Source organism: Micromonospora sp. NBC_01412, assembly GCF_045040215.1.
GTDB lineage: Bacteria > Actinomycetota > Actinomycetes > Mycobacteriales > Micromonosporaceae > Micromonospora > Micromonospora rubida.
This window is the reverse complement of the sequence record NZ_CP109528.1, coordinates 5,894,529-5,952,199: the sequence shown is the minus strand read 5'-3', so window position 1 is coordinate 5,952,199 and position 57,671 is coordinate 5,894,529. Positions and strand designations below refer to the sequence as shown.

Sequence of the window (57,671 nt, the reverse complement as noted above, 5' to 3'; positions counted from 1 at the left end):
TCACGGCAGCTCCCTCGGTGCGGTTCACCTCACGAATCCACAGCCCCGCCTCAAGGACCTCCACCAGCCACCGCTCGTTCAGCATGAACTGGGCGGGACCGGCGGGCAGCAACTGGTCCGTGGGCGCCGTCCAGGACAGGATCCGGCCGCCGCCGTGTGGACGCCACGCGATCTCCCGGGCGAACGGGATCCAGGTCGGTGCCCCGTCCACCCCGACCGCCGCCACCTGTGCGCCCCGGCCGGACAGGTGCAGCGCCAGTCCGGTGCGTACCCGCAGGGTGCGGTTCGCGGCGGCGGACGCCGTGGCCCCGAGGGCGCCGTCGGCGACGGGGGTGTCGCCGTACGGCGTGACGACGAGCCGCTCACGCAGCGCGGCGGGGATCGCCTCGATCGTGCGGCGCAGGTCGGCGGCGGGCAGCGGCGGATCACCGGGCCGGGACACCAGCAGCGTCACGGTGTCCGGCTGGACGGGCACGGCGAATGCCAGGTCGGTCGGTTCCACCGGGCCGGCCGGGCTGTGCGATCGGCGTACCCACAGGCCGGCCGGGATCTGCTCGACGGTGACCTCCGGGATGCTCGGATCGGCGACGTCAGCCAGCTCCCGCTCCCACTCCGGCAACGGAAACCGCCGTCCGGCGCCGAGTGGCGGGCGGCCCGGCCGGTACCGCAGCCACTGGCCGTCCGTCCCGTCGGCCCCGCCGGCAAGCGCGTACAGCGTGCCGCCGGGGACGGCGACCAGCTCGCCGACCGGGGCGATCACGTCGGCTTCGACCAGTTCGCAGAGGTGCTGCGCGGGTATCCGGCCCGACTGGTCCGCCATGCCCGCGCAGGGCGAGATCAGGCGTACGGCCTCGTAGCGCGTCGGCACCCACCGGCACAGGCGGTACCCGAGGTCGGGGTGGTAGGCCAGGGCCGGGTCGGTCATGACGACACAGATCCGGCCGGTCTCGGTCGGCAGCGCACGGGTCACCGCCGCCGTCGCCGGATGGACGCCGTTGACCGAGACCAGCAGCGCGTCACCCACCTCGTCGACGCGCAGCCGAGGCACCTCACCCGCGCCCTGGCGCTGCCCCCTGATCATGATGGCCCTCCGGCTCCCCGCCCGGCGGTCAGCACTGGAGATCCTCGGGAAGCAGGGAGATGAGCTGCTGCGTGGTGGGGGCGGACATGGTCATGGTGCGGCCCGCCTGTTTCGTGATCATGCGCTCGAGCACCTGGCGGGCGTACCGGCCGTTGCCGAAGTCGCGGCCCCTGTCCACCGCCTGGAAGTGCCGGGCGACGGCGGCCAGGGTGGCGGGTGCGCAGGTGTAGCCAGCCGTCTCGGCATGCTGGTTGAAGATCACCACCAGCTCGTCCGGACGGTAGTTCTCGAAATCCAGCGGCGGAGCGAACCGGGACGCCAGGCCCGGGTTGGCGGCGAGGAAGCCACCCATCTCCGATTTGTAGCCGGCGGCGATGACCACCACCTCCTCCCGGTGGTCCTCCATCAGCTTCACGAGCGTGTCGATAGCCTCCGCGCCGAAGTCGTTGGCGCCGGAGCCCCCCCGGCTGAGGCTGTACGCCTCGTCGATGAACAGCACGCCGCCCCGGGCCCGGTCGAAGGCCTCCTTGGTTCTGCGGGCGGTCTGTCCGACGTACTCGGCCACCAGGTCGCCCCGGGACACCTCGACGAGCTGCCCGGACGACAGCACGCCGAGCGCGGCGAGCACCTGGCCGAACAGGCGGGCCACCGTGGTCTTGCCGGTCCCCGGCGGCCCCGAGAAGATCAGGTGACGGGAGAGCGTGGGCACCGGGAGCCCGGCCTGACGTCGGCGCTCGGCCGTGCCGATCAGATTGATCAGGTCGGTGACCTCGCGTTTGACCGAGGCCAGGCCCACCATGGCGTTGAGCTGTTCCAGCAGGCCCGGCAGCTCCTCCCGGGTGCTGCCGGCCGACGTGCCCACGCCCGGCCCGGCGGCCGGGCCGAGGTCCTCGGGCAGGAGCCTGCTGAGTTCCTGCGGAGACATGGTGCCCTCCGCCGCGAGCCGCTGGGCCTGCCGGTTGACCATCTCCTCGAAGACCTTGCGCGCCGTGCGGCCGTTGCCGAAGGTCTCGTCCCGGTGGATCCAGGTGAAGTAGCGCTCGACCGCGGCCCGGGTGCCGTACTCAAGGGTGTACTGGTGGACCCGGCAGAGGTTCTCCACGATGGAGACGAGCTCCTCCGGGGTGTAGCTGGCGAAGTCGACGGTCCTGGTGAAGCGGGAGGCGAGGCCGGGGTTGCTCTGGAGGAACTGGCGCATCTCGTGGGAGTAGCCGGCGGCGATCACCACCACATCGTCCCGGTGGTCCTCCATCAGCTTGACCAGCGTGTCGATCGCCTCCCGGCCGAAGTCCGCGCCGGAACCGCCGCTCTCCGTGACCAGCGTGTACGCCTCGTCGATGAAGAGCACCCCGCCGAGGGCCTCGGTGAACTTCTCCGTGGTCTTGATCGCGGTGGCACCGACGTACTGGGCCACCAGGTCCTGCCGCGCCACCTCCACGACGTGCCCCTTGGGCAGGGTGCCGAGCGAGGCGAGGATCTTGCCGTACAGGCGGGCGATGCTGGTCTTTCCGGTGCCGGGCGGGCCGGCGAAGACCAGGTGACGGCTCATCGGCGGGCTGGGCAGGCCGACGGCCGCACGTTTGTGGGCCAACTGCTGCAGGCTGACCAGCGCCGCCACCTCGCGCTTGACCGAGTCCAGGCCGACGAAGGTCTGCAACTCGGCCAGCAGGTCCGCAGTCGACACGACGTCGACCGGCGACATGCCGGCCCGGGCCTTCGACCGGCCGGCGCCGCCGGGCCTGCCGCCCGCGGTCGCCTGCTCGCCGTACGAGTCGGCCTCGCCGTTGTCCTCGCTGGTCACGCCCTCGACGGTGAGCCGGGCCGCCGGCTTTCCCTGGCGTACGCCGGCACCGCCGTTGCCCGACACGGCGCAGTCCCGCACCACGATCGGCTGGTCGCTGTCGACGCAGATGCCGTCGCCCTCGTTGTCGACGATCTCGCAGCCGCTGATCTCGCCCCGGGCACCGGCGGCGAGGCCGATCCCGGCGCCACCGCAGCCGCGCACGGTCGAGTCGGTGACCGTCGCCTCGCCACCGTCCTCGATGGCAACGCCACCACTGCGAGCCTCGTAGACCTCGCAGCCGCGTAACACGCAACGCCCCTGGGCACCGACGAGCACCCCCACGTCGTCGCTGCCCCCGAAGCGGGAGTCGGTGATCTCGGGGCTGCCGCCGTCAAGGCTGCGGACCGAGGCGAACCGGGTGTCGGTGATCTCGGCGCCCTGGACGCGGCCCCGTCCGTTCTCCGCCACCACGATGCCGTGCCCCTGGCAGCCGGCGATGATGAGTTTACGCAGCAGCGGGTTGGCGCCGGTGGCGATGCGCACCCCGTGCTGGCGGGAACGCTGGATGTCGACATTGTCGAACGTGCCCGCCGCGGAGTCGCTGATCAGCAAGGCGGCATCAGCGCAGTCCCGCAACCGGAGCCCGGTGAAGGTCGGATCGCTGTGTCCGCCGACCCACACCCCGGCCACCGGGGCGTCGCTGACCTCACACTGCTCGAAGGTGCCCCGCGACCGGCCGACGACGCGGATGGCGTGCCCCCGGGTACGACTCAGCCGGGTACGGGCGATGAACGGATCGGCGCCATCGGCCACGAGCAGGCCGGCGCCCGCCGTCTCGGAGACCTCGCAGTCCTCCACGATCGCCCGGCCGCCGCCGGTGAGGTACATGCCCACGTCCGAGGTGTCATGGATCTTCGTGTGGGAGACCCGGGTGGTGGCGCCCTTCTCGATGACGACCGCCGGGCCGCCGATCCGGAACAGCTCGCACCGCTCGACGACGCCCTTGGCCGCCTCGGTGCTGCAGATCCCGTTGCCCTGCGCCTCGCTGATCACGCTGTCCCGGATGGCCAGGTCGGCGCCGCTGCGCAGCACCACGCCGGTGGTGCCGGCCCGTTCGATCCGGCACCGCTCGACGGAACCGCCGGCGTTGTCGGTCGCCACGATCCCGGCGCCGACGGAGTTGGTGATCCCGCAGTCGGTCATCACGATCGACGCGCCGCCCCTGACGAACACGGCCGCCGGGGACTCGGCCCGCAGGTCACACCCGTCGAGCCGGAGCCGACCGACCCCGACATCCACCGCGGCCCGCTTGTCGTCGCGGTGCCGCAACACCAGGCCCGCCAGCGTCGCCGTCTCCGTGTGCATGTACACCGCGTACCCGTCCTGCGGCGCGATGAGCACGCTTCCCCGGCCGTCGCGGGCGGTGATGGTCACCGGCACGGACAGGTGCAGTGACTCGGCGTACTCGCCGGGCAGGACGTCGATGATGGCACCGCTCTCCGCCCTGGCCAGCGCCTCGGATATCCGGCGCAGACAGCCGGGTTCCGTGGCCGAGACGGTGTAGACGCGACGCGAGGTCACTTACCGTCTCCTGGCTCCTGGTTACGGGTCGGGGTGTCGCCCTCGGCGGCGGACCTGCGGACGCCGGTGTCGAGGTCGATCCCGTCGACCAGGTCGGTCGGCGGGCGCTGGAGCAGATCCAGGAACGACTGCGGCACGGTGAACGCGTCGGTCAACGCGGCGCCCCAGTCCGCCTCTCCGTCGACCAGGTCGCCCACGTTCGCCCCGGCCACCCCGACGTCGCCGGCCCGATCGGCCAGGCGGGCGCGCGCGTCGCGCCGCGCCTCCTTGATGGTGGAGATGATCACGTTGGACAGCTCCGAGGCGGCCATCGACCGGTAGCCCTGGCCGAGGAACTTCAGTTCGGTGATCTCGCCCTGCGCGTCGACCACAACGGACACCTGCCGCTTCGGCGCGGTCGCCGAGCCGGTGACCGACGCCATGCCCTGCTGCAACCGGGTCATGCTGTCGCGCTGCTGCGCCAGCTCGGCGAGCATCTCGTTGATGGCGGCCTCAAAACCGGATGCCATGACGTCAGTCCTCCCAGTCGTTGTCGTAGGACGGGCGCCCCAGCACCGAGTTCGCTCCGTGATCATCGTGCCAGGCGTCGTCGTCCCGGGCCAACGCCGCCCAACGCCGCGCCCTGCTGTCCCTGCTGTCGAAGCCGGCATGAGCCCCGGACTGAAACGGTGATATACCGGACCCGCCCTGGTGACCCGCGCCCGGGACCTCGTCGGTGCCCGCTGGTCGCCCTCGGCCGGCCAGCGCGGCCCCCAGACTGGTCAGCACCGTCGGCTGATCGTTGGGATTCGGCGCGTACGTCACCACATGGCCGCCCAGCCCGGCGGAAGTGAGGTTCGTGGGCGCGGTAGGGGTGAGCTGTGGCGAGATCGGCAGTTGCGGGATCGGGATCGCTTCCGCCCCTCGTTTCGGTGGCACCGACAGGCCACCGAGCGCGGCTATGTCAGGCTTACCGTCGCCGTTGACATCGACACCCGATATGCCGTCCGGGGTGGAGACCATCGGGGCGAACTTGAGAATCTCACCCTTCATCCCGATGTCGGGCTTGCCGTCGCCGTTGACATCGACGCCGGTAACGCCGTCCACGGTGATGAGAGTGGCGTCGGGCAGCGGCCTGCGGTCCATGCCCAGGTCCGGGACACCATCGCCATCCACGTCGACACCGCGGACCCCGTCCTTGACCACGATCGGGGCGTCCGGGAGCACCTGCCCGCTGATCCCCACGTCCGGTCGTCCGTCACCGTCAACGTCGATGCCGATCGTGCCGTCCGGTCCCTGCACGACGGGCGCGGAGGGGAGGATCTCGCCGTCGATCCCGATGTCCGGCCGGCCGTCGCCGTCGACATCCACGCCGCTGAGGCCATCGAGCTCGACCAGTTTCGCGTCGGGCAGCGGTTTGCCGTCGAGGCCCAGGTCAGGAACCCCGTCGCCGTCCACGTCGATTCCGGCTACGCCGTTCTGGTCCTTGGCGCGGGGCGCGTCCGGCAGGGCGCGGTTCTGATCACTGAGGCGGCTGCCCGAACCGGCCGGACTCCCGGGACCGCCACCACCCGAACCGGGGTCACCGCCACCGGTTCCCTCTTTCTCGCCGCCCGAGCCGGAACCGCCACCACCCGAGCCGGAACCACTACCCGAGCCCTCCTCCTCGCCACCCGAGCCAGGACCACCACCGCCCGAGCCCTCTTCCTCGCCACCCGAGCCGGGAGCACCACCACCGGATTCCGTCTCCTCATCCTCGCCGCCGCCACCCGAGCCGGAACCACCACCGGATTCCGTCTCCTGGTCCTCGTCCCCGCTACCCCCACCGGTCTCCTCGTCCTCATCCCCGCCGCCCCCACCGGTCTCCTCGTCCTCATCCCCGCCACCGCCACCCGAGCCGGAACCACCATCGGGTTTCCTGAGCACGGCCTCCGGGATGGGTTTCAACGCCCCCGTGACGCGGCGGTACTCATTCGCCAGATTCAGCAGAACCTGGCGCACGGAAGCATCGAACGGCACCTGTATCGATTGGCGGACGGCGTCGTAGTCCGCCGTTCCTTCGAAGCTCGCGATGGTCGACTGGACCCAGACGTCGTGCTCCACGTGCTCTGCGACGGCGCTCTGGGCCGCAGCCAGTGCCGCACCGCCGTTGGCGAGCTCCTTCTCGTATTCGGCGATGGCGGTCCCCAGTTCCTTGATGACCGGATAGACACTGTCCAGAAACTTGGTGAACGCCGTCGAGGCCGGACCGGCCCAGGATGTGCCCACCACCTTGCCTACCGCGGCCGGCATGTCATCAAGCAGCGTCCCGAGCGCGCGATAGGTGTTCCCGATCTCGGTCGAGGCGGTGTAAAACGTCGGTGCCGAGCCGGGCTGAATCGCCTCCTTCACCTCCTTCAGCGTCCAACCTTCGTAGTTTGACACCCGCAAGCCCTTCTCTCTCCCGAACATGCCGGACGGTGCCCACGCACAGCCCTAGTACTTGATCCCCGGCAGGTCTTTCCGCACACGCTCGACAAGGGCGTCCAATTCGGCCGCGACACTGCCCGTTTCGCCGTCGGCCTTCTCGTACTGCTTGCTGATGGCCTCCAGCGTGTCTCCGATGTAATGAAGCGCCTTCTTGATATTCATAAGCCCTTCACCCAGAGCGTCTTTGCGATTATTAAATGCCAGCCTGAGATCGTCCGCGTCCGCAAAGACCCCCGGATTTATCGTGCTGCTGGGCACCTTCGCCAGACCCGGATCGACATGCAGGGTCGCGAGTTCGCGGAACTTCTCGCCGAGCTTCCTGATCGCCTCACGGTCGACCTTTATCTCCTCCGACACAATCCGCTCCTTTCATCTCCAACTATCGCCAGTGTTCCGATCAACGCCGGGCCGTGCCCGGCTGCCAACCGCCCTGTGCTGGGCGCTGTCCACGCGGAGTCCCGCGAGGCCGGCGCACCGGAGCCGCCCACTCGTCGACGGGCTCGTCGTCGTCCTCGTCATCAACCGGCCGGCCGAGCGCGGTAACCGCGGTCAGGTCGTCCGCCCACACTGACTCGTCCTCCTGCAACCAGGTCTGACGCTCACGCTCGCCATTGCCGCCGGCCCCGGCGCCGGCACCGCCCACCGCAGGCGGGATCGGCGGCGGGAAGCCCATCCCCTGCCCGATCACCTGTTGGCCGGCGGCGGGCCCCGTACCGTCCGACCCACCTCCGTCCGTCACCCGCCGGACGTTGTCTCCGGGGATGCGGCCACCCGGATCGAGCAGGCCCTCAGGCGACGGAGACAACGGCCGCCCGTCGAAGCCGACATCTGGCACACCGTCGCCGTTGACGTCGAACCCGGTGCGCCCGTCGGGGCCGGTCACCACCGCGCCACCGACCGGTGCCCCCGATCCGGGCAGGGCCCTGCCGTCGAGGGACAGGTCCGGCCGACCGTCGCCGTTTGTGTCGATCCCCCGGGTGCCGTCCGGGCCGGTGACCAACGTGCTACCCGCAGGCAGATCGCCACCGGGCAGCGGCTGCATGTCCAGACCGAGGTCGGGCACGTCGTTGCCGGTGATGTCATAACCGGTGGTGCCGTCGGGTCCAGTGACGAGGCGACCCCCGGTCGGCGCGTCACCCCCGGGCAGCGCCCGGCCGTCCATGCCGACGTCGGCGACACCGTCTCCGTTCAGATCGATTCCCATCGAGCCATCCGGCCGGCGTACCGTACGGCTACCAGCGGGCAGATCAAGTAACCCGCCGCCCAGGCCGGGCAGACCACCACCGCCACCCAGGCCAGGCAGACCACCCCCCGGCAGGTCCGTCAGACCACCACCGCCACCCAGGCCAGGCAGACCACCCCCCGGCAGGTCCGTCAGACCACCACCGCCACCCAGATCAGGCAGACTGCCACCGCCACCCAGATCAGGTAGGCCGCCAGCCCCCGAACCGCCGCCACCCAGCAGCTTGGACAGGTCAGACAGGTCCAGATTGGGCGGGTCGTCGCCACCCAACAGATCGTCGGTCTTTTCGTCGCGGCTGTTGTCGGGCGCGACGACGCCGGCGAACTCCGGGCTGGGTAGGCGAGTGTACTTGATCAGAGCTTCAGCGTATTTACCGCTCAGCTCGTCCCAGATTTTCTGAAACTCACCCTTGGCTCTGTCGTAGACCGTCTGCGCATCAGTCTTGTAGTCGGTGAACGCCTTGTCGAAAATTTCTCCCAGATTGTCGGGAAATTCGAGATGAATAACCCAGCGGTTCCACCACTTGATTTTTTCCTTGAGCTCCAGCGACTGCGCCAGCTTGATCAAATCGTTATACCACTTGGTCTCCACCGCTTTCCAACCCGTCCGCAGCCCTTCCAGGGCATTGCGATACCTGGCCTGCGCGTCACCGTGCGAAATAGCGATTTCCGTGGTGACCGTCGCGTAGGTCGATATCGCCCCGGCGACTTCGGTCATGAAACTGCGGTAGGCGGACAACGTCTCGCCGAACAGGTTCGCCGCCGGTCCCTTCCAGTAAACCTCCCTGCCGAGATCGACGGTCAGCATGTCCACCCGCAGATCGTCCAACTGGTTCCGCAGCGCGGCGAGCGATTTCGCGGCCAGCTCGGCATTGCCGGGTTTGGAGGGTGCTGCCGCTTCCCCGGCAGACTCAAAGAGCAGCGGGTCGCCGTACGTCTTGTGCAGGAGGGCCAACTCGTCGTCGAACTGCTGGACCCAGGTGTTGACGCTGTCGACGTGCTTCCCCACGCCGATCACTCACCCAATCGAGGCGGTGGGGTGCGGCCGATCGCTCCGGTCAGACCGATGTCATCGGTCCACTTCTCGTCGCCCACGAATGGCAGTCCCGGCTGGCGATCGCCCTCTTCCTCCGGACGGCCGAGCACCGGGCCGATCCGCAGCGACCGGTCGCCGGGCCGGCGGTCACCGGGCCCGGCGAAGAGTGTCGACGGCAGCGGAGCGGGCCCGGCGGTGAGACCCTGCGGAGCAACCGAACCGCCGAGGTTGCCAGCACCGGACCCGGAAGCCCGGCGGTTGACCCCGACGCTCCCCGCCATCGTGGTGACCGGGGCCGACGGACCGCCGCCGGCCGACGGTCCGTTGCCAGCCAACGGACCACTGCCGGCCAACGGCTCGGGCATCGTCCCGACGTGGATGCCGGATACCGTCGGGGCGGTCACCACCGGCCCGGTGTACGAGGCCAGCAGCGTCGACGGGTCCGCAAAGCTGAGGTGTGCGCCGAGGGTCGGCACGCCCATCGAGGCCGGTGCGAGGAAAGCGGCCCGCGCGAGCGGTGACAGATCCGGTAGCGACAGGACCGACTCGACCGGCGACTGCGGAAGGTATACCCCGCTGCGCGGCCTCGGCTCCGCGCCGTGACCGGGCACGGTCTTGGCGTCCTGTGGCGAGGTGGGTATCGGATGCAGCTTCAGGACGGTTTCCTGGTAGGCCCGCGCCAGGACCACCAGGATCTTCCGCGCCTCCGCGTCGATGCTGGCATCGTCGGAGACCACGCCGATCGCTGTCATCTGCGCCCGGTAGGCGGCAACCTCCTCGGAGAACTGGGCCAGGTCCGCCTGCGCCGTCGACAGCGCCGCGCCGCTGCCCGCCAATGCCGGCCCGTACGGTTCCAACGGCTGCGCCACCCGGTCGAGGAACTCGACGAGGCCATTGACCACCGCGACGAGTGCGGCGGCAGCCGGCCCGGTCCAGGCCCGGTCACCTGTTGTCACGGCGCGGACCTCCATCGGGATCTCTGTGCTGAGCGCCCTCAGATCCGCCAGTACCCCGGCGCAGACCCGGCCCGCTTCGGTCATGGTGGCCGGCTGTCCAGGCTGGATCGCCGCTTGGACCTGGGTGAGGGTGTAGTCGCCGTAATCCGGCATGAGGGGCGTCCTTTCACAGGATGAGCGGACAGGCGCAGGCCGTACGATCGACCGCCCGCGCGGCTGTCAGATGACGCGGCGGCGGTCTAGGGCGTCAGCGTCGGATCGGCGATCTCCGACAGCGGACTGAAGTCGGGATAGATCTGGTTGATCGACTTGATCAGTCCACGGAGGCGAAGGAGGTCGTCCTTGTTCAGATTCTCGGCCTTGGCGTAGACAGCGGCGACCCGTTTCAACTCCACACCTATCTCGTGGAACGACTTGTCCATGTTCTCCAGGATCAAGACCATCTCGGTATGCACCCTGGTGTCGTATCGCGCCTTGATGTCGGTCGCCGTCGGGGAGAGGTGCCCCGGGGTGATGATGGCGTTCTTGGCCAGATACTTCATCTCGTCGAGCCTTACCGCCCAGGCCATGAATATCTCGGCGAGCTTCTGGATGCTGGCCTCATCGGCGATGACAGATTCGCTGCCACTCACGAATGACCGTCCTCCGATCGGGTACGGGGTGGGCCGGCGACGCGAGGGGCGCCGGCCGCCCCCACCTCGTGTTAGTTAGCCCTGCTGCCAACCGGCCGAGTTGATCCGCTCGGTCTGGTTGTAGTTGGACAGGATGTTCTGCAGGGACGGAACGGCCCCCCGGAGCATGATGTCCTTCATGTTGTTGACGGACTGGTCCCAGCTCGCCTTGTATTCGTTGTAGGTCTGCCGGGTGTTGCCGTCCCACGCCTGCAGTTGGGTGTCGGCGTAACGCTCCAGTTCATCCAGGGCGGTGTCGATCCGGTTGTGCGCGATCCGGATAGCCTCGATGCCCTGGGTAATCGCGGTGTCACTGTACCGATAGGTGGGCTGACTCATCAGATTCTCCTCGACGGTTTTCGGGATTCGGCTGTCCTGTGCCTACTTGAAGAATGAGCCCTGCTGGACGGCGAAGTCCTCGGCGGACTCGACGTGGCCGGCCCCGCCGATCAGGCGGTCGGCCATGGAGTCGAGATCCCGGAGGATCTTGTCGAACTCGGCGCCCCACTGGACCATGGTGTTCTCGAAAATCGCCGCCGCGCTGCCGTCCCACTGGGACCGCAGCGAGTTCAGTTCATTTCTCAGGCTCTTCATGTAGCCGTCGATCTCACCGTAGGTCGACACGAACTGCTGGCCAGCGGCCTGCATGCCACCACTGGTATTGGAGATGGGAGAAGTCATGTTTCTCATACCCTTCTGATGTGCGGACTCGGGACTCTGGCTGAGCTGGCGATCGGGGACGTCACGCGGCCGAACCGCTGATCAGCGGCATCACTCCCCCCGGCCTTCCCCGGCCCGGGCCGGCGTGCCGGACTGCGTGACGGGCACCACGGCGCGGGCGGCTGCCGGCTCGAGTGGCGTCCCCACCGGCAACAGCTCCAGGATCGGTCCGGGCACCGGCATCGCGGCGACCCCGCCGTAGCCGAGCGTTCCGGCGACCTCCGCGGTCGGGATCGGATACCGCACCCCGTTGTCGACCAGCAGATAGAGCGTGCCTCCGGCGACTCCGGGGCCCGGCAGGTCACGCAGGAGCAGCCCAGTGCCAGGGGTGATCGTGATCTGGTCGGCGCCACCACCGAGCGGCTCGCCGGACCCGGCCGCCGCGCCGGTCACCCCGACCTGCACCCTGGGCCCGTCCGCAGCCATGGTGATCCGCAGGCAGGGCATCTCGTCCGAGCCGATGCGCAGCAGGCCGGGGGGCTGCGCCGGCAGCGCGTCGTTCACCGAGGAGGTCGCGGACAGCCGGGACTGCGCAAGCGTCGCGGGACTCAGGTCCAGCATGGTTACCCGGGCATTCGGGTACGCCGCCCGGGACCTCGGGTCGGCCAGCGTCAGCGCGGCTCCGACGGCTGTCATCGGCGACAACCCGTCGGCGCGCGTGACGAAGAACTGTTCGGCCTCGCCCGCCGCGATGCCGGGCACCCGGAAGACCTGGCCGACAACGGTAGCCCGGCCGTCGATCTTGGGGCCGGGGTCGCCCCGACCGGAGATGGGCTCCGCCACCAGGTCCGGTCCGACCGGGACCGCGTTGATCCAGGACCAGCCGACCTGCCGTACGGTCGCTGCCGAGTAGCCCAGCGAGCTGAGCATCGCCGGGTTCCGCACGCGCAGCCGCTGGTTGTTCCACACCAGGAAGCTCTCGTTCGCCGGGGTCCTTACGACCAGGGCCTCGTCGGCCGGGGTGGACCGGATGGCCGCAGCCGGCCCGGCGTCCAGCGTGACGTGCGGTTGCCCCGTGCCGGTGGCGTCCTGGCGGGTCGTCGAGCAGACCCGCCACTGGTCGGCGTTCAGCCGATTACGGTCGGGCAGGTAGTCGGGGGCGGCGAGGATGCCGACCGGCAGCCCGCGTGGCGCGTCGCGCAAGGAGTTGCGGGACACCCGGACCACCTTCGGGGTCCCACCGAGGATCAGGCGGGCGGAGGTGTAGTTGAGCACCGGGCGCAGCACGCCGTCCACCGCGACGTACCGGGTGCCGGTTTCTTTCTCCACCACCAGCACCCCCGGCTTGCGCCAGGCGCTGCTGCCGCCGGGCACGAAGAAGCCGTACACCCCGAAGCCGACCAGGACCAGCCCGCCGAGCAGCAGCCCACAGATCGTGCCGACCAGGAAGCGCCGCAGCGGTGACATCGGCGCGTCGGGTTCGGCGCGCAGCAGCGCGGACACCAGCCGACCCATCACGAAGGCGTGGGCCTGGGCCTGGTCCCGACGGTTCTGCACGGTGCTTCTCCTCTCCTGTTTCGACGGTTCGCGGTGGCGGTCGGCTAGCCGGCGATGGCTCGCGCCCACTGGTAGGCGTCGAAGACGGCCAGCAGCGCCAACACCATGCCGATGGCGAAGATGTACTCGACGAAGTCGGCCACCCGCCCCCAGTAGGGCAGCAGGCGCCGGCCGGGCAGGACCCGCGACATGGCGAGCAGGGCCACCGCGAGCACGAGCAGGCCGATCACGGAGAGCGCACTGGCCATCGCGTCGCTGCGCCCGGCCAGGCGGATGGTGAGCAGGGCGCCGCCGGCGAGCACGGGCAGCAGGGTGGCCGCCCGCTGCCACCCCGAGTTCAGGCCGCGCGACCGGATGGCGAGGACGCCGAGGACCGCGATGACGAACCAGCTCGCGGCCCAGCCGGGCACCGGGGCGATGACCGCCATGCCCGCCGTGCAGATCACGCCCGCGGCGGCCAGGAGCCAGGTGAGGTACGTGTCGGCGACGACCGCACCGGAGATCAGTTTCGTTCCCGGGAATGGTTCGATGTCCTCGGCCAGGTCGGTCGCGCTGGTGGGCAGTTGGGGCAACCGCAACAGGGCCAGCCGGAACGCCACCGACGGCGCGGCAGCCGTGACGATCAGCGCTGCCGCGACGCCGGCCGCCGCGGCCTGTGGTGCGGTCGTCCCGAGCACCACCAGCAGCGCGTAGCCGACGCCGGCGAGCGTCACCAGCCAACAGGCGAGGAAGAAGGCACGGTGGTGCCCGACGGCGAAGGTCACGAGCAACGCGGCGAGGCTGGCCGCGACCGCCGCGCAGAGCAGCCTCGGCGCGTGGGCCGCCGAGGCCGGCAGCACGGCGTGACCAGCCAGGCCCGCGAAGGGCACGGCGGCCACCCCGAGCAGAAGGGCGGCCCAGCCGTCGGCCAGCGCCCGGGAGCACATCATCGCCCCGAAGGCCAGCGCGACGGCGCAGCCGGTGGCCAGGTTCCCCCGGCCCGGCACGGCGTCGTCGAACAGGACGGCGAAGCAGGTGGCCAGCGTGACGGCACAGATGACGAGGAAGAGGACCCGGGTCAGTTCGTCGCGCCACCGGTCCGGTCGGCTACGCACCCCGCTGGCCAGGCCGTCGATGAGGTCGTCGAAGTGCACCGGCGGCAACTGCGCGTCACGGGGGCGCAGGTAGAGCGTCTCGCCGTCGCGGATCTGCAACGACGACACGGTGAGTTCCTCGTCGAGCGGCTCGCCGCCCAACCGTTGCAGCACCCAGTCACCCTCGCCGGTGAACGCCCGGCGCTGGCCTTGCTGGTCCAGCGCGCCGGACATGGTCGCCCGCTGCACCAGCACCGGGATGAGGTCGGCCAGCGCGACCGTGGACGGCAGCGCCACCTCGACCGTCCGCTGCGGGGTTACCAGGACGACGCGGCTGATGTCGCTCATCGGGTGGCCCTCCGGGCATCGTCGCCGCCACGATCGGCAATCATCGGAATCTGGAACTGGATCGCGTCGGCGCGTCGGCGCACCAACTGGGCCCGTCCGGCGGGCAGGGTCAACGGCTTGACCTGCCCCAGGAAGCCGCCCTCGTCGCGCGGGCAGGAGAGCAGCACGGCGATGCTGCCGAGGTCCCACATCCGGCGCAGCAGCGGATCGGACATGCCCCGGGCGGCCCCGGCGGTGCTGCGGGCGACGATGACGTGCAGGCCGATCTCCGCGCCGTGGGCCAGCAGGTCGACCAGCGACTCCGCCGGGTAGTCCATCGTGCCGCTGACCATCTCGTAGTCGTCGACGAGGACGAAGAGCCGTGGCCCCTCCCACCAGTCCCGTGCCGACAACCGGTCCGGGCCGATGTCCGGGCCGGGCACCCGGCTCTTGAGCAGCGGCACGCCCCGGGTGAGCACCTCCCGCATCGCCTGGCCGTGCAGGGCGTAGCCGACCGTCTGCCCGGCGCTGAAGGCGTTGGCGAGGTTGCGGCGCGGGTCGACGACGAGCACCTGCGCCTCCTCCGGCGGAAAACGGTCGACGATGGCCTGGGCGAGGTGCCGCATCAGGTTCGTCTTGCCGGTCTCGTTGTCGCCGAAGATCATCAGGTGCGGGTTGGCGGCGAAATCGTGCCAGACCGGCTGGAGCCGCTGGTCGTCGAGGCCGAGCGCGACCCGCAGCTCGCCGTCGACGGGGGTGGGCGGCAGCAGGTCTCGCGCCAGCACCCGGGGCAGCATCCGGACGGCGCGCGCGCCGGGACCGCTCCACCCGGCGCGGACGGCGTCGACCAGCGCGGCCAGCGCGCGGCCCGCCGCGTCGTCGGCGTCGGCCGGCCCGGTGGCCGCGTCGTCGCCGGCCGGCCCGGGCTCGACGCCCAGCACGCCCGGGCCGAGCCGCGGCACCAGCGACAGGAAGTGGAACTTGTCCCCGGTCAGGCCGCGTCCCGGCGACTCGGGCACCGTCTTGGCCTTGCGGAAGTCGATCTCGGACTCCATGGAGTCGCCGAGCCGCAGCTCGAAGCGGCTCTGCAGCACGTCGCGCAGCCACGGTCGAATCTCCGACCAGCGGCCCGCGCTGATCACCAGGTGCACCCCGTAGCTCAGGCCCCGGGTCGCGATCTCCTGGATCGTCGTCTCCAGCCCTTCGAACTCCTGGTGCAGGGTGAACCAGCCGTCGATGACGAGGAAGACGTCGCCGAAGGGGTCGTCGGCGTGCTGACCCGCCGCCCGGGCCCGCCGGTAGGCGGCCATCGACTCGACGTCATGCCGACCGAAGAACTCCTCCCGGTGGTCGAGGATGTCGGACACCTCGGCCACGGTGCGGGTGACCCGTTCCCGGTCCCGCCGGTTGGCCACCCCGCCGACGTGCGGCAGCCCGGTCAGCGCCGCCATCGCCCCGCCACCGAAGTCCAGAATGTAGAACTGCACCTCGCGTGGGGTGTGGGTGAGGGCGAGCCCGCTGACCAGGGTCCGCAGCAGGCTGCTCTTGCCGCTGCGCGGCGCGCCGACGACCGCCGCGTGCCCCTTGCCTCCCTCGAGATCGGCGACCAGCGTCTCCCGGCGCTGGTCGAGAGGGCGGTCCACGAGGCCGACCGGCACCCGCAGGCCGCCGTAGGGGGCGCCGAACCCCCGCTGCGGGTCGCGGCCGATCGGCGGCAGCACCTCGTCCAGGGTGGCCGGCTCGCCCAGCGGCGGCAGCCACACCCGGTGCGCCGGTGGACCGGCGTCGCGCAACCGGTCGACGATCACCGCGAGCGTCGACTCGGCCGGCGGCGCGTCGTCGACGGACGGCTCCCGGGGCGGCGGTTCGATCGGGCGGCTCGGCACCACGTAGCCCGCCTCGAAGCCGACCACCCGGGACTCGCTGACCGGTTGGGCGACCCGCTTGCCGCGCGTCGGGCAGGGCCCGGACACGTACGCGCCACGGAACTTGACCAGGGTGGTGGTGTCCGTGCGCAGGTAGCCCGAGCCGGGTGCCAGCGGCTTGTCGTACGCGTCGCTGACGCCGATGACGCTGCGCGACTCCATGGACGAGAACATCCGCAGGCCCATCCGGTACGACAGGTGCGTCTCCAGCGTGTGGATGCGCCCCTCCTCGAAGCGCTGCGAGGCCAGCAGAAGGTGCACGCCCAGCGAGCGCCCCAGCCGCCCGATCATCATGAACAGGTCGGTGAACTCGGACTTGACGCTCAGCAGCTCGCCGAACTCGTCCACGATGATCACCAGTGTGGGCATCGGGACGAGGTCGGCGCCGGCCGCGCGGGCCCGCTCGTACTCGAGCACCGATGTGTGGCTGTGCCGGCGGAGCAGCTCCTGCCGGCGGACCAGCTCGCCCTGTAGCGCGTCCTGCATCCGGTCGACCAGCGGCAACTCGTCGACGAGGTTGGTGATCAGCGCCGAGACGTGCGGCAGCCCGTCGAGGCCGAGGAACGTGGCGCCGCCCTTGAAGTCGACCAGCACCATGTTGAGCTTCTCGGACGAGTGCGCCAGCGCCAGCGACAACACCAGGGTGCGGATCAGCTCGCTCTTGCCGGAGCCGGTGGCGCCGATCAGGATGCCGTGCGGCCCCATGCCGCCCTGCGCGGACTCCTTCAGGTCGAGCTCGACGGTCTGCCCCCGGTCGGTGACGCCGATCGGCACCCGCAGGTGCTCCCAGACCGACCGGGCCTGCCACAGCCGCTGCGGATCGAAGCTGCGCAGGTCGGCGATGCCGAGCAGGGAGGCCAGATCCGCGGCGACGGCCGTGCCGTCCGTGGTCGCGCCGGCGCCACCGAGCCGGTACGGCGCGAGCTGCCGGGCCATCGCCCGGACGCGGACCACGCTCAGCGCGTCCGCCCGGGCGACGTGGGTGGACTTCGTGTCGCCGGACCGGCTCAGGTCGACCTTCTCGATCCCCTCCTCGCCGACCCGGAGCCGCAGCACCGTCGCCGCGCCGTCCCACGGCAGGGCGCCGTCCACGTCGATCGCGACCAGGTTGCGGTATCCGGCACCGGCCAGCCGGTGGCTGCCCGAGATCGGGGCGTCGTCCAGGACCACCACCACGAAGGGTTCGCCGGCGCTCGCCATGGCGCCCGGCTCGTACCGGCCACGGTCGTCGAGCGCCGCGCCGCCGAGCAGCTTCTCCAGGTCCATCCAGGAGTCGCAGACCAGGCGCGTCGCGCCGGCGGCGTCGGTCTGCTCCCCGTGCTGGGTGTGCGGCAGCCACTTGGCCCAGTCCCAGTGCCGCAGCCGGTCGCTGCTGGCCAGCACCGCGATCTGCAGGTCCTCCGGCGAGTGGAAGGTGGCCAGTTGCGCCACCATCGCCCGGACCAGCGCGCGGTTCGCCTCGACATCACCGTCGAGGCTGACCCGGGCGAACCCCCGCAGGTACACGGCGACCGGCATGTCCTCGATCACCGTGTACGCGCGCAGGAAGCGGCGCAGCGCGCTGGCACACAGCGGTTCGAGATCCTCCACCGGCTGGGTCTGCGGGGCCTGCAACGTCAGCGCCAACCGCTGCTGGCCGAGACCGATGCGCACCTCGGCGAAGTCGGCGTGGTTGGCCCGGCGCTCCCAAAGCCGGTCGGTGGGCACCAGCGCCCACAGCCGGGCCGGGTCGGGGTGGGTGAACAGCACCGACAACCGCTGCCGCTCGACGCTGCGCCGGACCTGCTTGCGGGCCTGTCCGAGGTAGCGCAGGTAGTCGCGGCGTTCGCCCTTGAGTTTGGCCTTGCGCTCCGAACCCGCCCGCATCAGCAGGGCGAACGCCATGACGATGGCCGAGAGGCCCATCAGCCCCGACGTCATGTAGAGCATGATCCGGTTCTCGCCCGGCTGGAGGTAGAACAGCGCGAGCGCGCCCGAGCCCATGATCATGGGCAGGTAGGTCAGCAGATTCGCGAGCTGCCCGCCGGCCGCCTCCGGCAGGCCCGGCGGCTCCTGCAACGCGAACTCGCCCTTCTCGATCGTCGGGGCGGGCCGGCGGGGTGGCCGGGCCACCTGGATCGTGCTCATCCCGACTCTCCTCGGCGGTCTCGGTCGTCCTCGGGCTCACCGGCGCCACGCCAGCCACGGCGGACGCCGAGCGGGATCAGGTACGCCACCAACCCGGCGAGACCGGCCAGCACCGCGGCGGCCAGGGCGAACTCGATGGCGCGGTCCTCACCCCCGGCGCCGTCCGATGCCTGCCGGATCGGCCCGAGCGTCGCAGGCGGCAGGGGGGCGGCCCGGTCGTGTTCCTCGGCCAGGAGCGCGGTGACCGCCTGGTAGGGGTTCACCACCCCCCAGCCGAGCTGCGGGTCGGGCAGCGCGGTGCCGGGATGGTCGGCGGTCAGCTCCAGGCGCCGTTTGACCTGTGCCGCCGTGAGCCTGGGATGGTAGGAACGCACCAGTGCGGCGGCGGCGGCCACGAACGGCGTGGCATAGCTGGTGCCGCTGTCGACCAGGTGCCCGGCGCCGGCCCGGCTCAGGCTCACCACGTCCACCCCGGGAGCGACCAGGTCCAGGTACGCCCCGACCTCGGAGAACTCGCTGCGCCGTCCGTCCGGCCCCACCGAGCCGACCGCCAACACCTGCGGATAGGCAGCCGGGTACGCGACGGGGTTGCCCTGCTGGGCCTCGTTCGCCACCGCCGCGACCAGCAGCACGTCCCGCCCGGCGGCGTACTCGACCGCCGCCCGCAGTTCCTCGTTGGGGAAGAACGAGCTGGCCGAGACGTTGATGACCGATGCCCCCGCGTCGACTGCCACCCGGATGGACCGGGCCAGCGTCGACGCCGTGCCGTCACTGGGACCGTTCGCCTGTCGGACCGGCAGGATCGTCGCGCCCGGCGCGAGGCCCACCATGCCGGTGCCGGACCTCGGCTGGGCGGCGATGATCCCGGCGACGAAGGTGCCGTGGCCGTAGCAGTCGTCGTTCGCCGAACCGACCCGGTTCACCACGTCGGTGCCGGGCCGCACCCTGCCCGCGAGCTGCGGCACCGTCGCGTCCACCCCGGTGTCGACCACCGCCACCAGCACGCCCTCGCCCCTGGTCAGCGGCCACACCCGCGGCGGGTCGAGCCGGCGGTGCGTCCAGGGGACCTCGGGCAGGAGCTGCTGCGACGGGGACGTGCACCGGGTCGCCGGAGCCGCGCCCACCGGAGCGGACGGCAGGGCCGGGGCCGACAGGACAGCCAGCCCCACCCACGCGAACAGCCGCACCGCGCACCGCCGTCGCATCCCCGCCCCCTGCCGATCCGACGCCGCCATGGCGTCCTTTCGCCGTGACTACGCACGCCGCCGATCCAGAGTTCATCGCGAAATGATCCGCATCGCGGACGCCGTTCTCACGCCACCCCGGAGTCGATGAGTTCGAACGCCCGGACCAGCTCGACGCGGGAGCGGATCTGGAACTGGCGGTAGATCTTCGTGAGCGAGCCCTCCACGGTGGTCACCGCGATGGACAGGTCCCGGGCCACCTCACGGTTCGTGGCCCCCTGCACCACGAGGGCCACGATCCGCTTCTCCATCGGCGTGAGCGGGGTGTCCCGGCGGTTCTGGGTCGGCATGAGCCGGGCGACCTCCCGGGCGAGCCGGTCGACGCCGGTCGTCACCCCCGCGGCGAGGCACGCCTCGGTCGCCTCGTCGAGCAGTGCCCGGGCGGCGCCGCGCCGCCGCCGCCGTCGCTCGATGTCCGCCGCCAACAGCAGGACGCGGTACAGCTCGATGGGCGTACCCAGGGCGCGGCACCGGTCGGCCGCCGAGGAGAGCAGGTCGATGGCGTCATCGGCGCGTCCCTCGGCGAAGGCGAGCACCGCCTCGGCCCGTTGCCGGGCGGCCACGGCCAGCACGGAGGCCGGCTGCGTGTCCGTACCGTGCAGCTCGGCCAGCAGACCGCGCGCCTGAGCCAGGTCGCCCACGGCGGCGTGCGCCTCGACGAGGTCGGCGAGCAGCAACCGGGTCTGGTTGCCGACCGGAAGGCCCCGGACCAGCAGGTGGGCACGGTGCAGGACGGCGACGGCACCGGCGGGGTCGCCCGCGACGAGCCGCCAGGCGCCGAGCTGCTGGCAGAACCGCGCGAGCTTGTCGAGGTCTCCGACCCGTTCCGTCGACGCGATCACCTGCTCGGCCAGCTCGACCGCGCGGGGCAGGCTGCCGGTGGCCGCCTCCGCCTCGGCCAGGGCCCAGGACACCAGGTTCGCGGACGCCGGCTCCACGTCGACCGCCAGTTGCTGGAGCCGGGCCACGGTCGCCAGCGCCGAGGCGCCCCGACCACGCCGCCACTGCACCCGGGCCAGCAGGTGCAGCACCAGTTCGAGCCCGCCGACCGTCCCGCAGTCCTCGGCCAACCGCACGGCCGTCCGCAGCTCGTCGTACGCCTCGTCGTAGCGGTCGTTGTCGTAGTGCTGCCAGGCCAGCTCGTGGTGGATCAGCAGGGCGGCCTCGCCGAGGTCGGTCCGCCCCGCCAGCAGCCGCCTGGCATGGGCCGCCTCCTCGTAACAGGGCTGCCCCAGCCGGGACTTCACCCTCAGCACCACGTGCAGCGCGCGCAGTTCAGCCCGGACGTCGCCGGCGGTGGCCGCGGCATGCGCCGCCCACGAGGCGTCGGCCAGAGCCGCGTCGGTGCGCAGGGCAGCCGCGTGGTGAACCGCGGCGTAGACGCGCACCCACGGTTGCGGCTCCCCGCCGGCCTCGGCCTCCGCGCACGCCGCGGCCACCTGGTCACCCAGCTGCCCGATGGCGTCCCCGCTGGCCTCCAGCACAGCCAGCCAGGCGGACATCCGCAACGGGCGGGGCGCCTCGGCGGCGAGGACCGCCCCGGCCGCCTCCCGCGCCTCGCTGAGCAGCCCGGCCTGGTAGGCGTACCGGGCCTCGGCGAGCTTGCGCGTCGCCCAGCCGGCCCGGTTCGTCGGCGGGGTGCGCAGCGCCGCCATGCCGATCAGTTCCCGGGCCACGCCGGAGGCGCCCCGCCGGCCCGCGAGTTCGGCGGCGGTCGTCAGTGCCGCAGCGACGGTCTCGTCCTCCAGGCCGGTGGCCAGCGCCATGTGGCGGGCCCGATCGATCGGGTCGGTGCTGACCTGGACCAGCCGCGCGTGCATCGCCATCCGGACGATCACCGGGGCGTCGGCGTAGACGGCGGCGCGCAGCAGGGGATGCCCGAAGGCGACCCGGCCACTGCTGTCCAGGTCGCAGATGCCGGCTTCGGACGCGGCGGTCAGATCCGCCTCGGCGGCGTGGCAGCCGGCCTGGTCGAGCAGGGTCAGCGTCGGCCGGTAGGCGGTGGCGGCCATCCGGACGGTGTCGCGGGCGGTGACCGGCAGCAGGGCGAGGCGTTGACGCATCAGGGTGTCGAGGTGCACCGGCACCGGCAGCGGCTGGCCGGGGACCGGCCGTACGCCACTACGGGCGACAGCGGCGGCGATCTCCAGCGCGAACAGTGGGTTCCCGCCGGAGAGCGTGCAGATCCGTTGCGCGATCTGCCGGCCGACCAGCCCACCGGCCCGTGCCATGACGACGGGCACGAGGGCGTCCATCGGCAGCGGACCGACCTCCAGGCTGACCGCGTCCGGCAGGGCCAGTCTCGGTGTCTCGCCGGAGCGCTGCGCGGCCAGCACGCTCAGCCGTCCGGTGCCCAGCCGCCGCAGCGCGAAGGCGAGCACTTCCGCGCTGGCCTGGTCGACCCACTGGAGGTCGTCCATCACCAGCGTGACGGGGGCGGCGTCGGTCATCAGTCGCAGGAGGTCGAGCATCCCGAGGCAGACGCCCAGGGTGTCCAGTTCCTGCCCGGTGGGGGCGCGTCGGCGCAGGGCGAGCTCGACGACCCGGAGGGTCGCCGCCGGCAACCTCTCGAAGTGCTCGGCGGGCACGTCCGCGAAGAGGTCGATCAGCGTCACGAACGGCATGCGCGCGTCGGTCTCGACCGGACTCGCCGACAGGGACAGCCCCGGGCGTTCCCCGATCGTGGTGGCGATCGAGCGGAGTACCGTCGACTTGCCCATGCCCGCGTCGCCCACGAGGAGAACACGGCCGCCGTCGCCCAGCTCCGCCATGACGTGCGTGGTCAGCTCCTGACGACCGGCTACGGGGACGGTGGCCATGGTGTCCTCACCCTCGGGTTGATCAGATCGGCACGCGACCGATCGAGGGGCCGGTCGGCGACGACTGGCTGGTGGCGGCCCGCCGGCAGCAGGGGAAGCGCGGCGGGCCGCCACCAAGATCATTCTCGATTGAGAAGGTACGCCCGGTCCGCGGCGATGGACACGTCCACGTTGGTGCCCTCGGCCAGCGCCTCCCTGGAGTCCTTGCCCGACTCGGTCACCGTGATGGTGCCGCCGGTCGTCTCCACCTCGTAGTCGATGCTCGGCCCGTGGAACGTCGAACGCAGCACCACACCCATGCCGGTCCCGCCGTCGGTGACCGGACAGAGCGTCACCGTCTCCGGACGGACCATGAGGTACGCGTCCATCGAGCCGGCAGCCACCGTCGGATGGGCGGGAACGTTCAGCCGTCGGCCGAGCACCGTCACCGTCGCCCTACCGTCGGCGACGCTCTCCGGCACCGTCTCGACGAAGTTGGCCCGGCCGATGAAGTCCGCCACGAAGACACTGGCCGGACGGGCGTAGATCTCGCCGGGCGTCGACACCTGCTCGACCTTGCCCTTGTTCATCACCACGATCCGGTCGGACATGCTCATCGCCTCGTCCTGGTCGTGGGTGACGTAGATGCTGGTGATCCCGAACATCTTCTGGATGCGCCGGATCTCGGCCCGCATCGCGTCCCGCAGCTTCGCGTCCAGGTTGGACAACGGCTCGTCGAACAACAGCACCTTCGGCTGCACGACCAGGGCCCGCGCCAACGCGACCCGCTGCTGCTGACCACCGGAGAGCTCGTGCGGACTGCGGTTCTCCAGGCCGACCAGGTTCATGCTGGTCACCGCCATCCGCATGCTCTCGGCGATGTCAGCGCGGGTACGCCGTTGCAGCCGCAGGCCGTACGAGATGTTCTCCGCGACGGTCATGTGCGGGAACAGGGCGTAGCTCTGGAACACCATCGCCATCGGTCGGCGCTGGGGCGGCATGTTGTCGATGGCCTTGCCGTCGAGCAGGATTCGCCCGCTGGTGGCGTCCTCGAAACCCGCCACCATGCGCAGCGTGGTGGTCTTGCCACAGCCGGACGGGCCCAGCAGGGTGATGAACTCTCCCGGCAGCACGTCGAGCGCGACGCTTTCGACTGCGGTGACGGTGCCGGCGCGGCTCGTGAAGCGCTTGGTCAGAGCCTCGAGTTGCAGGCGTCCGGTGCTGGGGTCACGGCGTCCGGCAGGGTCGAGCGCAGCGGCCTCGGCGGGCGCGGCGACGGTCATCGTTTCGGCCTTTCAGACTTGGCGGTGCGTTGCAGTGCGACGCCCCCACCGACGATGAGGTGGATGAGCGCGAAGGCGGCCAGGACGAGGACGGTCAGCACCGTGCAGTAGGCGAATGCCACCCCGTACCGACCGGTGCTGGCGGCGCTGAGCACCTGCGACGTGATGATCTTCGTCTCGGGCGTGACCAGCAGCACGATCGTCGACATGGAGGTCATGCTGCGGGCGAAGCTGTAGCTGAGCCCGGTCAGCAGGGCTGGCCTGATCAACGGCAGGGTCACCCAGCGGAACGTCTGCATCGGACTGGCCCCGAGGTCGGTCGACGCCTGCTCGATCTGCGGATGCAGCTGGGTCAGGGCGCCGACCGCCGTGCGTTGGCCCGCCGGCACGCTACGGACCACGTACGCCACGACGATGGCCATCGCGCCACCGGCGATGGCGCTGCCGCCCACCAGGCTGGGGAACACCAGGTAGTCACCGATGTACCGCTCGGGCCGGTAGGCGAGCACGAACCCGATGCCCAGCACGGTGCCCGGCACGGCGACACCCAGGGTGCCGCCGAGGTCGAGCAGCCAGGCGGTACGGCGCAGGTGGCGTACCACCAGCCAGGCGATGACCAGACCGAGGATGGCGGCGACGGGAGTGGCGATGACCGCGAAGGTCAGCGTGTCGAGGACCGCCTCGACACCCACCCCGAACAGCACCTCTTCGAGGTACTCCCAGGTGAACGTGTTGTCCACGCCGAACACCTTGGTCACCGAGCCGACGATCACCGTGCCGTAGAGGCTGACGATGACCGCGGCGGCCAGCAGCGCCAGGCCGTACACCGGCCAGCGGCCCCAGCCGGTGATCAGATGGATGGAGCCGGACGGTCGACCGGTGATGGTGGTACGCACCTTCTTGCTGAGCCACCGCCGCTGGCCGAAGTACATGGCCAGGGACGGCACCAGCAGGATCACGCAGTAGACGGCGGCGCTGGTGGTGTCGTACTCACCGGTGACCGCCAGGTAGGCGCGGCTGGCCAGCACCGTGTAGTCGCCACCGAGCACCAGCGGATTGGCGAGGTCGGCGATCGCCTCCACGAAGAGCAGCAGGAACGGGGCGACGAGCCCGGGAGCCAGCAACGGCAGGATCACCCGGCGCATGATCTGCCAGCGGCTGGCGCCCATGTTCATCGCCGCCTCCTCCAGCGCCGGGTCCAGGGCCCGCATCATGCCGAGCAGGCCCAGGTACGCCACCGGGAACAGCGACAGGGACAGTACGAAGACCAGGCCGTCGAGGCCGTAGATGTCGTACTCCAGCCCGAACAGACCGTTGCTGATCACGCCGCGCCGGCCGTACAGCACCACCGTGGCGGTGGCCACCGCGAACGGCGGGCTGACGATCGGCATCAGGGCGATGACGTGCAGGATCTTCTTACCCGGTACGTCCAGCCGTGCCTGGACGAACGCGAACAGGAACCCCAGTGCGGTGCCGCAGAGCCCGACGAGCGCCCCGAGCACCAGCGTGTTGCGCAGGATGCCGAGGTCGACGGCGGAGGTGAAGAACTCCGCGTACCGGGGCAGCGCGTCCGGCGCGAAGGCCGTGGCCAGCACCGCCACGAGCGGGATCGCCGCGCCGATCACCACCAGCACCGCGCAGATCCCGACCAGTACCCTGAGCCCCGCGCTGAGCCGACGACGCCGCCGGGGCGCGATCGCCTCGGGCGGGGCGGTCACCCCGGGGTCGGACAGCAGCGTGGTCATGACTTCGGCGCCTGCGCGACCTCGGTGTCGAACCGCTTGTTGAGGGCCGACTTCGCCTTACCGGCCGCCACCGCGTCGTACTCCACCATCTTGATGCCGGCCAGCGGGACGACCTTCTCCGACACCTTCGCGTTCGGGTTCGTCGGGAACTGGTACGCCTTGACGGTCGGGCCGATCTCCTGCGCCTCGGTGGTGAGGGCCCAGTCGATGAACTTCCGGGCGCTGGTCTGGTTCTTGGCGTTCGTCACCAGGGCGACGCCGCCGGTCTCGTACCCGGTGCCCTCCGCCGGGAAGCTCACCTTCAGGCCGGGGAAGCCGGCCTCCATGGTGGCCACGCAGTCGTGCGCGAAGATGATCCCGACCGCGACCTCACCACGGGCCGTCATCTGGCCGGGGGCCGAGCCGGACTTGGTGTACTGCAGCACGTTCGGGTGCAGCTTGCGCATGTAGTCCAGCGCCTTGCCCTCGTCGCCGCCGGCCAACTGCACCTGCGTCCAGAGCGTGGTGTACGCGGTGCCCGAGGTCGACGGGTGCGCGATGCCGATGTCCTTGGCGAGCTTCGGGACGAGCAGATCCTCCCACGAGTCGGGAACCTCGATGCCCCGCTCCGCCAGCAGCTCGCTGTTGCTGCAGAAGCCCAGGGCGCCGACGTAGACGCCGGTCCAGGTGCCCTGGGGGTCCTTGTACTTGTCCGGGATGACGCTCGCGTTCGGGGAGACGTACGGCTCCAGGAGCCCCTCGCCGCCGGCTGCGGCGTACCCGTCGGCGGGCCCGCCGTACCAGACGTCGAACTCGGCGTTGCCCTTGCCCGCCTTGATGCGGGCCAGCGCCTCGCCGCTGGAGAGCCGGACGAAGTCGGCCTTCACCCCGGTCGACTCGCTGAACTTCTTCGTGGTGGCGGCGCACCAGTCCTCGGTGGCGCCGCACACCACGTGCACCACGCCGCTGTCCTTGCTGGCCCCGTTACTGCCACCCTCGCGGGCGCAGCCGGCCACGCTCAGCACCGTCGAGGCTGCCAGCACCGCCGCCAGTAGCGACCGGTTTCCCCGCCATCTGTTCGTCGTCACGACGTATCTCCCTACTGAAGCCGCAAAATTCGGTGTGAGCGATGTAACGGCCACGTTAAGGGCGCGTGAACGGGGTACTGGTGACGGTGATGTGAGTGCTGGTGACGCCGCCGTCACCAGGTCGGCGGGGAGGGCTTCCCGTCGGGCGAGTCGGCGGCCATCTCGGGCATCAGGTAGCCGACTCCGCGCAGGGTGCGGATGTACGCCGATCCGCCCGGCATGCCGGCGAGCCGCGACCGGAGCCGATACACCGCGGACTTCACGACGTCCCGCCCCCCGATCAGGTCCGTGGTGCCCCAGACCTCCCGCAGCAGGTCCTGCCACGACTGCGGCACGCCCCGGCGCACCGCGAGGTGGTGCAGCAGCTTGAACTCCGTGAACGGCAGGTCAAGGCGATGCTGTGCCAACGTCGCGGTCTGGGTGGCGGGTTCGATGACCAGTTCCCCGACCCGAATGGTGGCGCCCGTGCCGCGGCGGCGGCGCACCAGAGCCTGGGCACGCAGGGCCACCTCCCGGGGGTGGAACGGCTTGGTGACGTAGTCATCGGCGCCGTGTTCCAGACCGGCGATGACGTCGTCACGCTGGGCCATCGCGGTGAGGATCATGATGGGCGCCTCCGAACGCGCCCGGATCCGCTGACACAGGGTCAGCCCGTCCATCGTCGGCATCATCACGTCCAGCACCACGAGGTCGACCGCGTGCGTCCGGAGCAGGTGCAGGGCGGTGGCACCGTCGTGGGCGGTGAGGACGGTGAAGCCCTGGGTCTCCAGGGCGAACTCCACGATGATCGTCATCTGCGGCTCATCGTCGACGACCAACGCGGTGGGCCCAGCCCCGGGCTGCTCGCCGGGGCCCGTCATGATTTGTCCGGCAGAGTCAGGAGGAAGGTGGTTCCTCGGGTCGACGCCGTATGCACCATGATCTCGCCTCCGTGCAGCTCCACGATGGTCTTGGTGATCACCAGGCCGAGGCCGGTCCCGTCGGCCAACGGCCGGCCCGTGGCGAAGCGGCGGAACAGGCGGTGCCGCTCCTCCCGGGTCATCCCCGCGCCGTCGTCGGTCACGTACACCGCGACACCGGTGTCGATCAGCGTGACGCGTACGTCGAGGTTCCCGCCGGTCGTGGTGAACCGGCTCGCGTTCGACAGCAGGTTGGTCAGAGCCTGGGTCAGCAGCATCGGGTCCGCCGGGATGCGCGGCATCACCTGCGGCAGGTCGAGGCTGATCCGCTGCTGCCGCTGCGTACACAACGGCCGCATCGCGGTCACCACCTCGCGCACCACCACCGAGACGTCCACCTTCTCCAGCTGCGGGGTGAACAGCCCGGCTTCGATCTTGGCCTGGATCAGCAGGCTCTCACACAGCCCGATGACCTGCGTGCACTGCTGATCCAGGACCTGCAGGAAGCGGGCCTGCGCGGGGGTGAGCGGCCCCGGGGTGCCTTCCCGCAGCAGGTCGACCGCGCCTTTGATCATGCTCAACGGGGTCCGCAGCTCATGGCTGAGCGCGGTCACCTGCTCCGCCCGCCGTTCCACCAACTGTTCGAGCTGCGCCAGCTCGGTGGCCCTTGCGGCGGACGTCCGGCGGACGAGTAGCGCCATGATCGAGGCACCGACGAGACCACCGACCACCGAGGCCACCGCCATCCCCCAAGCGGCACCCATGCCCGGCCCTCCTCAGTCGCTGCCCAGCGGTACGCCGAACCCGGTCGCGGCCCGGCGGGGAGGCGCGGATGTCGCGACAACGCGGCAGCCGTGTGCATTGTGACCTTCGATCAGCTCCCCGGCAACGGCCGGGTGGCCCTTGATCATGAGCAGTCTTCGCTGGCCGGGGCCCGGAAGGCACCCGACATCGAGGAGCCGCCCATCCCCGCCGGCACTTCGGCATGGAGGAGGGCGGGCCGTCGAGATCGGCCGACAGATACCCGCGACCGCCGGGTCGGTGCGCCGGCCCGGACCGGGTTCGCGCCGGTACGGCGCCGGGCGGCGGCCGGGACACAGGCAGGCCCGCCTATATTCATCAACAGCTTTGTATCGATGTCGAGAAGATCGCGAGAAGGGCATGGCATGACTCGAGAGACAGCGGGGAGACGGCTGCGAGCGCTCGTGGTCGCCGCGGCCGTCCTGTGCGGACTCGCGCTCGTACCGGCCCAGCCTGCGTCCGCTCAGACCGGAGCGATGATCCAGCCGGTGGGCGGACGGGTCACCGGAGTGCTCTCGAACAGGTGCGGCGGCACCGACAGCGATCACTACGGTGTGGACATCGCGGGAAACAGTGGGATGGCGATCGGCGCCGCCTACACCGGCACTGTCACCTTCGCCGGCTGGGCCTCCGGCGGGGGCAACATGGTGACGATCTCCCACGCCAGCGGTTACCAGACCAGATATCTGCACATGGTGCAGCAGCCCGCGGTCGCCGTCGGGCAGCGGGTCGGGCAGGGGCAGGTGCTCGGGTACGTCGGCAGCACCGGCAACTCCACCGGCCCCCACCTGCACTTCGAGATCCGGCGCAACGGCGCGGTGCACAACATCACCCCGGCCTACTCCTGCGGCGGCACGGTCGCCAAGGGTGCTCCCATCAACCTCGCGTTCGAGGACCTGACGCCGACCGATGCGGTCCCCGATCGGTTCGCGTTCGTCAACTCGGCCGGCGTGGTGTACGCCAAGGACGGCGCGTACGCGCCGTGGCAGGCCATCAACGCCGGCGGAGCCACCAAGGTCGCGCTCAGCGGCAACTGGATCGGCTGGCTGCAGGACGGCAACTTCTACGCCAAGGACGGCATCTACGCCGAATGGCTCACCATCGCCGGAGGCGGACAGGTCAGCGACATCGCAATAAACGGCAACCGGTTCGCATTCGTCAACTCAGCCGGCGTCCTCTACGCCAAGGACGGCGCGTACGCGCCCTGGCAGGCCATCAACGCCGGCGGAGCCACCAAGGTCGCACTCAGCGGCAACTGGATCGGCTGGCAACAGGCCGGCAACTTCTACGCCAAAGACGGCATCTACGCCGAATGGCTCACCATCGCCGCAGGCGGACAGGTCAGCGACATCGCAATAAACGGCAACCGGTTCGCATTCGTCAACTCAGCCGGCGTCCTCTACGCCAAAGACGGCGCGTACGCGCCCTGGCAGGCCATCAACGCCGGCGGAGCCACCAAGGTCGCACTCAGCGGCAACTGGATCGGCTGGCAACAGGCCGGCAACTTCTACGCCAAAGACGGCATCTACGCCGAATGGCTCACCATCGCCGCAGGCGGACAGGTCAGCGACATCGCGGTCAGCGGTCAGGACTGGTTCGCGTTCGTCGGCGGCGGCAACTTCTTCGCCAAGCAGGGCGCCTACGCCCCGTGGTTGACCATGGGCAGCGGCGGGCAGGTCAGAAAGATCGCCATCATCACCTGACGGGCCCACCACGTCCGCCGGGCGGTGCGAGCACAACCCTCGCTCGCACCGCCCGGTGATCATGCACTTGTTATTCGGTGGCCTGGAGCGCCGCGACGGGACTGACCTTGGCTGCCTGCCGCGCCGGCAGCAGCCCGGCAACCACGGTGATCGCCGTCAGCATCAGGAGGATGAGCAGCAGCCGCCCGACCGGGAACATCAGCGGTAGACCGAGGTTCAACGCCTTGAGTGCCAGCCAGGCCGACGGGACGCCGAGCACGAGGCCGAGGACCGACCCGATCAGGCCGTACAGGCCGGACTCCATGCCGATCATCGCCCGCAGCCGCGACCGGCTCAGACCGAGTGCGCGCAGCAGCCCGGATTCCTGCGTGCGTTGCAGTACGGACAGCCCGGTGGTGGTGCCGACGCCGACGACGGCGATCAGAACGGTGAGACCGAGCAACCCCAGTGCCGCGGCGAACAGCGACGACACCTCCGCGTTCTCCTTGTCGCGGGCGTCGGCGAGCACACCCACCTCGCCACCGATGCCGCCACCGATCTGCCGGAAGGCCGCCAGCGCCTGGTTGCGGGCGGCGCCGCCGCCGGTGATGTCGGCGAGCACGCCGGACGGCGCCGTCGACGCGGCACCGAGGCTGTCCAGGTCGGCGGGGGCGAGGACGGCGTCCATCTGCAACGGCGCGTCGTCGGTCAGGATCGCCGCGACGGTGACCCTGGCCTCACGCCCCGGCTCGGCTCGCAGGGTGACGTCGTCGCCGGCCCGCACACCGAGGCTCTCGGCGAGTCCGTGCGCCAGGAGCGCCCGGCCGGGGCCGAGGTCGGCGATCGAACCGCTGGACGCCGTCAGCTTCGCGAGTTCGGGCAGCGCCGTCATGTCGATGTCGATCGCGGCGAACGACACGCTTCCCACGGCGAAGTCCGCCGTCCGGAACGGGGTGACATGGCCGAACCTGGCGTCGGCGCGCAGCCGGGTGAGCACGTCGTCCGTGATCGGCTGTTCCTCGGCGAACATCACCAGATCCGCCGGATTGCGGGCGGCCAGTGACTGGGCCGTCCAGGCCTGCAGGCTGGACAAGCCGACCACGGTGCCGGCGAGCAGTGCGACGCCGAGCGCGACGACCACCGACACGGCGGCTGCCCGCCGCGGCGTGCCTCCGATGCCGCTGACGGCGAGGCCGCCGGTCGGGCCGAGTCGACGCAGGGGCCAGCCCGCGACGGCCAGCACCGGGCGGATGAGCACCGGTCCGAGCGCGATCAGTGCGCCGAACGCCAGCCCGCCCACGCCGACGATGTACAGCAGGCCGGTTGAGGAGCTGTGGCTCTGCTGTCCCGGTTCGGGCAGGGCCACGACGGCCAAGCAGCCGACGCCCAACGAGCCGGCGGCCAGCAGCAGGCCGACGAGCAGCCGGCCCGCGGAGATGCCGCGTTCGGCGGCGACGGTGCCGGCGCTGCGCAGTGCCTGCAGCGGTGCCACATCGGCGGCGGAGAACGCGGGCGCCAGGACCGCGGCGACGGTCAGCAGCACCGCACCGATCACCACCGCCACGCCCGCACCCACCGGGACGCCCGGCGACGAGATGGTGCGCCCGGTGGCCGCGGCGAGGGCCGGGGCGGCGAGCCCCGTGGCGAGCGCGAGCAGCACACCGACGGCCCCCGCGAACAGTCCCACGGCGGCCCCCTCCACGGCCAGGGCCCGCACCAACTGACCGGACTGGGCGCCGATCGTGCGCAGCAGGGCGAGCTGCCGCAACCGCTGGGCGAACACGATCCGGAACGTCGAGGTGGCCACGAGGGCCGCGGCGACCACCGCGATCGCCACGAACATCGCCACCAGCGCGAAGATCTGGTCGTACTGTTCGACGGCCTCCTGGGCCTCCTTGATCCGGATGTTGTCGCCGGTCGTGATGGCGGCGTAGTTGTCCGGATCGCTGGAGAGCATCGCGGATATCTGCTCCTGCACCGCGTCCACGTCGGCGGCGGGCGCGACGAGCACATCGATGCGCTGATAGTCGGGCAGACCGCCCAACGCGGCGACGACAACATCCGGGGCGTACGCCCGCTCGTTGCCGTCCTGCGGCCCGTCGACGACGCCACTCACCGCCACCTTCACCGGCGTTTCGCCCTCCGCGCCGCCGCGCAGCCGCAACGTGCTGCCGGGCGCGGCGCCGAGCCGCTCCGCGACACGGCGGTCCAGCGCCACCTCCCGGTCGCCGTCCGGATAGCCGCCGGCGACGAGCGTGACGCGGGAGAGCGGCCCCGTGCCCGGGTCGGCGATCAGGTCGATGCTCGTGCCGGACGACGCGTCACCGACCCCCAGGACGGCGGTGTTCCGCCCGACCGCCTGGACGACGCCCGGGGTCCGCCGGATCGCTGCCATCTGCGCCGCGGGGATCGGGGTGTCGTCGTCGGTGTGAACGACGAGGCTGACCCCCCTCGGGGTGTCGCTGAACGTGTCCAGGGTGGTTCGGGTGACCGTCTGGTACGTGAGCACGGTGCCGAACACCACGAACGACGCGACCAGCACCGACAGCCCCGTCATGAGCAGCCGTCCGGGCCGGCGCAGGATCCCGCCGAGTTGGGTCCGGAGCACGCTGATGTCGGCCAGGCTCATCGCGCACCGGCCAGGTTCTGCAGCGCGTCGGTGACCGACGCCCGGGTGGGGTCATCGATGTCGTCGACGATGCGGCCGTCCGCGAGCATGACCGCGCGGTCGGCGTACGCGGCGGCGCCGGGGTCGTGGGTCACCATGACGACGGTCTGGCCGAGGCGGTGCACGGAGTCGCGCAGGAAGCCCAGCACCTCGGCGCCGGAGCGCGAGTCGAGGTTGCCGGTCGGCTCGTCGGCGAAGACGACCGCGGGGCGCGACACCAGAGCGCGGGCGAGCGCCACGCGCTGCTGCTGGCCGCCGGAGAGTTCGGACGGCCGGTGGCCCAGCCGGTCCCCGATCCCCAGCACGCCGACGAGATGGTCGAGGAGCTCCGGGGCGACGCGCCGCCCGGCCAGGTCCGACGGCAACGTGATGTTCTGCCGGGCGGTGAGCTGTGGCAGCAGGTTGAACGCCTGGAAGACGAACCCGATCTTGTCGCGTCGGACGGCCGTCAACGCCCGGTCGCTCAGGCCGGTGAGCTCGGTGTCACCGATCGTGATCCGGCCGGACGTGGCGGTGTCCAGCCCGGCCAGGCAGTGCATGAGCGTCGACTTGCCGGAACCGGACGGCCCCATGATGGCGGTGAATCGCCCCTGGCCGAAGCCGACGGTGACCCCGTCGAGCGCGCGTACTCCTGTGGTGCCGGTGCCGTAGACCTTCACCAGGTCGGTCGCCGCGACCGCGGTGGCACCGGGTGTGTCCTGCATGCCCATGGTGGTGCTCCTCGTGGAGGTCGACTCAGAACGCGATGGCGGGGATCTTGAGGTCGACGCCGCTGCCGTCGCAGTGGCCGGTCGCCTCGTTCTTCATCTGTTCGAAGTCCGCCGCGGTCGGCCGCTCTCCTTCACCGGTCGCCCTCACCACCGCCCAGGCGACGTAGCGGCCCACCTCCGTGCTGACGCCCTCGTCCTCGATCCGCGTGTAGCGGATCTGGCGGATCTCCTTCTCCCACTGCTGCGCCTCGGCCTTGCCGGTCGGTGGCGTCTGCGCCCTGTCGATGAGCTGCTGCGCGAGCTCGCAGTCGTCCGTCGACGCCGTGGTGGGGCCGAACCGCTCCTGCCACAGGTAATTGACGCCGAATGCGACAGCGGCCAGGATCACGACCGTCACCATGCCGAGCGTGAGGATTCGGGTCCGGTTGGTGGTCTTCTGCGGGCGGGTGCCGGCATCCATGGGAATCTCCAAGAAGTCGTCGTGCGAACGATGCAATTCTCGGCACCCCGGGACGCCGTCGCATCGACGCACGATCTGACTCCTGGCCACCCCGAGTACGACCCCAGTCGTACGGGACGCGACAGGCTGCCTGCTCAGAGGGCCGGGCGGACCAGGCCGGTCTCGTACGCGAACACGACAGCCTGCACCCGGTCACGCAGCCCCAACTTGGCCAGGATCCGACCGAAGTGGGTCTTCACCGTAGCCTCGGCGACGTACAGCCGTAGCGCGATCTCGGAGTTCGACAGCCCCTCGGCGACCAGTTCCAGCACCTCACGCTCGCGCTTGGTGAGCACGGCGAGCTGGTCGTCGACCCGGCCCGGCGGCGTCAACTGCCCGGCGAAGCGATCCAGCAGACGCCGGGTCACGCTCGGCGCCACGACCGCCTGTCCACCGGCCACCACGCGGATCGCGGTCAGCAGATCCGCCGGCGGCGCGTTCTTGAGCAGGAAACCACTCGCCCCCGCCTGTAGCGCCGCGAAGGCGTCCTCGTCGGTGTCGAAGGTCGTGAGCACGAGCACCTTCGGGCCGCCCGGGCTCGCGCAGAGCCGCCGGGTGGCCTCCACGCCGTCCATGATCGGCATGCGGATGTCCATGACCACGACGTCGACCTGCGTCGTCTTCAGCACCGCGAGCGCTTCGGCACCGTCGCCGGCCTCGCCGACGACCTCGATGTCGGCCCGGGCGTCCAGCACCATCGCGAAACCGGCCCGTACCAGTGCCTGATCGTCAACGAGCAGGACCCGGATGCTCACGCTGCCGCCCTGACCGGTATCACGGCCCGGATTCGCCATCCAGATCCCGACCGGGGCCCGGCGGTGAACTCACCGCCGTACACGGCGACGCGCTCACGCATGCCCACGAGCCCGTTGCCGCCCGAACCGCCCACAGTGGCCGAGCCCGGGTCGGTCGCTCGGCCGCCGCCGTCGTCGACCACCTCCACCACGGCGGTGTCGTCGTGGAACCGCAGCGTGACCGCCACCTTCGCGCCCGGGCCGGCGTGCCGCAGGGAGTTCGTCAGACCCTCCTGGGCGAGCCGGACGATGGTCAACTCGTCCACGAAGGAGAGTCCGAGCGGCTCCCCGTGGACGCACAGATCGACCTCGAGGCCGGCCGCACGGGCTCGACCGGCGAGCGTCTCGAGCTGGCCGAGGCCGACCTGGCGATCGACGGCGGGCCCGATCGGCTCCGTGCCGCGCAGCAGGGCGACGATGTGTTGCATGTCCTCCAGCGCGTCGCGGCCGGTGCCGGCTATGACGCGCATCGCCTCGCGGGCCCGGTCCTTGTCTCGGTCGATCGCGAAGCTCGCCCCGTCCGCCTGCACGATCATCACTGCGAGGCCGTGCGCGACCACGTCGTGCAGTTCGCGGGCGATGACGGCGCGTTCCTCGACGACGGCCAGGCGCGCGAGGTGCGCCCGTTCCCGTTCGCCGGTCGCCGCCCGGTCCGCAATCGCCTCCGCCTTTTCCCGATTGCTGCGCAGAACGTATGCCACCAGCCACAGCGCCACACAGGCGATGAGCAGAGCAGCGTAATCGCCGAACTCCGCGATGCCGAACGCCGGGCCGGAGCGGATGACGACCCGGTCGACGGCGACGATGAGGACGCCCACCACCATGATCGCGCCAGCCACGTACCCGTGCCACAGCTCCCGCCCGTGGATGACCACCGCAGCCATCGCGACCAGCACGGCCACGTCGTAACCCGTCGAGATGCCGGGACAGACGAACACCTGCAGCAGTGCCAGGGCGGAGACGCCGGCCATCACCCGATTCGGCGAGTACCTGCGGAAGACCAGCGCCACCGCCATGGCGAGACCTATCAGCATGTCCTGCGGCGAAACGGATCGGTACTGCACCGAGACGGTCGCGACGACCGTGGCGATGACCAGATCCCACAGAGCCCAGCGCCACGGCGCCGACGACACCCCGGTCACCATGTCCGCCAGAATAGTGCCTCAATGTCCTACCGCCGACCGGCGGGCATGGTGAGGACGTACCGTTCGCGCCCGCCACCTCTTCGCGAAGGCCTCGACCTGGCACTGCATTTCAAGCTCCGCCTGGTTCGGTGCGGCGGCTCGGACAGGTGCGGCGGCTCTCCGAGCACGCCGAGTACAGCGGGTGCGACTTCGCCCGGCGGACCTGGACGGGGACTGGAGCCTGCCGGTTTCCACCGGGTCCTGAGGGTCGCCTCAGCGCACCTGAAGCTCGAACAGGGAGTAGCCGTACTCGTTGAAGCGCTGGGTGCAGTACACCCGGACGTAGCGGCCGGGCACCTGGCCGGCGGTGACGCTGACGACCCCGCCCTGGCCGGTGGAGGTGGAATACACGGACTTCCACGTCCTGCCGTCCGTCGAGACCTCCACCCGGTAGCGCACGGCGTGCGCCCGTTCCCAGCTCAGCACGATCTCGCTGATCTGCCAGCGGGCGCCGAGGTCCACGATTAGCCACTGCGGGTCGCTGAAGCCACTGCTCCACCGGCTCGCCGGGTCGCCGTCGACGGCCTCGGCCGCGCCGAAGAGCACACCCTCCGAACTGGAGGCGGTGGCGCTGCGGCCGAGGGCCAGGTTGCGGCCGGTCGGGTTGGCCGAGGCCGAGACGGTGGAAACGGATGGGCCGGCGGAGGGCGAGGCGGTGGAGGTGGAGGTGGATGGGCCGGCGGAGGGTGACGCTGGCGGCGTCTCCCGGACGGACGCGTCCACCGACGGGCTCGGGCTGGCGGAGAGCGGGGCCGGTGGGGCGGGTGGAGAGCCGGCCGGCGCCGACGGGGAGGCAGCGGCGCTGGTCCTGATCGGCGTCAGAGAGGCTGGCTGCGGATCGGCGTCCCGGTTGCGCAGGAGGCCGGCGGCCGTCAGCCCGGCGAGCACGAGCAGCGCGGCGAGGACGGCCGGCAACAGGAGGTGCCGGCGACGCCTCGGCGGAAGGTGCCGGCGGTGCCTCGGTTCGGCGGTCGTCTGCGAGAGCGGGCGCGAGACGGGCTTCTCGCCCAGCAGCATGGCGCGCAGTGCCGGCGCGGTCGGCCGGTCCGCGGGATCCTTCGCCAGGGCCAGCAGCACCGGAGCGCGCAGCGACTCCGGCAACCCGTCCAGGCACGGCGGCTGGGTCAGGATGCGGCTTGCGGTCGCGGAGGCCGAGTCACCGAGGAACGGCGTGCGGCCCGTGCCGGCGTACGCGATGACGCAGCCCCACGCGAACACGTCGGCCGCCGAGGTCACCGACGTCCCCGGCTCGTCGGACAACTGCTCCGGCGCCAGGTAGGCGACCGTGGCGTCCGTACGGATGTGGTGGCTGGTCGCCTCGAACGGCCGGGCGATGCCGAAGTCGATCACCTTGGGGCCGCCCGGTGGCAGCAGGACATTGTCCGGCTTCAGGTCGCGGTGGATGACCCCCGCGCCGTGCATGCCGGTCAGCGCGGTGGCGACCCCCACCGCCAGCGAGTGCAGCGCGCCCCCTCGCAGCGGACCCCGCTCCGCGACGACCTCGTCCAGGCTCGGGCCGTCGATGTACTCCACCACCAGGTAGGGCGGATCGTGGTCAAGGTCGGCGCCGATGAACTTGGCCGTGCAGAACGGCGGCACCTGCCGGGCCCGTTCAGCCTCGCTGCGGAGCCGGCCGATGAACTCGGGATCGGCGGCGAGGTCGGCGGCGATCAGTTTGATCGCCACCTCGCTGCAGTCCGCGTCCTTGGCGAAGTAGACGACCCCCGGGCCGCCGGCGCCCAGCCGGCCGACCAACTGGTATCCCCCGAGTGTGGCGGAGTCGACCGGAAGCAGCGGACCCACGCGGTGAGCGGTGTCCACTGTATCTCTCCCCACTCGCAGCAAATTCGCTACGTTATAGCAGGTCGCGGCAATGATCCGCAATGCGCCTGGCCTTCACGTGCCGCTCCGGCGGGCCACCGGGAGTCCGGGGGCGGACTGCGGCGTGCCGAGGGCCGCCGCCAGAGCGTGGCCCGCCCCGCCCGTCCCCCCGGCCGCCACGACGCCGTACACGAACCGGTCCGGCCGCAGCACCACCGCCTCGACGCGGTGCCGGCGCAGCCAGGCACTGATCGTCCCGTCCACATCGACAAGGTCGACACGCTCCGCCCCGCCGTACCCGCAGGCCGGCGGCAGACCTTCCGGCGCGGTGCCCGCCTGGTGCACGACGGCGAAACGCACCGCCGGCTCCCGCCACTCCCCCCGCGACGGCTCGACAGCTCCGCCGAACCCGAGCACGGCGAAGCCGGCACCGAGCGTCTCGTCGAGAAGGTGCGGCGCGGGCATGGCCGCCGTCGCGACCCGAGGCTGGGGAAACATCGTCCCGACACCGCCGTCGCACCGACCGCCCGCCATCAGCCCGGTCGGGTACGCCGGCAACGGCTTGAACTCGAAGTGCCAAACGAACCGGCGTATCCGGGGGACGGTCTGAAGGACCCCCAGTGCGCTGTCGCGCAACCACGCCGCCGACCGGCTCCGCACCCGGAAGACCCGTCCCAGCCGTGCGCTCGTCCGGGCCATCGCCGCAGCGTGTGGACGCCGCTCGATCTCGTACGTCTCCAGCAGCGTCGCGTCGGCGTCACCGGCGAGGACCAGGGCGAGCTTCCAGCTGAGGTTCGCCGCGTCCCGCAGCCCGCTACAGAGCCCTTGACCCAGGTACGGGGGAATCTGGTGGGCGGCGTCGCCGAGCAGGAAGACCCGGCCGACGCGCCACTGCCGTGCGACGAAGTGGTGGTAGGTGTTGACCACCGCGCCGGTGACGGCGAAACGCGACGGGTCGACGTACGGCTCCACGAGTGTGCCGATGGTCTCCGGCCGACGCATCTCGTCGGCGGTCTCCCCGGGGCGCAGCATGAACTCCATCCGGTAGCTCCCCTTCGCCCCGGGTGACGCGAAGGCCGGACGCCGCCAGTCGCAGACGAACGTCGTCCGCTCGACGCGGATTCCGTCCGGCGCCACATCCCCTGAGATTTCGAGCCAGGGCTCCACGTAGCTGGAACCCACCAGGCCGATGCCGGTGGCGGCGCGGGTGGTGCTGCGGGCGCCGTCGCAGCCGAGCACGTAGCGGGCCCGCACCATCCGGCTCTCGAGGGTGATCATGTCGCGCAGGACCAGGGTCGCCCCCTCGGTGTCCTGCCGCAACGCCACCAGCTCGACACCGAGACGGAGGTCGACGTGGTCGAAGCGGCCCAGGCCGGCGCGGAGGGTCTGCTCCAGCGACCGCTGGTCGACGAAGCCCAGCGGAGGGTGGCCGAGGCCGAAGTCCACCTCCGCCAGCACGACGGTTGCGAAGGCTCGTCCCTCGCGGTTGACGTACTCGGCGACCGGGACCGGGTGCATGTCGCGACTCACCTGCTCGACGAGGCCGGCCTGCTGGTAGATGCGCAGCGCCTCGTCGTCGCAGAAGAGCGCGCGCGGGCGGCCGTGCGGCGACGGGTTTCGCTCGATGACCAGGGTGCGGACCCCGCGGGCACCGAGCAGGTTGGCGGTCAGCGCGCCGACGGGTCCGCAGCCGATCACCGCGACGTCGACGTCGTAGACCTTCTCCTCAGCCGGGGGCATGGGGCGTCTCCTTCCGGCAGGACCCCGCGACGTCCGCCGGCGCTCCTGCCCGTCAACGACACCAGGCGGGCGTAGAGGTCATGTGGAGACCGTGTGGAGGTCACCCGCCGCGGGTCAGCCGGCCCGGTGGCGATCCGTGTCGTCCGGCCCGGCCCGCGTCGGTCGGCGCGAGGGCGCCGGTGGAGCCGTCTCGGGGAAGCTGTCCAGCAGCAGCCCGGCGCCCTGCTCGACGGCAAGCCGGACGCCGGCACGCAGTTCCACCGGGTCATGGCGGGCGGCGCCGCGGATCCGGTGCAGTTGGGCGACGCAGACCCGCTCCCCCAACTGCTCCGCCACTGACAACGCCTGCTCGGCCAGTTCCGCCGCGGTGGTCCGCTCCCCCGCCACCAGGTACGCCTCGGCGACTGCGCACAGCGTGATGGTGCGGGTCGAGCGCAGCCCAGGACGGTAGATCGCCTCGCCGGCGGCCCTCATCGCCGGCAGCCGACCACGGTCCCCGCCATAGGCGGTGGCCCACTCGGCGAGGAACTCGCCGGTCGTCACGAAGTGCGGCAGCCCGGTCGCCGCGCCGGCCGACCGGCACTGCTCCGCCGCGGCACGTACCCCGGGGACGTCGCGTTCCTGCAACGCCCTCCAGCCGTCGAAGAGTGCCGCGTTGGCACGGCCGTGCGGATCGTCGACCTGGTCGGCGAGAATCTCGGCGGCCCGGATGTCCTCCCGAGCCGCCGCGCTGCGGCCCCGCAGGGAGCGGACCAACGCCCGGAAGTTGTGGGCGGCCAGCGCCGGCCGCCGGCCGACCTGCCGGCCGAGCAGCCGCAGGTCCACCTCGCTCAGCCGGTCCACCGCAGCCGTGAGATGCCGCTCCGCCTCCGGCAGCCGGCCGGCGAAGTAGCCGACCACGCCCAGGAGGTACTCGCCTGCCGCGCTGATCAGGCCGGTGCCGTCATCCTCGACGGCGCGGAGCCGCCGGGCGAGGTCGGCGCAGACCCCGAAGTCGGCCCGGTTGGCGGCCAGCTCACCCAACGCCCACAGCGCCGGCCGCAGATCCACCTCCGGCCCTACCATCGCCAACAGCTTCCGGGCCCGGGAACAGACCTCGTCGACCGGGTCGCTGCCGATCCCCGCGGTCATCTGGAGCAGGGCTGCCCGGTGCAGCTGGACCGTCAGTTCGGTCCGCGCCGTCTCCGGCGAGACCGCCGAGTTCGGGGCGAGCCGCCGCGCGGCGCGGCCGAGGTGACCGAGGGCGTCCTCGTACGCCACCCGTCCGGTCGCGTCGTCGGCGGCGACCAGTGACCAGCGGAGATGGTCGTCGCCATGGCCGAGTCCGACTGCCTGGCCGTAGTGGTGGGCCAGTTCGGCGGGGGCAAGACCGCTGCCGGCCCGCTCGCCGGCGGTGGCGAGCCGGGCGTGCAGCGCGGCCCGACGCGGAGGCGCCAGCTCGGCGTAGGCCACCTCGGCGAAGAGCTGATGGCGGAAGCGCACCTTGCCCGGCCCCGCCTCGGCGACGAGCGCACTGGCGTATGCGGGCACGAGCCGCTCGCCCGCCTTCTCCACCGGCGTGCCGAGGACCGCCGCCAGCACGTGCAGATCGAGTTCGTGTCCGGCGACGCTGAGCAGGTCGAGGCAGTCCCGGGCCGCCTCCGGCAGATCGTCGAGCCGCAGCCGGACGGCGTCCCGAACGGTCGCCGGCAACTCCACGTCCGCCGGATCGGCCCCCGACCGGAGCAGCTCGGTGATGAAGAACGGATTCCCGCCGGTACGGGTCACCAGCCTCGCCACGACCTCGTCCGGCGGACGCACCCCCGTGCCGGCCGTCAGCAGGATCGCCACCGAGGACGCGTCCAGGCCCCTCAGCGCCAGCCGGGTGAAGTTCCGTTCCCGGGCCAGTTCGGCAACGGTCGCCAGGAGCCCGGCACTGCGGTGGTACGGCCGCGACGTGACCAGGACGAGGGCGCGGGTGCCCGCCAGGAGCGGGGAGAGGAACCGCAGCAGCAGCAACGAGTCCGGATCGGCGGCGTGCAGGTCGTCCAGCACGAGGAGCAGCCCCCGCTGCCGGGCCACGGCCCGGATCAGGTCGGCCACCGCCTCGTACGCCCGGAACCGCGCCGCCGGGTCGAGTTCGGCGCCCGACGTGGTGAGCGGCTCGGCGGCGAACCCGCCCAGTGACCGCGCCTTCCCTGTCTCGCCTGCCTGCGGCATCGCCCGCAGGCTCCGCACCACCTGGGTCCACAGCCAGAACGGGGGCGCCTGCCCGACGTTCGGACACCTCCCCCACACCACGGGAGTCCCGGACGTCGCGGCCCTGGCGCTGACCGCCGCAGCGAGGCTGGTCTTGCCGATCCCCGTCTCACCCACGACGGCGACCAACCGGCCCTCGCCGTGCACCGCCGCGACCAGCGCCGCACCCAGCCGCGCCAGCTCCGCGTCACGCCCCGCGAGCGCGCCCGGCACCTCGACCGAGGCCAGCCCGCCGCCCGGTGCCCCGACGCCAGAGGCCGTGCCGTCCGATGCCCCGAGGCCCAGGGCCGTGCCGTCCGATGCCCCGATACCGGGGGCCATGCCGCCCGGGGCCATGCCGCCCGATGCCCCGATACCGGGGGCCATGCCGCCCGGGGCCATGCCGCCCGATGCCCCGACGCCGGGGGCCGTGACCGGGCATGCTCCCACGCCAGCTTCGGCCGGCCTGCCCGGCGCCTCGCCGGACGTCACGGCGACGTGCCGGACGCCGCCCGCCACCGGCGGCCCGGCCACCGTCCGGGGAGTTTCCCGTACGAGCTCCGACGGGGCGGGCGCGGGCGCCGTCGCCGCGGGCACGGCCTGGTCCAGCACGAGCCGGTGTGCCTCGCGTAGTTGCCCGCCCGGATCGAGCCCGTACTCGCGGGCCAACAGCCGTCGGCCCTCGTCGTAGACGGCGAGTGCGTCGGTCTGCCTCCCGGACCGGTACAGCGCCAGCATCAGCTGTGCCCGGGCCACCTCCCGCAGCGGCTGCGTGGCCACGAACCTGCGCAGCTCCGGCAGGAGCGTCTCGTGCCGGCCGGCGGCAAGGCCCGCCGTGAGGCGTCCCTCCTCGGCACCGAGACGCAACTCGGCCAGCCGTGCCGCCTCGGGACGTACCGCGTCCAGATCAGCCGCAGTGGTCAGCGGCTCGCCCCGCCACAGCGCCGACGCCGCGCGGTAGCACCGCTCGGCCGCCGCGGCATCGCCCGCCGCGAGCAGTTCCGCCGCCTGGCCGACCAGACGCTCGAACCGGACCGCGTCGACGGTGTCCGGCGCGATCCGTAGCTCGTACCCCTTCGGATGGCCGACGAGAATTCCGCCCGGCCCGCGATGGGCGCGCTGTGGCTCCAGGGCCCGGCGCAGCCCGGCGACGTACGTGCGCAGGGTCGTCTGACCGCTGACCGGCGGCCGGCCGTTCCACAACGCGTCGACGAGCCAGTCGGCGGCGGCGAACCGGTTCATTCGCAACAGCAGCAGGACCAGCAACGCCTGCTGCTTGGGGCCGCCGGCCGCCACCGGTTCGCCGTCCCGGACAACCTCAAGCGGACCCAGCACGTGGAACCGCACACCATCACCACAACGCCCACCCACGTCCCGGCCAGGAGCCGGGCGGCCGCCCTGTCTCACCAGGTGCCGCCCGGCAGGACCAGACGGACCTGGGTACCCGGACGGACCGATCGGGTACTCGCGGGACCGATGGTGAGCTCAGCGCCGATGCCCTCCGCCCGTTCCCGCATGGAGCGGGTGCCCACCCCCGCATTCGCGCTGGCCCCGGTGCCGACCCCCTCGTCCGCCACACACACCTCCAGGCCGTCCGGTCCGCTCCCCACCTCGATCGTGCACCGGTCCACGTCGGCGTGCCGGTGCGCGTTACGGACCGCTTCGGACACGATGCCGTAGACGGCGGTGGCTACGGCGTCGGGCAGGCTCAACTGTGGCGCCCGCACCAGCACCGTCAGACCGGCGGTGGCGTAGCGCTCCCGAAGCCGGTGCAGCGCCGGCAGCAACCCGCCGTCGTCGAGCAGCGGTGGCCGCAGGTCCCGGGCGATGTCCCGAACACCCACCGCCTGCCGGTCCACCTCGGTCACCAACCGTTCGAGGAGATCGTCGGCGGCGGCGATCTCGGGGAAGCGGCGGTACTGGTGCAGCATGTTGCGTCCGGCGGCGAGTGCCAGGGCGATCCCGCTGAGCGCCGGTCCCAGTTCGTCGTGCAGGTCTCGACGCAGTTTCCGGCGCTCCTCGTCGCGTGCGTGGGCCAACCGCAGGCGGGACCGTTCCAGGTCCCCCTGGGCGATCGCCAACTCGGCCAAGGCGGTCACCACGGGGGCGAGATCGACCAGCGCCGTGTTGGCGCGGCGGGCCAGGCGTTCACCGGCCCGCGGCCAGGCCCGCAGTACGCCCACCTCCTTGTCCGGGCCGGCGAGCAGGATGGTCAGCGGCGGCCCGGCGGCGGCCGGTGGGCCGTGGGGCCGGCGTGGTCGTGGTGTCGCCGGAGGGGGTGGCTCGCCGGTGAGCGTTATCGTCACCTCCGCCAGCCACAGCGAGTCGGCGATCCCGTCGGCGACGGCGTTCAGCATCTGCCGTCCTCGGTCGGTCGTGCTCAGCCGGTCGGCGACCTGGCGGATCAACGGCTGGTCCGCGTCGCCGTGCACGAGGCGGTCGACCCGGTGCCGCACCCACCGGCGCAGGGGTTGGCAGGCCGCGACCAACAGCGCGGTCATCAGCATCCCGGGCACGGCCGAGGAGGCGGGTGCCACCGTGCTGAGCAGCAGCACGCCGCCGGTGTAGGCGCCGACCGCGATCCCGGTCGTCAACGCCCAGACCAGGGTCCGGCGGACGGCGGGTTCCAGGTCCCGCAGTCGGTGCCCCAGTAGCACCACCAGAACCGATGCCGGGAGGAACGCCTGGGCGCAGAGCAGCACCAACGGTGCGAACGACACCGGGACGGACAGCGGCAGCACGGGATCGAGTGCGAGCGGCAGGAACGCCAGCGAGAGCAGCAGGGTGCCGACCGCGAGCCAGCCGAGGCCGTGCCGTTGCCCTGCGGGCACGGCGTGCCGGCGGGCCAGGACCCCGCCGGCCGCGGCCAGTCCGAGCAGGACGAGCACGGGTTCCCGCCACGGCTCGATCGCCGCCCGCACGGTGAGCAGGGTCGGGTCGGTGAGCGGGATCGCGTTCCCCCCGGGGAGGGTCAGCACGCAGGCCTGGGCCAGCGCGATGAAGGCGGTTCCGATGCCGATGGCGATCCGGGTGGCCCGGCTGAGGGGCCGCACCGGCAGCAGCCAGGGAAGGACGACGATCAGCGCGTAGAACCCGGGCACCCGGGTCCAGTCGGCGGCACCGAGCAGTTGCGCCGGTCCCCACAGGTCGGGCCACCGGTGCACGATCATGGCCCAGCAGGTGGCGGCGGCGGAGACCGAGCCGCCGACACCGGCGGCGGCCATGATCCAGGCGGCCAGGTGGGCCCGGCGCAGGAGGGTGAGCCACGCGACCACGCCGTAGACGGCGCCCACCACCAGGTCGACCAGGGAATGAAACAGCCACAGGTGCCACGGCGGGGCCGCGACCCACCAGGCGACCACCGACCCGACGGTGAGTCCACCGGTGATGATCAGCACCGTCCACGCCGCGATCGGGCTACGCCGGTCGCTGCCGGGACTCGTCATGCCGAACCTCCGCAACTGCCCCGCCCCGGTCCGGCGCGGCCGGCCCGGCGCCGCGTGGCACGTATCTTGCCGTTTCGAAGTGCTCGGTGCCACCGGGCATCCCGCCGCTGTGTCCGCGTCGAACACGCCGGAAGCCGGGCCCGTGCGTCTCCCGAGACGTCCGCCCCGCCGTCCCCGCCCGCTGGGCCTGGCCGCCGCGACCCGAAGGTCCGGCGGTACGAGTCGTGACTCGGCCGTCGTGCGGGCCGATAGGTCCTTGCCCGCCCGCCTACGGCAGGGTGACGCGCCGTGATTGTCTCGTTAGAAGCTGCTGACCAGCTTGACGAACGCGTCGTCGATCTTCGTCGTGTCGCGGGCGTCGAACGCCTTGCCCGCGGACGCCTTGGCGATCCGGTCCAGGGTCACGAAGTCGGACTGCTCGTCGAACGCGATGCAGAAAATCTTGACCGGACGTTTCGGGTCCAGCGCGACATCCTGGAGTAGCCGGGCGAGCCTGGTGTCCTTGCTGTACTCGTTCTTGCCGTCCGTCAACACGACCACCGCGTTGATCCGGGACTCGTCATAGTGGTCGAGCATGTAGCGATGTGCCGCTCGTACGGTCGCGTACAAGGCGGTGCCGCCTTCGACATGGAGACTGCTGATCTTGTCGGTGAGGGCCTTCTGGTCGAATGCCGACAGTCGGACCTCCTCGCTGTAGGGCGATCTCGGCCGCTGTTTCGTCTCGGACGAGAACGACCAGAGCGCGACCTGGTCCTCGGAGTTCAACAGGCCGAAGCCCTTGGCTGCGGCCCTGGTCGCCACCTGGAACCTGCTCTGGTCCCCGATCTTGGTGTTCATGGAACCGGACGTGTCGACGGCGACGAGGATGTTCGCCTTCTTGCGCAGCGTGTCCCAGCCGGTGAGGATCGCCTTGACCACAGCGGGATTCGGCGGGTCGAAGTAGGTAAGATCGGCTGCCCCGCGCCCGCCGACGGAGGCGACCAGCGGGTCGGACGCGTTCCGCTCGTGGTCGCGGAACCCGAGCCGGCTGAAGCTCCGCTGTTGTGGCGACTCCTGGAGGTACTCCAGAAAGTCGGCAGCGGCGGCACGCTGCTCGGGGTCGGCCGAGGGGAGGACCACGTACGGGTGGTCGAGGTTGAACGTGCCCTCCTTCGGATACAGCGCGACCAGCGGGACCTTGGGCTTCTCGCCCCGGGTCGGACTCAACTCCCCCTCGTTGTACTGGTAGACCAACTCCTCCTGCGTCACGATCGCGCTCACGTCGGTCGAGGCCGACGTTCCCGCGCCGGACAGGTCCGCTTCGGCGAGGTTCTTCAGCAGGTCCACCACGTCGTCGCTGTAGTGGGACACATTGGCCTCGATGCGGCGGACGAACTGGGTCACCTCAGGATTCACCAGGTCGCTCTCGGTGAGGTCGCTGGCCCGGTTGATGGCCGCGTAGTACGTCGCGATGATGGCCGCCAACCCGGAGGTGGACAGGTTCGGGTTGACCTTGCCGAAGGTGAACCGCCCCCACTCGGGACGACCGAAGGCGGCCCAGCCCGTCCGCCCGGACAGGCCCAGAATCTCACCCCAGCCGAGCGGCCCCTGCCGCTGGAGAAGCTCCCCCTTCGGGCGCGGCATGGCGATGACCAGCGGGCTGTTCGCGATGGACGGGTATTGGCCGGAGGTCTGCGCCGGGCGCCCGGCGGCCTCGTCCAGCAGCTTCAGCTGCCCGGTCCACAGGGTCGACGTCGGCAACCACACCTGCGGTCGCGGGAGGCCGGGCTGCTTGACGGCCCAATCGCCGGCCAACGCGTCCGTCGCCGCGCCCGAGGTGAGGCCATGTACGGCCACGGTCGCGCAGCTGCCGTCGAACCGCCGGTCGCTCTTGTTGTAGCGCTCGGCCAACTCGCCGAGCAGCACGTCCTTCTCGACCGATGCGCTGACCTCCAGCGCCGTACACCCCACGTCCGCCGCCGGCCGGACGATCAGATAGGCCGCCGCGATGACCGCGACTCCGGCCACAATGGCTGTGGTGTACGGCAACCACGGCCGAGCGTTCGGGCGACCTGCAACCATTGGTCCTCCAGCGTGTCGGCTGACGGTGTCGACATCGAGCCTTTTCATCGCGATCGTGCCGGTCACGAAGGGTGCGGGCAACCCCAAGGTCGATGGGAGCGAGGCTCCAGGTAAGACAACAGTCAACCAGGAGCCGATGCCCCGCCCGGGAGCCTCGCCGTGCTGTCTTACCCCGCCGCGATCCCGCTGTCCAGCCGAGCCCCGAGCCACCTCGCCGAGCGCGTGCACAATCACCGCCGGCGGCGTCGATCCCGACGGCAGGGCCGCCCCCGATTCGCGGACGGCTGGTGACCCCGCACAACGCCACGGCCTACTTCATAGAACTGAGCAGCCCGACGTCCGGCCGCAGCGCGCCGTCCTGGCCCAGCGACAGGAAGTCGGCCTCGACCTCGGCCCGCTCGAGCACTCCCGCCCGCACCGCTTGGTAGCGCACGGCTGACCAGAGGAAGACGTCGAGGTTGTCGAAGCGGGTGTCGCCCTCAACGACATCCTCCTCGTGGAACCAGAGGCCGACCTGCCCGTCGGTGAGCACCACGTAGAGGTTGCCGCCGCCGTCGGCGCCGATCGAGTAGACGTCGTCGTCGGTGAGCGCCGTCTGGTAGTCGGCGTCCAGGATTCCGCAGTCGTTCGCGGCGAAGTCGAACCCGTAGGACCAGTCGTACACGTCCAGGAACTGAGGCATGCGCCCTGACCGCACGCGGCGGTCGAACGCCGCCAGCGCCGTAGCGGCCACCGGCGGGAGGCGGTCGAGCATCGGCACCACCGGCCGGGTCTCCACGGGAACGGTGACGGGAGAACGGCCGGAGAACCACCGTGCGAGGTCGGCGTCGAGATCGCGCTCGACGTAACCGATCAGGTCATTGGGGGTGAGAGTCACCGGCGGATGCTAACCGGGACCTCCGACGGACCGGGAAACTCCGACCAAGCTGCACTGCTGCCCACACCGCGCGAGCGTGGTCGGCTTCGTTGAGATCATGTGCGCAGGATCGGTCATTTTACAAAGATGATGTTCTCGGGATCGCTTCCGCTGGCGATCGACGAGGTGATGGACGAGGGTGAGCGGATCCTGGTGGGGACCGGACCCCCAGTGGGACGGCGGCCTTCCCCGCGCTGCTTGGCCGCGGCGGGCCGTAGGAACTCCGCGGACTGAGGCGGGTGGGACATCCCTGCCGGCTGCTGTCAGGCGCGGCAGGGATGTCGAAGGGGACACCCGATGGAGGAACCGTGCCGGTGTCGGTGCCCGATGGCGACGGTGCCGACCGTCGCTACCAGTTGGTGGAGCCCGTCACCTGCGGCCAGGCCACCCCGGTCGGCTTGATGAGGTAGACGATGCCGCCGGAGCCGCTGCCTGTGCCGCCGCTGGCCGTGGTCCGCTTGGTTCGCAACCAGATCTGCTCGAACTGCGTCCGGGAGTAGACGTGCCGTACCGCGTTGTTGCTGGGCGAGGCCGGGTCGTTGACGATCACGTCACCGGTGGAGGTGAAGCCGACCACCACCATCAGGTGCCCGGCGGTGCCGTAGCCCGCCCCGGTCAGCTCGCTGGCTAGGAAGGACTGACTGGCCACCACAGGGATGCCTGCGGCGATGAAGTGCTCGATCTCGTCGAGTGAGTGCAGCCGGGTCACCTTCGCTTCCAACCCGGGGAAGGCGGCCGCGTACGCGGCGTTGAACGGCCAGTTGCCGGTGCCCTTGTACTGGTAGTCGTAGGTCATCCGGGCGGCGTGGTCGACCGTCGGATCCGCGTAGCTGGGGTCCACCCAGGACGTGTCGGCGGCGGAGGGCTTCCGGCCCCAGTATTCGATAACCATCTCGATGGAGGTCGGCGAGCACCAGGCTTCACCGCCGCCGCCGTACTGCGTGTAATGGCCGGTGTGGATGTTCTGCGAGTAGCGGGGGACCGTCAGCTCGGTGCCCCAGGCGATGTGGCCGGCGCTGGGTGTGACGGTGAACCGGTCCGGCACGTTCGAGCTCATCGCGCCGATTGAGCGGACCAGCGGGGAGGCGGTCTGCGCCGGGTCGCGGTAGAGGGTCAGCCGGAGTTGGTAGGCCCGCAGCAGCACCCCGGTGTTCGCGTTGTCGATGGCGAAGGTGTCGGTCCAGATGCTGGACGTTCTGTCGCCCTGCCTGTCGACGCTGGTCCGTTTGATGTCGGCGTCGCCGGAGGCCCAGCGCCCCAACACGTACCATGGGGTGCGGGTGTTGGTGGTGTAGGTGCCCTGGAGTTCGACCTGGAGCCAGGTGCCGGCCGGGGTGTCGGCGTTCCAGGAGGCGACCAGCTCGCTGGCGCCGAAGCCGACCTCGGTCAGCGGCGAGGTCCAGGTGCCGTACGCCCAGGTCCGCCTGATGCTGGTGTGGGGGTCCTTGTAGACGGTGGTGCCGACCGGGGTGCCGAGGGTGAGCCCGGCGGCGGCGACGGTAGTGCCGGCGGTGGCGCCGGCTGACATGGTGGTGCCGGACCAGCCCTGCCAGGTGATCTGCTCGTCGTGGGTGACCGTGCTGGCTCCGGTGGCCGGCCTGGTGGCCCCTGCAGGGGCGGTGGTGCCGAGGAGGGCGAGCGCGGTGGCACCCGCGAGGGTGACGGCGCGCAGCGGTGTCATGGCCATGGCAGCTCCACAGGGGTGAGGCATCGTTGTCGTTCACTGTCCCGCTTGGAGGGAAGTTTCGCCAGAGGTTTTTGTATGGAAAGTTATTGCCGGCGTGCGGATCCGGTCAAAGCGAATCAAGGCTTCTCCAGGCTCTTGCGGACCGGGAAGCGGGCTGCGCGGATGCGCCCTTCACCGCCGTGAGCTTCCCGGGCAGCGACCTCGCGTAGCAGGCGGCGGCGAGGAACTCCACGCGTCCGCGATTCCGCCCGAGCCCGCTCGGCCAGACGTTCGACCGACGCGGCGAGGAAAGGCGCCTTCAGCGCGCGGGTGAGGAACGTGACGGCCGCGAACACCCGCCTCAGGCAGGTCACCTACAACCGCTACATACTGCGCCCCGTCACCGAGTCAGACACCGGCCGCCGCGCCGGGCGAACCGGACTCGGCCTGTCCGTCATCGATGCGTGGACTGGCCAGGAGCGCCGCCCGGCCACGCTCTCCCGTGGACAACGAGGAGCACGGGCGTCGTGGAGAAGAGCCCGAGGGACAGCAGCGGGCACCCCATCGCGGTCGGGAGTTTCGTCGTCTCGGTTCTCGAAGCTCGTCGCGAGGCTCAGTCGGCCGAGAAGGCCGCAGCGGGTATCGCCTGTCAGCACCTCCGTTACGTCTTCTGGCGAGAGGGCGGCAAGCCGTACTACCCGAAGCAATTCCCCGACAAAGTGAAAGCTGGCCCGCCACGTGGCCGGCATGCCTGTGATCGATCTGCACGATGCGCGTCACACATCGGCAACTGCGGGCGCGGACGGTGGCGTGCTGAGCACGTCATGCAACACCGGCTCGGCCACGCCGTGGGTAATGTCCCTTTCGCACTACAACGCTGAGAGCTCTTCGGCGACCGGGGTCACGCGGACGCGGCACGAGACTCGGAGGTGACCACGATGCGCCTGCCAGCGGCATGGCGGAGACCACACACGGGTGAGGAAGGCGGGACCGAACCGGCCGAGTCGCCCGGCCTCCTGCGCGACCCCGACTTCCGCCGTCTCTTCGCCGCGACCGCGCTCGGCCAGCTTGGCGACCGGATCATCTTCCTCGCCATGCCCCTGGTCGCGCTCCTCGCGCTGCACGCCAACGCGTTCCAGGTCGGTGTGCTGACCGCGATGACGACCGCGGGCTCGTTGCTGGTCGGGCTGCCGGCGGGCGCGTGGGTGGACCGGATGCGTAAACGTACGGTGATGATCAGCACCGATTTCGTCCGTGCGGTCGTCCTGGTGTCGATCCCGCTGGCGTGGTCGGCGGGCCTGCTGACGATCTGGTGGCTCTACGCGGCCGCCTTGATCCACGGCATCCTCTCGGTCTTCTTCGACGTCTCCTACGTCAGCTACCTGCCGTTCCTGGTGGGCCGGGCCAACGTCGTCGAAGGAAACTCCAAGCTCTCGGCGATCCGCTCGGTGACCACGACCGGCGGGCCGAGCATCGCGGGCCCGCTGGTCGGCTGGCTCGGCGCTCCCGTCACCCTGCTGGTGAGCGCGGCCGGAATGGGCGTGTCGGGGCTGCTCGCGATCGGCATCCGCAAGCGCGAGCCCAAGCCGGAGGCGACACGGCGGCCCCGCCTCGTCCGGGAAATCAAGGAGGGGCTCGAGTTCGTGCTGCGGCACCCCGCCCTGCGGGCCGTCATGCTCGGCGACGCGATCTTCAACCTCTTCCTCGTCATGTACCAGACCATGCTCCTGGTCCACCTGGAGCGCACGATCGGTCTCGCCTCCTTCGGCATCGGCCTCATCCTGTCCGGCATGGGATGCGGCGCCCTGCTCGGCGCACTGGTGGCCCGCAAGGTCTCGAAGCGGGCCGGGCTGGGACCGACCATCTGGCTAGCGCCGCTGATCACCTGCCCACTGACCGTCCTCATGCCCCTCGCGCACCCCGGATGGTCCGTGTACGTGGCCACGGTCGGGCTCGCCTGCCTTTCCCTGGGCGGCGTCGTCCGCGTCGTGGCGCAGTCGAGCTTCCAGCAGGCCCTCACGCCGGATCACCTGCTCGGCCGGATCAGCGCGACGGCCCGGTTCGTCTCCTGGGGCGGCATTCCCCTCGGCGGCCTGCTCGGCGGGGCGACCGGCTCCGTGATCGGTCCCGCCGCGACGCTGTGGATCGGTGCGGCCGGCATGACCATCAGCGTCGTGCCGAACCTCCTGTCTCCCCTGCGCGGCATACGCGACCTGCCGACGCCGGAAAACACGGATCTCGTACCGTCGGAAGCGGGCTGACCGCCGATGCGCCTCGGGGAACGCATCCTTCGTCGGCGGACTGGCGGACGGCCCGGCACATCTGGCGGCTCGCCGACGACCTGGGAGTCGCGCACGCGCGGGCGTTGCGACCACGTGGCATGGCGCGGGCGTATCGGGCAGATCTGGTACGCGGCGATGCCGGCGCTGACGGCGGTCGCCGGGAAGCCGAGCTGGGTTCCTCATGGTCGCTGCGCGCCGCCCTATGGCGGTGACGGTGACCGTGACTGACATGGTCGTCACCGAAGTCGACACGAGTGTGGGCGATGTCTACGAGGCCACCGCGCATGCCGTTCGGCAGGCGCTGCGCGTAGAGCATCGGGTGCCATATGTGGGCTTCAGTGATCCCGATGTGGTCGCATCGTGGCTGAGGAGCATGTTCGGCCGACGGCTCGATGCCGTAGAGGAGGCCCGGCACTGGCATGAGGGACGGCGCGGGTCGGACGCCAAGAGCCTGCTGCACGCTTGGCTGTTCTTCGAAAACGCCCTGCCGATCGGCCTGCACAGCCGTTGCGGACAGCTCATCCTCGCGAAGGAAGATCCGTATCGTTCCTACCACATGAGCGAGTTCGGGGAGACCAGGGTCGGCCCGGCACAGAGTCCCGACGTGCTGCCCGGGTCCATCGGGGCCCGGCTCGCTGGCGGCGCGGTGATCGTTGGCCACGATGGCGACGCGGTCTGCGCCGGTCTCGTGCTGCGGTTCGAGGACGACGACAACCTCGTCATCGGCACGCGCGGCGACGAGTGGGTCCTCGCCGTCGGCACGGTGCCGGCGACCGCGGCTCACCACTGGGCCGTGCAACCCTTACTGCACAGCGACTCCCCGTGACGGTTACTCCTTCACCTCAGAGGGCATTCAGGTAAGGCGTATGGCAATTTGTCGGCTTTGAGTGTGGCGGCTTTAGGGATGTTTCACAGAGATAAGGGGGCATTCAAGCCCGCCGGATTGGCGCTCAAGCTGTCCGTTTAGCTCATGAAGAAGACATGGATTCCGTCTAGTCTAGAAATCCGGTCGACACTCCATGTTGGACGAGTTCCGGGCCCGATGACTTGGTCTGGTGTGGATGCTGCTCCATGAGTGCGCGCAAGGCCTACCCCAGTGACCTGTCCGATGCCCGCTGGGCGCTGCTCGAGCCGACCCTGACCGCCTGGCGACAGGCCCGGCTTGACCGGCGACCCACCGGCCAGCCAGCCACAGTGGAATTGCGGGAGGTCTTCAACGCGATCCTGTACGTCAACCGGACCGGTATCGCCTGGAAGTACCTTCCCCACGACTTTCCGTCGCACAGCACGGTGTACGCCTACTATGCGGCCTGGCGCGACGAGGGAATCCTCGCGCAGATCGGATACGAACTGGCCGGACTTGCGCGAGTGAAAGAAGGCCGTAAACCCGAACCGACCGCCGCCGTGCTCGACACCCAGAGCGTGAAGACGTCCACTAACGTGCCCGTGACCAGCCAGGGAGTAGACGCCGGCAAGAAGATCGTGGGTCGCAAACGCGGAATCATCACAGACGCGCTCGGCATCATCCTCGCCGTGGTCGTCACCGCCGCGAGCCTCTCCGACAACACCATCGGAATAGGCCTGCTCGACCAGGCCAAGAAGGCTCACCCGACGATCACCAAAGCGTGGGTGGACACCGGCTTCAAAAACGCCGTGATCGAACACGGCGCCGCCCTCGGAATCGACGTGGAAGTCGTCTCCCGAAACGCCGAGAAACGCGGCTTTCACATCGTCAAACGCCGCTGGGTAGTCGAGAGAAGCCTGGGCTGGCTGATGCTGCACCGCCGCCTGGCGCGCGACTACGAGGCCCTTCCCGCCAGCTCCGAAGCCATGATCCACTTGGCCTCCATCGACAACCCCACCAAGCGCATAACGGGCGAAGTCACACCAACCTGGCGAGGAACGTACTAGCCTCACAAGCCACAAAAGGCGTAAATCAAACGCCCTCTCAGGATCCGAGAGGCCAGCGTCGGACGCCTGGATCGGTTCCTGCGCGACATCGCCAAGGACCGTCCATCGGCGGCCAAAAGCGCGAAGGTCGTCCTGAGCCAGATGTTCGCTCTGGCCGTACGCCACGGCGCGATCCCCACCAATCCCGTACGCGAAACCGGCCGGCTGCGCAAACCTCGCCGCACAGTCGTAGCCCTCTCCGATGAACACCTCCAGGCCGTCCGTACGGCGATCTGCGACTGGCAGCGACCGGTCCCCGGTAAGCCCGGACCTCGGCACACCGGCGACCTGGCCGACATCGTCGACCTCATGCTCGCCACCGGCGCCCGCATCGGTGAAATCCTGGCCTCGCGCTGGGAAGACCTGGACCTCGCCGCCGAACGCCCCACCCTGACGATCTGCGGCACCCTGGTCTTCGTCACAGGCCAGGGCTTCTTCCGGCAGCCCTGGACCAAGAGCGAGGCCGGCTACCGGATGGTCGTCCTGCCCCGGTTCGCGGTCGGCATGCTCCTGGCCCGCAAGCTCGTCGCCGCCGACAACCCCCATGACGCGATCTTCGCCTCCCGACGCGGCACCTGGCTCTCGCCCAACAACGTCCGCCGTCAGTGGCGCCAGGCCCGCGCCGACACCGACCTCGCCTGGGTCACCCCCCACACCTTCCGCAAAACCGTGGCCACCCTCATCAAGGAAGAGACGGACACCAAAAGCGCCGCGGCACAGCTTGGGCACTCCAGCGAAGAGGTCACCGACACCTACTACATCGCCAAGCCCCTCCAAGCCCCGGACGTCTCCGGCATCCTTGAACGACTCGGCGCCGGCCCCAACGGGCACCCCGCATCCGGAGCGCACAACGATGCCCATGGATGACAAACCTGGTCGCCGACCCGGTAGGTGGGGGGTTTTCGGGGGGAGGTTCAAAACTTCATAGATAAACATCAAAGCCCTGACCAGCATTTCCGCTGGTCAGGGCTTTCTGTCTGTCGGGACGGCCGGATTCGAACCGACGACCCCTTGACCCCCAGGACGCTTCGCCACACGTCCACGCACGTCACGCACGCTATCCCCAAGATCAGGCCGTGCGGTCGACGTCGTGCCGCGTACCATCGCGCAGGCCGTGTGGTCCCCACTTGGTCCCCGGGACGCTGACACGCTCGACGACCGCAGCACACGGTTTAGGAAGGCGACTGAGGCAGGCTGCACATTGTGGCTCTGGCCTGCGCCTCCGGAATGCCCACCGACTCCGGGAGCCAAGATCATTGCACGCACTCTGCACGAAGCGCTGCGGGTGCCTGAGGACAGCCGCAGGCCGGCAGAGCAGCTTGCCGGTCCACGGACCTCGACGACTGGAGACGAACACCGCCAGGCGGCAGCCCGTGAGGGATCCTCTTGCGCATTGGATGCGGACTGGGGCGAGCACGCCGTTCGACCCTGCCTGCCGTTGCTCTACTGTCCGGGCGTGGCCGGATTGGGTAGGGACGAAGCAGCGATGGACCTGCCCTCCGAACGCCTGGTGTGGTTGCTGGATGTGGATGGGGTCATCAACGCGAACCGGCCAGGCTGGAGCGGGCCACCCAGGAGAAGCCAGGTCTGGTCGGACACCGACCAGGTGTCATACGTCGTCCGTTGGGCGCCAGGCCTGATCGACCGGATCCGGCCCCTCCATGAATCCGGCGCCGTGGCCGTCCGTTGGTGCACCACCTGGTGCCCGGACGCGCACCGGCTTGAGTATCTGTGGCGCCTACCCCCGCTAGCTCGGGCGATCACGGCTGAGCCGACGCCAAGGGGTCCTGCTTGTTGGCCGCTGAAGCTTGCTGCGGCGCGCGCCGTGCTCGCCGAAGGCCGCAGACTTGTCTGGACCGATGACGAGGCACTGCCCCCGCCAGGCCCTCTACGTGATGAATTGACTGCCAGTGGGCGAGCACTTCTTATCGCGCCCAAGTCAAACCGTGGCTTGCAACCCGAGGACCTGGACCGGATCGAGGCATTCATTGCTGCCTCTCAACCATGATCCCGTCACCTGGCCGCACCCATGCCGCGCACCGTCGTGACTGCTGCTGACCGCCCGGGACACCAGCTACTGGCACGTGGCTGGCACGGCGCCGATGGGTGCGCGGTGGTCCGGCGGCGTACGGCTTACCGCCCCGGCCTTCGGGCCGGGGGCGGCTTGGCGTGTCGCCTGCTCTCCGCGCACCTGGCCCCCGGTACCCGGTGGCAAGCCGCGAAGCGGCGGCAGCCCGATCGCCCCAAGTTGACCGTCGCTCAGCCAATCCCGCGATCGTCTCAGCCGCTGGTATGCGGCTCGTCCTTGTCGGCTTCAACGAGGTCACCGGACGACTCGATCAGATCGATGAAACGTCGAAAGATCGGCCAGGGAATCTGCCTGTCACCGATCTGCACCAGCACGCGATGTGCTGGCTGGGGCGTGAACGGGCCGTCATCCGGGGTTGCGTCAGGGATGACGACGGCGACATGTCCGCCCGCCTCCGACATGCCGGTCAGCTCGTACTGCCAGGCGTCGTCGGGCAGGCTGTAGTACGAGTTCACCTCGTACAGCTCGGCACCGTGGGACCAGATCTCCACCACCGGATGATGGCAGAAGCCGCGGTCGAGTCATCCAGGCGTATCAGAGCCGGCCCGCTTGCGGGCCGGCTCTGATACGTCGAGAAATCAATTCGGCAGGCGAAGAGATCAATCATTGAAACTTGACCAGCGGTCAAGTAGCGCCAGGTCGGCTCCAACTTGACCGATCTTGGTCCCCAGGACGCTGAAAGGGCCGACCCGATATCCGGATCAGCCCTTTGACCTGCGTCGGGACGGCGGGATTCGAACCGACGACCCCTTGACCCCCAGGACGCTTCGCCACACGTCCACACACGTCACACACGCTATGCCCAAGATCAAGCCGTGCACCTGACCGCGCATCGTCCACTATCGGGCGCTACGTGTGGTCCCTGCGTGGTCCCCAGAACCGCACATGGTTTAGGAATAGAGTACGGCTCAGTCCGCGTGCGGCCTTCTGACCTGCTGCAACGGTTCACGCTCGGCAGCTTCCGCTCAAGATCAGTCCGTGAATAGTCCATGGCTGTGCGCATCCTCAGTGGGGCCCTGGCTACGGCCTCGCTGGCTTTCGGCAGTGGTGTTGATGGTGCCCAGCCAACCCTTGAACGACAAGTACTGCTGGAGCTTGTCCGGTATCGGTCCCTGGGTAAGGAACCACTCGTCCCATAAGGACGCGATAACTAGATCCGACTGATCGAAGCGCAGCACGACTGCACCGACATCCGGCGGGTTGCAATATCCCTGGATGAGCCCGACATTAATAAGGCGTTGTCCGATCACTCCGCCCAACAGGTCCGAGGGCTGGACTGGTCCAACCACCGTGCTTCCGAACTCCTGCATGTCGTAGGACGGGTAGGGCTCCTCGACTGCTAGGTCAAGCCGTTCGCCACAGCCGTGGGCCATGACGGGTGACTGCCCCTCAAAGTGCAGCCAGAAGTGGACCAGGCCCTCAGTGCCCGTCACCGGACCATCGTCGACCCAGGACCGCGCTTCAGTCACGGCGAGCAGGCGTCCGGAACGTGTCAAGGGATTGAGGCCAACGGGAGTTAAGCGGCTTGTCGTTGTGGCTCGGGCTTGTTGATCCAGACCTGTTCGGGCAGGTCGAGGATCTTGGGTAGGGGCCGGGTGGTGCTGAACCGTTCCGGGTGCGCCGTCCGGGCTGCGGCGAGGGT

General features: G+C 70.6%; 39 protein-coding genes and 3 pseudogenes (2 of these 42 cut by a window edge). 6 read left to right on the top strand and 36 right to left on the bottom strand.

Translation table 11 applies throughout. From position 1 onward, the window contains the following. The 20 genes from OG617_RS26275 to OG617_RS26180 all read right to left on the bottom strand — a co-directional run. A protein-coding gene (locus OG617_RS26275; protein WP_405095609.1) for a hypothetical protein crosses the window boundary here: on the bottom strand, positions 1-1,081 show its 5' portion. 749 nt of this gene lie to the left of the window's left edge; 1,081 of the gene's 1,830 nt are visible here — the first part of the coding sequence; its start codon is at positions 1,079-1,081; its stop codon lies off the left edge, out of view. Positions 1,082-1,109: 28 nt separating this feature from the next. Continuing rightward, positions 1,110-4,445 carry a right-handed parallel beta-helix repeat-containing protein gene (locus tag OG617_RS26270; protein ID WP_405095608.1) on the bottom strand — a complete coding sequence of 1,112 codons (3,336 nt, stop codon included), beginning with the start codon at positions 4,443-4,445 and terminating at the stop codon, positions 1,110-1,112. Continuing rightward, positions 4,442-4,954, bottom strand: coding sequence for a YbaB/EbfC family nucleoid-associated protein (locus tag OG617_RS26265; protein ID WP_405095607.1), 513 nt, complete (start codon positions 4,952-4,954; stop codon positions 4,442-4,444). The genes OG617_RS26270 and OG617_RS26265 overlap by 4 nt, the downstream gene beginning before the upstream one ends. Before the next feature lie 4 nt (positions 4,955-4,958). Then, positions 4,959-6,848: a hypothetical protein gene (locus tag OG617_RS26260; protein ID WP_405095606.1), complete on the bottom strand. Its 1,890-nt coding sequence runs from the start codon at positions 6,846-6,848 to the stop codon at positions 4,959-4,961. Positions 6,849-6,899: 51 nt separating this feature from the next. After that, the gene (locus OG617_RS26255; RefSeq protein WP_405095605.1) at positions 6,900-7,250 is read right to left on the bottom strand and encodes a hypothetical protein; all 351 of its coding nucleotides are present in this window, start codon (positions 7,248-7,250) and stop codon (positions 6,900-6,902) included. 40 nt (positions 7,251-7,290) lie between these two features. Beyond that, entirely contained in the window at positions 7,291-9,153 is a 1,863-nt protein-coding gene (locus OG617_RS26250; RefSeq protein WP_405095604.1) for a hypothetical protein, read from the bottom strand. Further along, the gene (locus tag OG617_RS26245) at positions 9,150-10,280 is read right to left on the bottom strand and encodes a hypothetical protein (protein WP_405095603.1); all 1,131 of its coding nucleotides are present in this window, start codon (positions 10,278-10,280) and stop codon (positions 9,150-9,152) included. The genes OG617_RS26250 and OG617_RS26245 overlap by 4 nt, the downstream gene beginning before the upstream one ends. An 86-nt stretch (positions 10,281-10,366) precedes the next feature. After that, positions 10,367-10,759 (bottom strand): hypothetical protein, encoded by a 393-nt coding sequence (locus OG617_RS26240; protein ID WP_405095602.1) that lies wholly within the window; start codon positions 10,757-10,759, stop codon positions 10,367-10,369. A 75-nt stretch (positions 10,760-10,834) separates the two neighbouring features. Continuing rightward, entirely contained in the window at positions 10,835-11,137 is a 303-nt protein-coding gene (locus OG617_RS26235; protein WP_396678531.1) for a WXG100 family type VII secretion target, read from the bottom strand. A gap of 42 nt (positions 11,138-11,179) precedes the next feature. Next, positions 11,180-11,479, bottom strand: coding sequence for a WXG100 family type VII secretion target (locus tag OG617_RS26230; protein ID WP_405095601.1), 300 nt, complete (start codon positions 11,477-11,479; stop codon positions 11,180-11,182). 90 nt (positions 11,480-11,569) lie between these two features. After that, the gene (eccB, locus tag OG617_RS26225; RefSeq protein WP_405095600.1) at positions 11,570-13,015 is read right to left on the bottom strand and encodes a type VII secretion protein EccB; all 1,446 of its coding nucleotides are present in this window, start codon (positions 13,013-13,015) and stop codon (positions 11,570-11,572) included. A gap of 44 nt (positions 13,016-13,059) precedes the next feature. Further along, positions 13,060-14,436 carry a type VII secretion integral membrane protein EccD gene (gene eccD, locus OG617_RS26220; RefSeq protein ID WP_405095599.1) on the bottom strand — a complete coding sequence of 459 codons (1,377 nt, stop codon included), beginning with the start codon at positions 14,434-14,436 and terminating at the stop codon, positions 13,060-13,062. Continuing rightward, positions 14,433-18,467 carry a type VII secretion protein EccCa gene (gene eccCa, locus OG617_RS26215; protein ID WP_405095598.1) on the bottom strand — a complete coding sequence of 1,345 codons (4,035 nt, stop codon included), beginning with the start codon at positions 18,465-18,467 and terminating at the stop codon, positions 14,433-14,435. Before eccCa ends, eccD begins: the two co-directional genes overlap by 4 nt. After that, a complete protein-coding gene (gene mycP, locus OG617_RS26210; RefSeq protein ID WP_405095597.1) occupies positions 18,464-19,654 on the bottom strand; it encodes a type VII secretion-associated serine protease mycosin in 1,191 nt (396 codons plus the stop codon). Before mycP ends, eccCa begins: the two co-directional genes overlap by 4 nt. A gap of 125 nt (positions 19,655-19,779) precedes the next feature. Next, positions 19,780-22,530 carry an AAA family ATPase gene (locus OG617_RS26205; RefSeq protein ID WP_405095596.1) on the bottom strand — a complete coding sequence of 917 codons (2,751 nt, stop codon included), beginning with the start codon at positions 22,528-22,530 and terminating at the stop codon, positions 19,780-19,782. Positions 22,531-22,649: 119 nt separating this feature from the next. Continuing rightward, positions 22,650-23,792, bottom strand: coding sequence for an ABC transporter ATP-binding protein (locus OG617_RS26200; protein ID WP_405095595.1), 1,143 nt, complete (start codon positions 23,790-23,792; stop codon positions 22,650-22,652). Continuing rightward, positions 23,789-25,537: an ABC transporter permease gene (locus OG617_RS26195; protein ID WP_405095594.1), complete on the bottom strand. Its 1,749-nt coding sequence runs from the start codon at positions 25,535-25,537 to the stop codon at positions 23,789-23,791. Before OG617_RS26195 ends, OG617_RS26200 begins: the two co-directional genes overlap by 4 nt. Further along, positions 25,534-26,604, bottom strand: a complete 1,071-nt coding sequence (locus OG617_RS26190) for an ABC transporter substrate-binding protein (protein WP_405095593.1) — start codon at positions 26,602-26,604, stop codon at positions 25,534-25,536. The genes OG617_RS26195 and OG617_RS26190 overlap by 4 nt, the downstream gene beginning before the upstream one ends. A gap of 113 nt (positions 26,605-26,717) precedes the next feature. After that, positions 26,718-27,464: a response regulator transcription factor gene (locus OG617_RS26185; protein WP_405095592.1), complete on the bottom strand. Its 747-nt coding sequence runs from the start codon at positions 27,462-27,464 to the stop codon at positions 26,718-26,720. Further along, complete coding sequence (locus OG617_RS26180; RefSeq protein ID WP_405095591.1) at positions 27,461-28,267, bottom strand: sensor histidine kinase; 807 nt, start codon at positions 28,265-28,267, stop codon at positions 27,461-27,463. Before OG617_RS26180 ends, OG617_RS26185 begins: the two co-directional genes overlap by 4 nt. A 99-nt stretch (positions 28,268-28,366) precedes the next feature. Here OG617_RS26180 and OG617_RS26175 point away from each other — a divergent pair, with 99 nt between their 5' ends. Continuing rightward, on the top strand, positions 28,367-30,007 hold the full coding sequence (locus OG617_RS26175) for a M23 family metallopeptidase (protein WP_405095590.1): 1,641 nt from the start codon (positions 28,367-28,369) through the stop codon (positions 30,005-30,007). Between the two features lie 70 nt (positions 30,008-30,077). Here OG617_RS26175 and OG617_RS26170 read toward each other — a convergent pair whose 3' ends face one another. The 10 genes from OG617_RS26170 to OG617_RS26125 all read right to left on the bottom strand — a co-directional run bounded on the left by OG617_RS26170 (position 30,078) and on the right by OG617_RS26125 (position 47,072). Next, complete coding sequence (locus OG617_RS26170) at positions 30,078-32,615, bottom strand: FtsX-like permease family protein (protein ID WP_405095589.1); 2,538 nt, start codon at positions 32,613-32,615, stop codon at positions 30,078-30,080. Next, positions 32,612-33,364: an ABC transporter ATP-binding protein gene (locus tag OG617_RS26165; RefSeq protein WP_405095588.1), complete on the bottom strand. Its 753-nt coding sequence runs from the start codon at positions 33,362-33,364 to the stop codon at positions 32,612-32,614. The genes OG617_RS26170 and OG617_RS26165 overlap by 4 nt, the downstream gene beginning before the upstream one ends. A 25-nt stretch (positions 33,365-33,389) precedes the next feature. Beyond that, complete coding sequence (locus OG617_RS26160) at positions 33,390-33,824, bottom strand: hypothetical protein (protein ID WP_405095587.1); 435 nt, start codon at positions 33,822-33,824, stop codon at positions 33,390-33,392. Between the two features lie 134 nt (positions 33,825-33,958). After that, entirely contained in the window at positions 33,959-34,657 is a 699-nt protein-coding gene (locus tag OG617_RS26155) for a response regulator (protein WP_405095586.1), read from the bottom strand. Then, positions 34,615-35,802, bottom strand: a complete 1,188-nt coding sequence (locus OG617_RS26150; protein ID WP_405095585.1) for a sensor histidine kinase — start codon at positions 35,800-35,802, stop codon at positions 34,615-34,617. Before OG617_RS26150 ends, OG617_RS26155 begins: the two co-directional genes overlap by 43 nt. Before the next feature lie 252 nt (positions 35,803-36,054). Continuing rightward, the gene (locus tag OG617_RS26145) at positions 36,055-37,662 is read right to left on the bottom strand and encodes a serine/threonine protein kinase (RefSeq protein WP_405095584.1); all 1,608 of its coding nucleotides are present in this window, start codon (positions 37,660-37,662) and stop codon (positions 36,055-36,057) included. A 75-nt stretch (positions 37,663-37,737) separates the two neighbouring features. Next, positions 37,738-39,402: a bifunctional 3-(3-hydroxy-phenyl)propionate/3-hydroxycinnamic acid hydroxylase gene (locus OG617_RS26140; protein ID WP_405095583.1), complete on the bottom strand. Its 1,665-nt coding sequence runs from the start codon at positions 39,400-39,402 to the stop codon at positions 37,738-37,740. 114 nt (positions 39,403-39,516) lie between these two features. Next, complete coding sequence (locus OG617_RS26135; protein WP_405095582.1) at positions 39,517-42,966, bottom strand: BTAD domain-containing putative transcriptional regulator; 3,450 nt, start codon at positions 42,964-42,966, stop codon at positions 39,517-39,519. 56 nt (positions 42,967-43,022) lie between these two features. Further along, positions 43,023-45,065 carry a sensor histidine kinase gene (locus OG617_RS26130; protein WP_405095581.1) on the bottom strand — a complete coding sequence of 681 codons (2,043 nt, stop codon included), beginning with the start codon at positions 45,063-45,065 and terminating at the stop codon, positions 43,023-43,025. Between the two features lie 300 nt (positions 45,066-45,365). Then, the gene (locus OG617_RS26125) at positions 45,366-47,072 is read right to left on the bottom strand and encodes a substrate-binding domain-containing protein (RefSeq protein WP_405095580.1); all 1,707 of its coding nucleotides are present in this window, start codon (positions 47,070-47,072) and stop codon (positions 45,366-45,368) included. A 213-nt stretch (positions 47,073-47,285) separates the two neighbouring features. On the opposite strand from OG617_RS26125, the pseudogene OG617_RS26120 reads away from it, so the two are divergent. Continuing rightward, positions 47,286-47,381: pseudogene (locus OG617_RS26120) on the top strand (IS5/IS1182 family transposase); the annotation flags it as partial. Between the two features lie 55 nt (positions 47,382-47,436). On the opposite strand, the gene OG617_RS26115 reads toward OG617_RS26120, so the two are convergent. From OG617_RS26115 to OG617_RS26105, 3 genes and pseudogenes are all read right to left on the bottom strand, one after another. Then, entirely contained in the window at positions 47,437-48,003 is a 567-nt protein-coding gene (locus OG617_RS26115) for a hypothetical protein (protein ID WP_405095579.1), read from the bottom strand. 388 nt (positions 48,004-48,391) lie between these two features. Further along, on the bottom strand, positions 48,392-49,729 hold the full coding sequence (locus OG617_RS26110) for a C39 family peptidase (RefSeq protein WP_405095578.1): 1,338 nt from the start codon (positions 49,727-49,729) through the stop codon (positions 48,392-48,394). Between the two features lie 122 nt (positions 49,730-49,851). Beyond that, positions 49,852-50,082 (bottom strand): annotated as a pseudogene (locus OG617_RS26105) (IS21-like element ISAau2 family helper ATPase IstB); the annotation flags it as partial. A gap of 564 nt (positions 50,083-50,646) precedes the next feature. Between OG617_RS26105 and OG617_RS26100 the strand changes: the two are divergent. The 4 genes and pseudogenes from OG617_RS26100 to OG617_RS26085 all read left to right on the top strand — a co-directional run. Further along, complete coding sequence (locus OG617_RS26100; RefSeq protein ID WP_405095577.1) at positions 50,647-51,969, top strand: MFS transporter; 1,323 nt, start codon at positions 50,647-50,649, stop codon at positions 51,967-51,969. A 250-nt stretch (positions 51,970-52,219) separates the two neighbouring features. Continuing rightward, on the top strand, positions 52,220-52,816 hold the full coding sequence (locus OG617_RS26095; RefSeq protein ID WP_405095576.1) for a hypothetical protein: 597 nt from the start codon (positions 52,220-52,222) through the stop codon (positions 52,814-52,816). 245 nt (positions 52,817-53,061) lie between these two features. Next, positions 53,062-53,901, top strand: a complete 840-nt coding sequence (locus tag OG617_RS26090) for an IS5 family transposase (RefSeq protein ID WP_405095575.1) — start codon at positions 53,062-53,064, stop codon at positions 53,899-53,901. 36 nt (positions 53,902-53,937) lie between these two features. Then, positions 53,938-54,807: pseudogene (locus tag OG617_RS26085) on the top strand (tyrosine-type recombinase/integrase); the annotation flags it as partial. A 1,413-nt stretch (positions 54,808-56,220) separates the two neighbouring features. Here OG617_RS26085 and OG617_RS26080 read toward each other — a convergent pair. The 3 genes from OG617_RS26080 to OG617_RS26070 form a co-directional block, all read right to left on the bottom strand. Next, a complete protein-coding gene (locus OG617_RS26080) occupies positions 56,221-56,520 on the bottom strand; it encodes a hypothetical protein (RefSeq protein WP_405095574.1) in 300 nt (99 codons plus the stop codon). 480 nt (positions 56,521-57,000) lie between these two features. After that, positions 57,001-57,462, bottom strand: coding sequence for a hypothetical protein (locus OG617_RS26075; RefSeq protein WP_405095573.1), 462 nt, complete (start codon positions 57,460-57,462; stop codon positions 57,001-57,003). A gap of 83 nt (positions 57,463-57,545) precedes the next feature. After that, the gene (locus OG617_RS26070; protein ID WP_405095572.1) for an IS3 family transposase occupies positions 57,546-57,671 on the bottom strand (it continues 1,274 nt past the right edge of the window). Within the gene, positions 57,546-57,671 belong to an annotated coding region that runs on past the window's edge; the region does not span the whole gene.

Coding starts and splice junctions, on each gene's coding strand:
- OG617_RS26185 (WP_405095592.1), bottom strand. CDS start 27,464: ATGACGGGCCCCGGCGAGCAGCCCGGGGCTGGGCCCACCGCGTTGGTC.
- OG617_RS26160 (WP_405095587.1), bottom strand. CDS start 33,824: ATGGATGCCGGCACCCGCCCGCAGAAGACCACCAACCGGACCCGAATC.
- OG617_RS26090 (WP_405095575.1), top strand. CDS start 53,062: ATGAGTGCGCGCAAGGCCTACCCCAGTGACCTGTCCGATGCCCGCTGG.
- OG617_RS26110 (WP_405095578.1), bottom strand. CDS start 49,729: ATGGCCATGACACCGCTGCGCGCCGTCACCCTCGCGGGTGCCACCGCG.
- OG617_RS26235 (WP_396678531.1), bottom strand. CDS start 11,137: ATGAGTCAGCCCACCTATCGGTACAGTGACACCGCGATTACCCAGGGC.
- OG617_RS26245 (WP_405095603.1), bottom strand. CDS start 10,280: ATGCCGGATTACGGCGACTACACCCTCACCCAGGTCCAAGCGGCGATC.
- OG617_RS26130 (WP_405095581.1), bottom strand. CDS start 45,065: ATGACGAGTCCCGGCAGCGACCGGCGTAGCCCGATCGCGGCGTGGACG.
- OG617_RS26170 (WP_405095589.1), bottom strand. CDS start 32,615: ATGAGCCTGGCCGACATCAGCGTGCTCCGGACCCAACTCGGCGGGATC.
- OG617_RS26230 (WP_405095601.1), bottom strand. CDS start 11,479: ATGACTTCTCCCATCTCCAATACCAGTGGTGGCATGCAGGCCGCTGGC.
- OG617_RS26180 (WP_405095591.1), bottom strand. CDS start 28,267: ATGGGTGCCGCTTGGGGGATGGCGGTGGCCTCGGTGGTCGGTGGTCTC.
- OG617_RS26155 (WP_405095586.1), bottom strand. CDS start 34,657: ATGGCGAATCCGGGCCGTGATACCGGTCAGGGCGGCAGCGTGAGCATC.
- eccD (WP_405095599.1), bottom strand. CDS start 14,436: ATGAGCGACATCAGCCGCGTCGTCCTGGTAACCCCGCAGCGGACGGTC.
- OG617_RS26100 (WP_405095577.1), top strand. CDS start 50,647: ATGCGCCTGCCAGCGGCATGGCGGAGACCACACACGGGTGAGGAAGGC.
- OG617_RS26095 (WP_405095576.1), top strand. CDS start 52,220: ATGGTCGTCACCGAAGTCGACACGAGTGTGGGCGATGTCTACGAGGCC.
- OG617_RS26140 (WP_405095583.1), bottom strand. CDS start 39,402: ATGCCCCCGGCTGAGGAGAAGGTCTACGACGTCGACGTCGCGGTGATC.
- OG617_RS26200 (WP_405095595.1), bottom strand. CDS start 23,792: ATGACCGTCGCCGCGCCCGCCGAGGCCGCTGCGCTCGACCCTGCCGGA.
- OG617_RS26165 (WP_405095588.1), bottom strand. CDS start 33,364: ATGGGCATGCAGGACACACCCGGTGCCACCGCGGTCGCGGCGACCGAC.
- eccCa (WP_405095598.1), bottom strand. CDS start 18,467: ATGAGCACGATCCAGGTGGCCCGGCCACCCCGCCGGCCCGCCCCGACG.
- OG617_RS26265 (WP_405095607.1), bottom strand. CDS start 4,954: ATGGCATCCGGTTTTGAGGCCGCCATCAACGAGATGCTCGCCGAGCTG.
- OG617_RS26205 (WP_405095596.1), bottom strand. CDS start 22,530: ATGGCCACCGTCCCCGTAGCCGGTCGTCAGGAGCTGACCACGCACGTC.
- OG617_RS26195 (WP_405095594.1), bottom strand. CDS start 25,537: ATGACCACGCTGCTGTCCGACCCCGGGGTGACCGCCCCGCCCGAGGCG.
- OG617_RS26150 (WP_405095585.1), bottom strand. CDS start 35,802: ATGGTGACCGGGGTGTCGTCGGCGCCGTGGCGCTGGGCTCTGTGGGAT.